The 57,671-nt window shown below is 68.4% G+C and carries 44 protein-coding genes (1 of these 44 running past the window's edge); 36 read left to right on the top strand and 8 right to left on the bottom strand.

Annotated elements, in window-relative coordinates; translation table 11 throughout:
* On the top strand, positions 1 to 2 hold a 2-nt sliver of the coding sequence (locus ACFW3L_RS24135; protein ID WP_378746435.1) for a DUF4245 domain-containing protein. 589 nt of this gene lie to the left of the window's left edge; a 2-nt sliver of its 591-nt coding sequence is all that appears in the window; the start codon falls outside the window, past its left edge; the stop codon is cut by the window's left edge — 2 of its three bases fall inside, at positions 1 to 2.
* 75 nt (positions 3 to 77) lie between these two features.
* Here ACFW3L_RS24135 and ACFW3L_RS24130 read toward each other — a convergent pair whose 3' ends face one another.
* Positions 78 to 1,049 (bottom strand): 4-hydroxy-3-methylbut-2-enyl diphosphate reductase, encoded by a 972-nt coding sequence (locus ACFW3L_RS24130; protein ID WP_378746431.1) that lies wholly within the window; start codon positions 1,047 to 1,049, stop codon positions 78 to 80.
* Positions 1,050 to 1,344: 295 nt separating this feature from the next.
* On the opposite strand from ACFW3L_RS24130, the gene ACFW3L_RS24125 reads away from it, so the two are divergent.
* From ACFW3L_RS24125 to ACFW3L_RS24115, 3 genes are all read left to right on the top strand, one after another.
* Positions 1,345 to 1,989: a hypothetical protein gene (locus ACFW3L_RS24125; protein ID WP_378746426.1), complete on the top strand. Its 645-nt coding sequence runs from the start codon at positions 1,345 to 1,347 to the stop codon at positions 1,987 to 1,989.
* Between the two features lie 156 nt (positions 1,990 to 2,145).
* The gene (gene xseA / locus ACFW3L_RS24120; RefSeq protein WP_378746423.1) at positions 2,146 to 3,483 is read left to right on the top strand and encodes an exodeoxyribonuclease VII large subunit; all 1,338 of its coding nucleotides are present in this window, start codon (positions 2,146 to 2,148) and stop codon (positions 3,481 to 3,483) included.
* A 2-nt stretch (positions 3,484 to 3,485) separates the two neighbouring features.
* Positions 3,486 to 3,728 carry an exodeoxyribonuclease VII small subunit gene (locus tag ACFW3L_RS24115; protein ID WP_378746416.1) on the top strand — a complete coding sequence of 81 codons (243 nt, stop codon included), beginning with the start codon at positions 3,486 to 3,488 and terminating at the stop codon, positions 3,726 to 3,728.
* Positions 3,729 to 3,890: 162 nt separating this feature from the next.
* On the opposite strand, the gene ACFW3L_RS24110 is transcribed toward ACFW3L_RS24115, so the two are convergent.
* Both ACFW3L_RS24110 and ACFW3L_RS24105 read right to left on the bottom strand, forming a co-directional pair.
* Entirely contained in the window at positions 3,891 to 4,457 is a 567-nt protein-coding gene (locus ACFW3L_RS24110; protein WP_378746504.1) for a DUF6542 domain-containing protein, read from the bottom strand.
* A gap of 190 nt (positions 4,458 to 4,647) precedes the next feature.
* Positions 4,648 to 6,006 carry a DNA recombination protein RmuC gene (locus tag ACFW3L_RS24105; protein ID WP_378746413.1) on the bottom strand — a complete coding sequence of 453 codons (1,359 nt, stop codon included), beginning with the start codon at positions 6,004 to 6,006 and terminating at the stop codon, positions 4,648 to 4,650.
* Positions 6,007 to 6,217: 211 nt separating this feature from the next.
* Here ACFW3L_RS24105 and ACFW3L_RS24100 point away from each other — a divergent pair, with 211 nt between their 5' ends.
* Positions 6,218 to 6,916 (top strand): alpha/beta fold hydrolase, encoded by a 699-nt coding sequence (locus ACFW3L_RS24100; protein ID WP_378746407.1) that lies wholly within the window; start codon positions 6,218 to 6,220, stop codon positions 6,914 to 6,916.
* Between the two features lie 9 nt (positions 6,917 to 6,925).
* On the opposite strand, the gene ACFW3L_RS24095 is transcribed toward ACFW3L_RS24100, so the two are convergent.
* The gene (locus tag ACFW3L_RS24095) at positions 6,926 to 7,894 is read right to left on the bottom strand and encodes an FkbM family methyltransferase (RefSeq protein ID WP_378746401.1); all 969 of its coding nucleotides are present in this window, start codon (positions 7,892 to 7,894) and stop codon (positions 6,926 to 6,928) included.
* A gap of 203 nt (positions 7,895 to 8,097) precedes the next feature.
* Here ACFW3L_RS24095 and ychF point away from each other — a divergent pair, with 203 nt between their 5' ends.
* From ychF to ACFW3L_RS24075, 4 genes are all read left to right on the top strand, one after another.
* Positions 8,098 to 9,183, top strand: a complete 1,086-nt coding sequence (gene ychF, locus ACFW3L_RS24090; protein WP_378746395.1) for a redox-regulated ATPase YchF — start codon at positions 8,098 to 8,100, stop codon at positions 9,181 to 9,183.
* Positions 9,184 to 9,363: 180 nt separating this feature from the next.
* Positions 9,364 to 10,671, top strand: a complete 1,308-nt coding sequence (locus tag ACFW3L_RS24085) for a DUF5677 domain-containing protein (RefSeq protein WP_378746388.1) — start codon at positions 9,364 to 9,366, stop codon at positions 10,669 to 10,671.
* A gap of 81 nt (positions 10,672 to 10,752) precedes the next feature.
* A complete protein-coding gene (locus ACFW3L_RS24080; RefSeq protein WP_378746384.1) occupies positions 10,753 to 11,088 on the top strand; it encodes an ArsR/SmtB family transcription factor in 336 nt (111 codons plus the stop codon).
* Positions 11,085 to 12,254, top strand: coding sequence for an MFS transporter (locus ACFW3L_RS24075; protein ID WP_378746379.1), 1,170 nt, complete (start codon positions 11,085 to 11,087; stop codon positions 12,252 to 12,254). Before ACFW3L_RS24080 ends, ACFW3L_RS24075 begins: the two co-directional genes overlap by 4 nt.
* A 99-nt stretch (positions 12,255 to 12,353) precedes the next feature.
* Here ACFW3L_RS24075 and ACFW3L_RS24070 read toward each other — a convergent pair whose 3' ends face one another.
* Complete coding sequence (locus ACFW3L_RS24070) at positions 12,354 to 13,040, bottom strand: lysoplasmalogenase family protein (RefSeq protein ID WP_378746368.1); 687 nt, start codon at positions 13,038 to 13,040, stop codon at positions 12,354 to 12,356.
* A gap of 420 nt (positions 13,041 to 13,460) precedes the next feature.
* Between ACFW3L_RS24070 and ACFW3L_RS24065 the strand changes: the two genes are divergently transcribed.
* From ACFW3L_RS24065 to ACFW3L_RS24055, 3 genes are all read left to right on the top strand, one after another.
* Positions 13,461 to 14,423 carry a conjugal transfer protein gene (locus tag ACFW3L_RS24065; protein ID WP_378746358.1) on the top strand — a complete coding sequence of 321 codons (963 nt, stop codon included), beginning with the start codon at positions 13,461 to 13,463 and terminating at the stop codon, positions 14,421 to 14,423.
* Between the two features lie 79 nt (positions 14,424 to 14,502).
* Positions 14,503 to 14,826 carry a hypothetical protein gene (locus ACFW3L_RS24060; protein ID WP_049568747.1) on the top strand — a complete coding sequence of 108 codons (324 nt, stop codon included), beginning with the start codon at positions 14,503 to 14,505 and terminating at the stop codon, positions 14,824 to 14,826.
* A 19-nt stretch (positions 14,827 to 14,845) separates the two neighbouring features.
* Entirely contained in the window at positions 14,846 to 18,871 is a 4,026-nt protein-coding gene (locus ACFW3L_RS24055) for a TcpE family conjugal transfer membrane protein (RefSeq protein WP_378746348.1), read from the top strand.
* A 53-nt stretch (positions 18,872 to 18,924) separates the two neighbouring features.
* Here ACFW3L_RS24055 and thpD read toward each other — a convergent pair whose 3' ends face one another.
* Positions 18,925 to 19,830: an ectoine hydroxylase gene (gene thpD / locus ACFW3L_RS24050; RefSeq protein WP_378746343.1), complete on the bottom strand. Its 906-nt coding sequence runs from the start codon at positions 19,828 to 19,830 to the stop codon at positions 18,925 to 18,927.
* A gap of 531 nt (positions 19,831 to 20,361) precedes the next feature.
* On the opposite strand from thpD, the gene ACFW3L_RS24045 reads away from it, so the two are divergent.
* The 5 genes from ACFW3L_RS24045 to ACFW3L_RS24025 all read left to right on the top strand — a co-directional run bounded on the left by ACFW3L_RS24045 (position 20,362) and on the right by ACFW3L_RS24025 (position 26,544).
* Positions 20,362 to 21,021, top strand: a complete 660-nt coding sequence (locus tag ACFW3L_RS24045; RefSeq protein WP_378746336.1) for a DUF1524 domain-containing protein — start codon at positions 20,362 to 20,364, stop codon at positions 21,019 to 21,021.
* A gap of 213 nt (positions 21,022 to 21,234) precedes the next feature.
* Positions 21,235 to 23,697, top strand: a complete 2,463-nt coding sequence (locus ACFW3L_RS24040; protein ID WP_378746332.1) for an ATP-binding protein — start codon at positions 21,235 to 21,237, stop codon at positions 23,695 to 23,697.
* Positions 23,698 to 23,888: 191 nt separating this feature from the next.
* Positions 23,889 to 24,956, top strand: a complete 1,068-nt coding sequence (locus ACFW3L_RS24035; protein WP_378746327.1) for a hypothetical protein — start codon at positions 23,889 to 23,891, stop codon at positions 24,954 to 24,956.
* Positions 24,957 to 25,125: 169 nt separating this feature from the next.
* Positions 25,126 to 25,770: a hypothetical protein gene (locus ACFW3L_RS24030; RefSeq protein ID WP_378746325.1), complete on the top strand. Its 645-nt coding sequence runs from the start codon at positions 25,126 to 25,128 to the stop codon at positions 25,768 to 25,770.
* Positions 25,771 to 26,544: a CPBP family intramembrane glutamic endopeptidase gene (locus tag ACFW3L_RS24025; protein WP_378746318.1), complete on the top strand. Its 774-nt coding sequence runs from the start codon at positions 25,771 to 25,773 to the stop codon at positions 26,542 to 26,544.
* On the opposite strand, the gene ACFW3L_RS24020 is transcribed toward ACFW3L_RS24025, so the two are convergent.
* The gene (locus ACFW3L_RS24020) at positions 26,514 to 27,638 is read right to left on the bottom strand and encodes a DUF418 domain-containing protein (protein WP_378746313.1); all 1,125 of its coding nucleotides are present in this window, start codon (positions 27,636 to 27,638) and stop codon (positions 26,514 to 26,516) included. The two genes, ACFW3L_RS24025 and ACFW3L_RS24020, sit on opposite strands and share 31 nt — an antisense overlap.
* A 199-nt stretch (positions 27,639 to 27,837) precedes the next feature.
* Between ACFW3L_RS24020 and ACFW3L_RS24015 the strand changes: the two genes are divergently transcribed.
* The 3 genes from ACFW3L_RS24015 (at position 27,838) to ACFW3L_RS24005 (ending at position 31,085) form a co-directional block, all read left to right on the top strand.
* Positions 27,838 to 28,446 (top strand): hypothetical protein, encoded by a 609-nt coding sequence (locus ACFW3L_RS24015; protein WP_378746309.1) that lies wholly within the window; start codon positions 27,838 to 27,840, stop codon positions 28,444 to 28,446.
* A gap of 778 nt (positions 28,447 to 29,224) precedes the next feature.
* Positions 29,225 to 30,811 carry a hypothetical protein gene (locus ACFW3L_RS24010; RefSeq protein ID WP_378746305.1) on the top strand — a complete coding sequence of 529 codons (1,587 nt, stop codon included), beginning with the start codon at positions 29,225 to 29,227 and terminating at the stop codon, positions 30,809 to 30,811.
* A gap of 70 nt (positions 30,812 to 30,881) precedes the next feature.
* Positions 30,882 to 31,085 (top strand): hypothetical protein, encoded by a 204-nt coding sequence (locus ACFW3L_RS24005; RefSeq protein WP_378746301.1) that lies wholly within the window; start codon positions 30,882 to 30,884, stop codon positions 31,083 to 31,085.
* Positions 31,086 to 31,197: 112 nt separating this feature from the next.
* Here ACFW3L_RS24005 and ACFW3L_RS24000 read toward each other — a convergent pair whose 3' ends face one another.
* Positions 31,198 to 31,479, bottom strand: a complete 282-nt coding sequence (locus tag ACFW3L_RS24000) for a hypothetical protein (protein ID WP_378746297.1) — start codon at positions 31,477 to 31,479, stop codon at positions 31,198 to 31,200.
* 147 nt (positions 31,480 to 31,626) lie between these two features.
* Here ACFW3L_RS24000 and ACFW3L_RS23995 point away from each other — a divergent pair, with 147 nt between their 5' ends.
* From ACFW3L_RS23995 to ACFW3L_RS23920, 16 genes are all read left to right on the top strand, one after another.
* Positions 31,627 to 32,418: a MerR family transcriptional regulator gene (locus ACFW3L_RS23995; RefSeq protein WP_378746500.1), complete on the top strand. Its 792-nt coding sequence runs from the start codon at positions 31,627 to 31,629 to the stop codon at positions 32,416 to 32,418.
* 814 nt (positions 32,419 to 33,232) lie between these two features.
* A complete protein-coding gene (locus tag ACFW3L_RS23990; RefSeq protein ID WP_378746293.1) occupies positions 33,233 to 34,099 on the top strand; it encodes a hypothetical protein in 867 nt (288 codons plus the stop codon).
* A gap of 66 nt (positions 34,100 to 34,165) precedes the next feature.
* A complete protein-coding gene (locus tag ACFW3L_RS23985) occupies positions 34,166 to 36,547 on the top strand; it encodes a hypothetical protein (RefSeq protein ID WP_378746289.1) in 2,382 nt (793 codons plus the stop codon).
* Positions 36,548 to 36,586: 39 nt separating this feature from the next.
* Complete coding sequence (locus tag ACFW3L_RS23980) at positions 36,587 to 39,625, top strand: hypothetical protein (protein WP_378746284.1); 3,039 nt, start codon at positions 36,587 to 36,589, stop codon at positions 39,623 to 39,625.
* 319 nt (positions 39,626 to 39,944) lie between these two features.
* Positions 39,945 to 40,247 carry a hypothetical protein gene (locus ACFW3L_RS23975; protein WP_378746281.1) on the top strand — a complete coding sequence of 101 codons (303 nt, stop codon included), beginning with the start codon at positions 39,945 to 39,947 and terminating at the stop codon, positions 40,245 to 40,247.
* A gap of 165 nt (positions 40,248 to 40,412) precedes the next feature.
* Positions 40,413 to 41,714, top strand: coding sequence for a hypothetical protein (locus ACFW3L_RS23970; protein ID WP_378746277.1), 1,302 nt, complete (start codon positions 40,413 to 40,415; stop codon positions 41,712 to 41,714).
* Between the two features lie 454 nt (positions 41,715 to 42,168).
* The gene (locus ACFW3L_RS23965) at positions 42,169 to 43,698 is read left to right on the top strand and encodes a phage tail tip lysozyme (protein ID WP_378746273.1); all 1,530 of its coding nucleotides are present in this window, start codon (positions 42,169 to 42,171) and stop codon (positions 43,696 to 43,698) included.
* 58 nt (positions 43,699 to 43,756) lie between these two features.
* A complete protein-coding gene (locus ACFW3L_RS23960; protein WP_378746266.1) occupies positions 43,757 to 44,779 on the top strand; it encodes a hypothetical protein in 1,023 nt (340 codons plus the stop codon).
* On the top strand, positions 44,779 to 45,429 hold the full coding sequence (locus tag ACFW3L_RS23955; protein WP_378746261.1) for a hypothetical protein: 651 nt from the start codon (positions 44,779 to 44,781) through the stop codon (positions 45,427 to 45,429). The genes ACFW3L_RS23960 and ACFW3L_RS23955 overlap by 1 nt, the downstream gene beginning before the upstream one ends.
* Before the next feature lie 283 nt (positions 45,430 to 45,712).
* Positions 45,713 to 46,555, top strand: a complete 843-nt coding sequence (locus tag ACFW3L_RS23950) for a hypothetical protein (RefSeq protein ID WP_378746258.1) — start codon at positions 45,713 to 45,715, stop codon at positions 46,553 to 46,555.
* Positions 46,552 to 47,223 (top strand): hypothetical protein, encoded by a 672-nt coding sequence (locus ACFW3L_RS23945; RefSeq protein WP_378746253.1) that lies wholly within the window; start codon positions 46,552 to 46,554, stop codon positions 47,221 to 47,223. The genes ACFW3L_RS23950 and ACFW3L_RS23945 overlap by 4 nt, the downstream gene beginning before the upstream one ends.
* Before the next feature lie 52 nt (positions 47,224 to 47,275).
* Positions 47,276 to 47,773 carry a hypothetical protein gene (locus tag ACFW3L_RS23940; protein WP_378746249.1) on the top strand — a complete coding sequence of 166 codons (498 nt, stop codon included), beginning with the start codon at positions 47,276 to 47,278 and terminating at the stop codon, positions 47,771 to 47,773.
* Between the two features lie 28 nt (positions 47,774 to 47,801).
* Positions 47,802 to 48,740, top strand: a complete 939-nt coding sequence (locus ACFW3L_RS23935; protein ID WP_378746245.1) for an AAA family ATPase — start codon at positions 47,802 to 47,804, stop codon at positions 48,738 to 48,740.
* A 504-nt stretch (positions 48,741 to 49,244) separates the two neighbouring features.
* Complete coding sequence (locus tag ACFW3L_RS23930) at positions 49,245 to 51,029, top strand: AAA family ATPase (protein ID WP_378746242.1); 1,785 nt, start codon at positions 49,245 to 49,247, stop codon at positions 51,027 to 51,029.
* Between the two features lie 159 nt (positions 51,030 to 51,188).
* Positions 51,189 to 53,528: a hypothetical protein gene (locus ACFW3L_RS23925; RefSeq protein WP_378746235.1), complete on the top strand. Its 2,340-nt coding sequence runs from the start codon at positions 51,189 to 51,191 to the stop codon at positions 53,526 to 53,528.
* A 27-nt stretch (positions 53,529 to 53,555) separates the two neighbouring features.
* Positions 53,556 to 57,560, top strand: a complete 4,005-nt coding sequence (locus ACFW3L_RS23920) for a type IV secretory system conjugative DNA transfer family protein (protein ID WP_378746224.1) — start codon at positions 53,556 to 53,558, stop codon at positions 57,558 to 57,560.
* Positions 57,561 to 57,671 lie beyond the last annotated feature (111 nt).

Here is a 57,671-nt window from a genome sequence, read left to right as displayed (position 1 = left end):
AGGGCGTCGGCCCCGGCACGAACGAAGGGCCCCGTCGAACCGTGTGGTTCGGCGGGGCCCTCGACGTCGGGTGGCGGCTACTCGGCGCGCAGGTCCCGGCGGAGCTCCTTGGGCAGCGAGAACGTGAGGGTCTCGTCGGCCGTCGTCACGGGGCTGACCGAACCGAAGCCGTGCCCGGCCAGCTTGTCCAGCAGCTCGCGGACGAGGATGTCGGGCACCGAGGCGCCGCTGGTCACGCCCACGGTGGTGACGCCCTCCAGCCAGGCCTCGTCCATGAGGGTGGCGTTGTCGATCAGGTACGAGGCGTTCGCGCCCGCGTCCAGGGCGACCTCGACCAGGCGGACGGAGTTCGAGGAGTTGTCGGAGCCCACCACGATGACGAGCTCGCACTCCGGCGCCATCGCCTTGACGGCGTCCTGGCGGTTGGAGGTGGCGTAGCAGATGTCGTCGCTGGGCGGGTCGAGCAGGTTCGGGAAGCGCTCGCGGAGGGCGTCGACGGTCTGGTTGGTCTCGTCCACCGAGAGGGTGGTCTGGGACAGCCAGGACACGTTGTCCGGGTCACGGACCTCGACCTTGTGGACCTCGTCGGGGCTCTCCACGATCTGGATGTGGTCCGGGGCCTCACCGCTGGTGCCCTCGACCTCCTCGTGGCCGATGTGGCCGATGAGGATGATGTCACGGTCCTCGGAGGCGAAGCGCTGGGCCTCCTTGTGCACCTTGGTGACGAGGGGGCACGTGGCGTCGATGGTCTTGAGCTGGCGGCGGTGCGCCTGCTCGTGGACGGCGGGCGAGACACCGTGAGCGGAGAAGACGACGATGGCGCCCTCGGGCACCTCCTCGGTCTCCTCGACGAAGATCGCGCCCCGCTCCTCCAGGGTGCGCACGACGTGCGTGTTGTGCACGATCTGTTTGCGCACGTAGATCGGGGCGCCGTACTGTTCCAGTGCCTTCTCGACGGTGATGACCGCCCGGTCGACTCCGGCGCAGTACCCCCGAGGGTTGGCGAGAAGCACACGGCGTTGGTTCGTGGCAGTCGTCATCGCACTCATGGGACACATCCTAGGTGTGATCCAGCGCCGTGGGTCCGGGTGTGGGATAGGGCACGGAGTGGGTACGTCCATGGCGGGTCCGCAGGCGGGTGGGGTCGGTGCGACCGAACGCACACGATCCCGCGGCGAAGTGGCGCAATCGTTCGCTTCCCGTCCGCTCATGCCGCTACTCCCTCCTCTATCCTGGTTCACCATCGCATCTGTTATGAGGCGGTTCGCCCTCAACTCGGCCTTGCCTTGTTCGCTGGACGCGCGCCGCCGGCCCAACGCCGAGAGCATCAGGAGCCCCCGTCCTATGTCGAACCCGACCATCGTCACGAAGCTGACCACCCTCGTCAGGGGCATCTTCGGACGCAAGGACCCGGTCGTCACGACCGTGCAGGACAAGAAGGACGAGATCCCCGCGCGGGAGAGCGCGGAGAAGGTGGAGACCCCCGCCACCACGGACGCGTCGTCCGAGGAGACGGCCGAGCCGACCGAGGCGAAGGCCGCGAAGGCCGCGACCGAGCCCGAGGCCGTGAAGGCCGAGGAGAAGACCGACACCCCGGCCGGGGCCGCCCCCGAGGCGACCCCCGAAGCCGCGTCCGAGACCGCCCCGCTGGTCGAGGAGCCCAGGGACGAGCCCACCGTCCCGGCCACCGCCGACCTGCCCGAGGACGGTCCCGCCCTCGCGGAGGAGCTGGAGGCCGCCGAGGCCCACACCACGGTCGCCAGCGACGACGTCCTGGAGCGGGTCCGCAAGGAGGCCGCCCCCGCCGTCGACGACCTGGCCGTCCCCACCTACGACGAGCTCACCCTGCCGTCCATCCGGGCGCGCCTGCGCAAGCTCACCATCGAGCAGGTCCGCGACCTGCGCGCCTACGAGGTCGCGCACCAGGGCCGCCCCGAGTTCATCAAGATGTACGACAACCGGATCGCCAAGCTGGAGTCCGAGGCCTGAGTCCGGCCGTGTCCGTGGGCCCTCCCCGGACCACCCCCGCCGTCGTGACGCCCCGGAGGCCGGGGTCCGGACACCGGTCCGGCACCCCTCCGCCTCCGGGGCCGCACGGTCCCTCCTTCACCGAACCGTCCGTACCCTGGCCTAGGCTCTTGAGCCATGGGCATGGAGAGTTCGGCGGAGTCACCGCAGCCGGTCAGGACCGTACTCCAGGCGGTCGGCGGCTGGATCGACCGGCTGGGCGCCATCTGGGTCGAGGGACAGATAGCCGAGCTCAACTCGCGCGGACGCATGTCCTACATGACCCTGCGCGACCCGGTCGCCAACGCCTCCATCCGCGTGCTCTGCGAGACCTCCGTCCTGCGCCGCCAGGAGCCTGCCCCCGGCCCGGGCGACCGCGTGGTCATCCACGCCAAACCGGACTTCTACCAGCTCAAGGGCACCTTCTCGTTGCGCGCCCGGGAGATCCGGCACGTCGGGATCGGTGAACTCCTCGCCCGGCTGGAGCAGCTGCGCCGGACCCTCACCGCCGAGGGCGTGTTCGACCCCGCCCGCAAACGGCCCCTTCCCTTCCTGCCCGACACCGTCGGCCTGATCTGCGGTCGCGACTCCGCGGCCGAGCGCGACGTGCTGGAGAACAGCCGTCGCCGCTGGCCCGCCGTGCGCTTCGAGGTGCGCCAGGTGGCGGTCCAGGGCGACCGGGCCACCCGCGAGGTGATCGAGGCCCTGCACGACCTGGACACCCGGCCCGAGGTCGACGTCATCGTCATCGCCCGTGGCGGCGGTTCCATGGAGGACCTGCTGCCCTTCTCCGACGAGGCCATGGTCCGGGCGGTGGCGGCGGCGGGCACCCCCGTGGTCAGCGCGATCGGCCACGAACAGGACGCGCCCCTGCTCGACCACGTGGCCGACGTTCGTGCCTCCACCCCCACCGACGCCGCCAAGCGGACCGTCCCGGACGTCGGGGAGCAGTTGGAGATCATCCGCCAGCTCCGCGACCGGGCCCGCCGGGTGATCCGGGGCGGAGTCGACCGGGAGCGGGCCTGGCTGGAGAGCGTGCGTTCCCGCCCGGTCCTGGCCGACCCGGTCCGGGAGACCGACCGCCTCACCGAGCAGGTCCTGGAGCTGCGTGACCGCGCCCGCCGGACCCTCACCGCCGCGCTGGACCGCGCGGCCGACGGCATGGTCCACACCGAGGCCCGGCTGCACGCGCTCTCACCGGCCACCACGCTGGCGCGCGGCTACGCGATCGTGCAGCGCGAGGACGGTTCGGTGGTCCGCTCCGCCGCGGAGCCCGCGGTGGGGGAGACCCTGCGCGTGCGGTTCGCCGAGGACGGCCTGAGGGCCACCGTCGACGCCCTCGAAAGCGAGGCTGAGCCCGAGTCCCGTCCGGTGGGGAAGAAGGCGGCCACGGGCGCCTCACGCGGCAGGAAGAAGAAGGCGGCGCCCGCCGCCGAGGACACCACGGACAACCCAGCCACCACAGAGGGGGAGTAGGCATGGCCGACCAGAGCGAGGCGCCGGAACTGAGCTACGAGGAGAGCCGGGAGGAGCTGAACAACGTCGTCCGGAGACTGGAGTCGGGCGGCCTCACCCTCCAGGAGTCCCTGGATCTGTGGGAACGCGGGGAGAAGCTGGCCCGGGTCTGCGAGCACTGGCTGGAGGGGGCCCGCGCCAAGCTCGCCGCCGCCATGGACGAGCGCCGGGCCGACGAGCCCGGGAACGACGACACCCCGTTCTGAGAGACGGTCCGTGCCCGCTCCGGGTCCGGAGTTCGGGGCCTCCGGGTGTCGGGGCGCGCTCGGGCCGGGGCTCCCCGCCCGGTCGGCGCGGGGCGTGCGGGGACCGCGTCCGGCCGTGTCGGCTCCTGGTGCGCGCGGTCCGGGCCGCGGGAGTCGCGGGGCCTACTTGCGCCCGTTGAGCTCGTCACCGAGGTTGCGCAGGTTGCCCGGGAGGCCACGGAAGACCGCGACGACCAGGACCAGCGCCGTGCCGAGGAACAGCCACGGGGCGACCTCGGCCAGGCGCGAGGCCAGACCGAGGATGAGGACCCGGGCGAACCCCTCGTTGCCCAGGGCCAGCACGCTCTCGGCGGCGACCACGGCGACGAAGTAGGCGATGGGCGGGCTCACCGACAGCGACAGCAGGTCGCCGGGTCGGACCAGGGCCGCCGTCACCAGGCAGGCGAGGGTGAAGGCCAGGCCGGGTGCGGCCGGGGTCGACGTCAGGTGGGCGATCATGGTCCCGGCGAAGCTGAACACGACGATGATCAGCACACCGCCCCGCCCGGTCAGCCGTGGAGGTTGCCAGGCGGCGGGCGCCGCCTTCGGGTGACTGCGCGCTGTCCTGTCCGGGTTCGGGTGGCTGCGCGCGGACCTGTCCGCACCCGCCGCCCCCCGACCGCGACCGTTGGACCGCACGAAGTACGGGGCCTGTCCGGGATCCGGACCGTCCGACTTGCGCGGGGGCATGGTCGTGCGCCTCCCCAGTTGATTACTCACAGTATTTAGTGTGTCACTTCTCGTGAAACTTCGGGGGTCTTTCCTGGGATCGTGTCGCCATTTCGGCCACATGCCCCTTCCGGGCTGATCGCGGCTTCCACCCCTTGGACGCCGAGATCTCCCCTCCAGGTTCCGGCTGGTTCCGGAGACGGGGGTCCGGTCACTCGCTGCGAACGGCTCCCCCCGCGTCCATTTGGGGCGAACCGTTGCGACCGTTACCACCATGCCGAATTCCGCCGACCTCGGCGGCGCTGGCGAGCTTCAGGTCCGACTTGTCCGCATCGTGTGGAGACGTCTCCGCGACCCCCGTCGACGCCTCCGCGAGTTCCGGTGCCGCCACCGTACGCGGCCGCTCCTCCACCCCGGAGAGCCGGTCCAGGTCACCGTCGACCAGCCCCAGCTCACCGAAGCGCCGCGCGGTCACCAACACCCTGCTCTCCAGGGACCCCACGGTCTGGTTGTAGGCCCCCACCGTACGGTTCAGCGCCCGGCCCAGCCCCTCCACGTGGCCGCCCAGCGTGGCCAGCCGCGAGTACAGCTGCTTGCCCAGGTCGAACACCTCGCGGGCGTTCTCGCTCAGCGCCTCCTGCTGCCACGCGTACTGCGCGGTCCGCAGGAGCGAGATCAGCGTCGTCGGCGTCGCGATGTGCACCCGCCGCCCCATCGCGTGCTCCAGCAGGCCGGGGTCGTACTCCAGTGCCGGAGCCAGGAACGCCTCACCCGGGATGAACAGCACCACGAACTCCGGCGCCGGGGTGAACGCCGACCAGTACGACTTCGCCGCCAACTGGTCCACGTGCGTGCGCACGTGTTTGGCGTGCGCACGCAGCCGCTGCTCCGACGCCGCGCCCTCTCCGGCCTCCACCGCGTCCAGATAGGCGGCCAGCGGCACCTTGGAGTCCACCACGATGTTCTTGCCGCCCGCCAGCCGCACCACCATGTCCGGCCGCTGCGCCCCGGAGACCGCCTGCTCCTCGAAGTCGCAGTACGCGGACATCCCGGCCAGCTCCGCCACCCGCCGCAGCTGGAGCTCACCCCACCGGCCACGCGCCTCCGGCCTGCGCAGCGCCGTCACCAGGGACTGCGTCTGGTCCCGGAGCCGGTCCGACCCCTCACGCACGTACTCCACCTGCTTGGCGAGCTCCGCGTGCGCGGCGGCCCGCCCGGCGTCCACCTCACGCAGCTGGGTCTCCACCCGGTTCAGGGTCGCCGTCAGGGGCTCCACCATCCGCTCCACGGCGCGGCGCCGTTCGTCCAGGTCACCCCCGGCCTCCGCGCTGACCGCCCGGAGCCGCCCCTCGGCGAGTTCGAGGAAGCGCTGGTTGGTCTGGTCCAGGGCCTGCGCGGAGAGCGCGCGGAACCGGTCCGCGAGCTGTTCCTCGACGTAGGCGGCGCGCTCCTCCGCCGCCCTGGCGTCGGCGCGGGCCTCGGCGTCACGACCACGGGCGAGCAACCAGCCCACGGCGGCGCCGACGGCCAGACCGATGACGAGAACGAGTACGAGTGCGAGGGCGTCCATGGCGCCATGCTCTCAACCACCGGGGGTCACGCGCCCGCCAACGCGCAGGAATCCGCGTGCCGCACCGCCCCGGCGACCCTGACCGGAACCGGCCACGGGCGGGGGTTGCCGGGGCGGGAGCCAACACCGACGCTGGGAACCCCCGTGACGTCGGGGGCGCGACACCTGTGGAGACCGCGCCCACACACGGCGCCCGAGAAAGGTCACCCACATGCGCCTCGCCACCCACACCAGCGGAGCGGGCGACCGCCGCGCCGTCCTCGTCCACGGAGGCACGTCCCTGCACCGGACCTGGCACGGGGTCGAGGCCGAGCTCCTCCGGCGCGGCTACCAGGTGACCGGTGTCGACCTGCGTGGACACGGCGCGAGCCCACGCGGGACCTACACCGTCGAGGCGCTGCGCCAGGACCTGGTGGACACCCTCCGGCCCGGTGCCGAGCTCGTCATGGGCCACTCCATCGGCTGCCTCGCGCTGTCCCTGGCCCTGGACCACCTGCGCCCGGGGCGGGCCGTCCACGTCGACCCGGCCTTCCGGATCCCGCCCCAGCCCGAGGGTGCCAGCGAGCGGCTGAGCGTGGCCGTCGCCACGGCCGACGCCGACCGGGTACGCGAGCTGCACCCCGGCTGGAGCGACGAGGACGTGCGGATCGAGCTGGCCGGGTTCGCCGCCACCGACCCCGACTTCCACACGTGGGTGATCGACCACGTCGCGGGCGAGGATCACTTCCCCAAGACCGCCGAGGTGCCCTCCCTCGCGGTGATCGCGGGAGTGGGCTCCCCGATCGGCGTCGAGGGCGCCCGCGTCCTGGCCGAGCGCGGCTTCACCGTCCGCACCGTGGAGGGCGCCGGGCACCACGTGCACCGCGACGACCTGCCAGGGCTGCTCGCGGCGCTCGACGGCTGGATCTGACCGACGTCCTCACGGCTCCGGCGGACGGCCGCACGCCCGGAGGGCCGCGCGCCACACGGTGACCGAGTCCCAGAAGCCGCTCGGAGGCTCCTCCGGAGCGAACATCCACGTCCGCTCCCACGCGGGGGAGGCCCGGCCGGAGATCTCCGCGCGTGCCTCGTAGGGCGGATCGCCGCTGATCGGGAACCACCGGTACTCCAGAGGGTCCAGAAGGGCCATCAGCCGCTCCTCCACGCCCCGGTCCGGTCGCACCTTCGCCATCACCCAGGGCCGGAAGCGGCGCAGCACCTCCAGACCCCCGGCGACCACGTCCGGCTCGGTTCCGGAGGTGTCGATCTTCACCACCGAGGGGAAGGTCGCCGCCGTTTCGTTCCAGCGGGACAGGGTGGCCGTGCGGACGGTGATGTGGGCGAACCCGAGCCTCGCCGAGCTCACCAGCCGGTTGCACATGTCGTTGTGCAGGGCGCGACGCAGGTGCCCGCTGCCGTTGTGGTTGCTCAGGGCCAGGTCCACGACGCCGAACCCGAGGTCGCCCGAGGCGGAGACGGCGCGCGCGGCGGCGGCCAGCTCCGGTGTGGGCTCGAACGCGAAGACGGGACGGCGGGTGCGCGCGGCCGCGAGCATCGAGTACACGCCCACCCCCGCGCCGACGTCGAGGACCGCCCCGGGAGGGGTGTGGTCGAGGATCGCCATGAAGTTGGCCAGGCTGTCGGGTTCGTGCCGGGACAGGCCGGAGGCCGCGAGGCGGCGTGGAACCGTGAGGTCACCGGACAGCTGGAGGGTGATCGTGTCCGGTCCGACCCGGCGCCGGTCGTCCTCGGGGCGGGGCAGGACCAGAGTGAACCTGCGGTTGCGCGGCGGAACCCGGGCCGGATCCAGCCCGCCCAACCTCCGGGGCAGGTGGACACGGAGCTGCCGGGTGGCGAAGCGCACGAGCGGATACCGGTGTACGAGTGCGCGCAGCTGGTCCTGGACCACAGTGTCTTCCCCTCAGGAGAACGGAGCCGCGGTGGCTGCTGCCGGGGGCCGTACGACGCCGTCCTGTCGGCTCGTTCCCTGTTCGTGGTGCCCGGCCGCACCCCGAACCTACTCTCCGTGTCCAGTCGGGCGCACTCCGTTTCCGCGATTGGCCGTCGGTGCCCGGGTCGGCCCACCCGCCGCTCCGCATAGACTCTGACCTTGTGAGTCTGTCTATCGGGATCGTCGGCCTGCCCAACGTTGGCAAGTCCACCCTCTTCAACGCGCTGACCAAGAACGACGCTCTGGCGGCGAACTACCCGTTCGCCACCATCGAGCCCAATGTCGGAGTCGTGGGCGTGCCCGATGCCCGGCTCGGGAAGCTGGCCGAGATCTTCGGCTCGGCGAAGATCCTGCCCGCCACGGTGGACTTCGTCGACATCGCGGGCATCGTGCGCGGCGCCTCCACCGGTGAGGGCCTGGGCAACAAGTTCCTGGCCAACATCCGCGAGAGCGACGCCATCTGCCAGGTCATCCGGGCCTTCGAGGACGCCGACGTCACCCACGTCGACGGCGACGTCGAGCCCTCCCGCGACATCGAGACCATCAACACCGAGCTGATCCTCGCCGACCTCCAGACCCTGGAGAAGGCCATCCCGCGCCTGGAGAAGGACGCCAAGCGCAACGCCAAGGACAAGGACTCCCAGGAGCTCCTCAAGGCCGCGCGCGCGGCGCAGGAGATCCTCGACGAGGGCGTCTCCCTGTCCCAGGCCAAGGACGTGGACCTGGACCGGCTGCGTGAGCTGAGCCTGCTCACCGTGAAGCCGTTCATCTACGTGTTCAACCTCGACACCGACGAGCTCGCGGACGAGGCCCTGCGCGGCAGGCTCCAGGACCTGGTCGCCCCGGCCGAGGCCATCTTCCTCGACGCGAAGATCGAGGCGGAGCTGGCCGAGCTGGACGACGACGAGGCCCAGGAGCTGCTGGAGTCCCTCGGCCAGACCGAGTCCGGCCTGGCCCAGCTGGCCCGGGTGGGCTTCGCCACCCTCGGCCTCCAGACCTACCTGACCGCAGGGCCCAAGGAGGCCCGCGCCTGGACGATCCGGAAGGGCGACACGGCCCCCGAGGCCGCCGGGGTCATCCACACCGACTTCCAGCGCGGCTTCATCAAGGCCGAGGTCGTCTCCTTCGACGACCTGGTCGCGGCCGGGGACATGCAGTCCGCCCGCGCCGCGGGCAAGGTCCGCATGGAGGGCAAGGAGTACGTGATGGCCGACGGCGACGTGGTGGAGTTCCGCTTCAACGTCTGAGTCACACGCGAACCCACGAAGGGGCGGGCCGAGTCCTCTCGGCCCGCCCTGGCCAGCGAGACTCATGAGGACTCTCGGCGACCGTAGTGCGTGCTTGGTCGCTGTTGGAGCTGCCTACGGGCAGCCGATGCCCGGGTGTGATCTGATCCTCAGGGAGAAGGATCCATGTCAGGAGGGTTCTTGGCTCGCGATTTCACCGAACTTACATCTGATGCCGAATGCGCCTGTGGTTCGAGCAGGCTGTACGGCGAGTGCTGCTCTCTGAAATCCTACAATTTTGGATTTGACTCCGACGGCAACCTGATTCGACAGGTCCCCCTCGCGGATCATGTGAGGGAAACTTTCTCTTACGCCTCTGATTCGTTCTTCGAGCTATACGGGAGGCGTCCAGGGGAGAGCGACTTCGTTTTCGGGCACTTAGCGGATCCGACCGATTCCGTCCATGCGTTCGCGCGGGTGATGCAGCAGTGTGGAATGGAAGATGATTTCGTCTACGCCTTCGTAAGGACCGATGGTTTGTTGCCCACGGAAGACAACCTCGAGATGATCTCGGACGATGATCTGGAGCGTTTTCATTTCTTTGCCGAGGAATATCGCGAGATTGTCGACGTGGACTTCTCCGAAGGAAGTATGTCATCGGTCGCGTTCGTTCGATTCGGGAACTCCTTCATTCGAGACCATGTCCGCCAGGCAGCATCTCGGTTGAGGAGTCTGCTGGTCGACTTTCTGGCCCGCCATCTTAATGACGAAGACCGGTCGCGTCACTTCAATCCGAGTCAGCGTCAGATCTCGTCCTTTCATGTTCGTACTCCTGTGGGCTATTGTCTGTTCTCCGCCATCAAGACCAAGCGGACGTTGGAGAGTCTGGAGCGCTTGGCTGACGCGGGGGTCCCGCAGAGTGTCTATGCGTTGGGGCGGAGCGTTTTCGAGAACACTCTGTTCCTGGACGCGATAGCCGAGGACGAGTCCATCTTCTGGGAGAACATTTCACCCAAGACCGACGAGGAGAATTACACTTTCGGTCGCTATGCCGACGGCAGGGTGAATTACAATCACGTCGTGCACAGGAACACTGGTAACCGGGCACAGGTGAACCTGCGCGTCAGCGACCTCGCCAGGCGTTCCGGTGCGGCTCCTCACGTTGCTGACCTGTATGCGCTCTTCTACGTGACGGCATGTCAGTTCGTTCACGTAGATGTGCTCAGCGCGCGCTCGTACTTCGATGATCCCGATCCGTTCGACCAACTGGATCCGGACCTCATCGCAAACCTGGTGGTTTTAGTCCTGGTCGGGGACCTTGTTCGGGCGCTTGTCGCGGTGGATGGTGTCGACATCGATTATGCAATGGACGTTACACATGCGTTGGCTGGTCTCAGCACTGTGCTTGAGGCTCCGCTTGAGCTGGCGGCTTGTGATCCCGAGCACCGAAACGACGTTTACGATACCTTGCTTCGCGTGACGGCATCTTGGCGCGCTGCTGGTGAGTAGTCTGCAGCTGCTGCGAGTGGACAATTGTCGCTGGGTCCTCGGTGCCAGATTCGTACGGGGCGGGCCGATCCACTCGGCCTGATGGCAGCCGCCAGGACCTACGAGCATCCGGACACGGACCGGATCGCGATCCCGAAGGTGCTGTTCGCGCTCAGCGAGCCGCTCAGGCTGAACATGGTGCGGATGCTCGCCGAGCGCGGTGAGGTCGACAGCATCGAGCTCGGCCCGGGACTGCCGCGGTCGACGCTCACGCACCACACGAGCCTGCTGCGCGAGTCCGGCGTGGTGTTCGTCCGAGCCGAGGGCCGCAAGTGCATAATCCGGCTCCGAGAGGACGATCTGGAGGCCCTGTTCCCCGGGCTGATTTGGACGGTGCTGGACGGCTACCCGGCCGGAGCAGACGGGGACGACGCGTGATCCGCCGGGTCTGGCCCCTTGTCGTGGCGGCGACGGCGCTGGGGATCGACGCCTACGTCCTGGCCGGAGTGCTGCCGTCCATCGCCACCTCCCTGGCGACCACGGTCGCGATGATCGGGCTCGGGGTGACCGCGTTCACCGCCGCCTACGCGATCGCCGGGCCCCTGCTCTCCGGCCGCCTCACACGAGGTGACACGGGCCGGGCACTGCTGGTCTCCCTCGGGGTCTTCAATCTCGGCAACCTCGCCACCGCGCTGGCCCCGGGGATCGGAGTCTTCCTCGTCTCCCGCGTCGTCGCCGGTGCCGGGAGGGGGGTCCTCACCGCCGTGGCGACCGCGACAGCCGCGGCGTTGGTCGCCGGGCACGAGCGGGGCCGGGCCATGTCCATGGTGACGTTCGGGCTGTCTGCCGGAACCGTCGCCGGGGTGCCGGTCGGCATGCTGGTCGGGCAATCCCTGGGCTGGCGGTGGACCATGGCCCTGGTGGTGGCGGTCGGCGTCCTCAGCATGGCCGCCCGGGCCCGCACCCTGCCCTCGCTGGGCACGACGGGTGGTGCGCCGGCGTCCGGAGTGCCGCGCTCGGGCCGGACCTCCGCCGGGGTGCTCACGGCGTTCCTGCTGGGCGTGGCCAGTCTGGGCCTGTACACGTACCTGCTGCCGATGGCAGAAGCCAGCGGTCTCGGGGGCTGGGGCTTCGCACTGGTCTGGGCGTGGGGCGTCGGGGGAGTCATCGGCTCCGCACTGGTCGGCCGCCCCCTCGACCGCCACGGTCCCGCGCCCCTGCTCCTGGTCCTGCCCGCCCTCCTCGCCCTGAGCTTCGCCGCGGTCTGGGTGCTCTCCGGGTCCCTGGTGTGGCTGACCGCCGCCGCGGTGTGGGGCGCCGCCGGGTGGGCGAGCGTGCCGACGGTGCAGCAGGCGCTCACCCACGACCAGTCGGACCGGGCGATGCCGATCATCGCCTACCAGATGGCCGCCATGTACCTCGGCTCCGCCGCCGGTGCGGCGCTCGGCAGCGGCCTGCTCAGCGGCGGGACCCCCGCCACCGACCTCGCGGGGTGGGCGCTGGTCCCGGCCGGGGCGGCGGTCCTGCTCGCCGGGGGGATCGGCGTCGCGGCGCTCCCGGAACGGGAGCGGACACCGAAACCGGCGGCGGAGTGCCGCGTCTGACGGGTCTCGTCCGCCGGGTCGGTGCCCTCGTGGCCCGACCCGGCGGTGACGGGTTCGGGGGCGACGGCGGGGGCGTCCCTTCGACAGGGGCTCAGGGGCTCAGGGGCTCGCGGCTTGGTTCTCCTGTGCGGCCTCACGGCGGAGCAGGCCCAGGACGATCAGGACCTGGGCGGCGATGTAGGTGCTCATCACCAGGAGGTCGCGCTGGGGCAGGTCCAGGCCGGGGGCGAAGGCGTTCAGGGCGATCAACGAGTCCGAGACCAGGAAGAGCGCGCCGCCCGCCGCCACCCACGGGCCCATCCCGGTGGCCAGGACCGCCATCAGACCCAGGAGGAGGCCGTAGAGGAGCACGGGTACCAGCAGGACACCGGTGTGCGGCGCGCAGACCCACACCAGGGCGGCCACGTAGACCACGTACGGGACGAGGAGGAGGCGCCGCCGGTACAGGAGGCTTCCGGCGCGGTGGGGCCAGAAGGCGATCACGAACACCACCTGCGCGACCAGGAAGAAGCCCACCATCAGCAGGAACGCGGTGTCTCCCGACGCCAGGCCGGGGGCGGAGTCACCGAGCCAGGAGAAGCCCAGCGCCACGAGCGCGAGTCCGAGCAGCCGACCGCGCGGTCGCCGGGACGCCGCGAGCACCACCAAGGCCAGCGCGGGCATCAGGAGGACCTGGGTGGGGCGTGACCAGGCCTGCGGGCCCAGCACCTGGACACCGAGGTGGACCAGGGACAGCAGCACGAGGACCAGCAGCGCGGCCCGCGCCAGGGGAGTGTGGGGGATCATCGCGCCATCCTAGGCAGCGGGGTTCCGCCGGGCTTCGGCCCCCCGTGGGTCCGGGCGGTCCGGAGTGTCCCTGGTTACATCCGCCCAACGGTTTCCTGGCCACTCAGGACACATCTTGCTCACCAAGCGGTGACCAATCCCTTTACGGTCCGGACAGAAATGCCCTGACGTGCACATACGTGAGAAGAGGTCAGTGGTGAATTGCCACCCTCTGCACCTTTTAGGTGGATCCTTCGCGTCGGGCAATGTGACCTCGGTCGGGAAACACGGACCCGTCCTGGCCACTCCCAACCCGCACAATGCCTCACTATAGGGATGGGGTAGACAAGGGCATGGCGGAAAGCGTCGGCGACGACGCGCGGAGGACCGGCGTCGGCACAGCGGCCGACGCGTCACTGTGTGCGGGATCAGGAGGCGGGGATGGCCAAGACGGCGCGGCGCGACACCGCGGTGCGTGACCGGGTGGACGACGTCGAGCACGACGAGCTCGACGCACCGCGTCCCCGAAGGCCACGCGCCGGTGCGGGCGGACGCTGGTGGGTCGGCGTCGGACGCGTCCTGCTGTGGGCGTTCATCATCGTCGTCGTCTTCAACGGCATCTGGTTCCCCATCCGCAACGGTTTCTCCCTTCCGGCCACCGGCGCGGAACCCGAGGTGAACGAGACCCTCGACTTCCCCGAGGCCTCCGCCGCGGCCTTCGCGCTCCGCTTCGCGGAGTCCTACCTCGACACCTCCGACCCCGAGGCCCGGCTCACCTCCCTCGCGGCCTTCGTCCCCGACGGTCGGGCCAGCGACCTCAACCTCCCCGCGGACAGCCTCTCCGGTGAGAACCTGACGGTGATGGACGTGGACGTGCGCGACGAGCACAACGCCGTCGTGGCCATCCGCGCCGACGTCAACGACGAGGCCATGAGCCTGGAGGTGCCCGTCTACAGCGACGGCTCCTCGCTGGTGCTCTCCGGCCGCCCCGCACTGCTGGCCGCGCCCAGCCAGGCGGAACTGCCCGCGGCTCCCTCCTACGACACCGACTCCCAGGCCGCCGAGCAGCTCGAGGGCGTGCTCACCGGCTTCTTCGAGGCCTACGCGGAGGAGGCCGGACACCTCGACCGCTACGTCGAACCGGGCGCCTCCGTCACCCCACTTCCGGCGAACAGTGTGGAATTCAGCGAACTGTCCGTTATGCCGGTGCCATCCAAGTCCTCGACCGGGGATGATGACGTACGACAGGTGGCGACCACCGTGGTCTGGGGCCTCCCTTCCGCCGGTGACGGCGAGGGAGAAGCCGGACAACTGGCGCAGAGCTACCTGGTCACGGTCGTGAACTCCGGAAACGAGTGGTACGTGCGTGACATCCAGGGCGCCCCGCACTCGTTCGGTGACTGACCGACGACGGGGCCTGTAGGCAAGGAGACGAGACCAACCATGCGCACACCAGTAACGACAGCGGAGGAAGGCGCCTGACATGCTCCCCCTGTTGTCCGCCACGGCCGACACCATGACGGCCCTCGGCGCCGCCGACCCGATCTCCCTCGCGGTCGAGGCCACCCCCGCGCAGAACGCGCCCGACACCGGCGGTCTCGCGGACTTCCTGCGTGGCTTCTTCGGGCCGCTGTTCCTCGTCATCGTGTCCATCGTGGCGATCTTCTTCCTGTTCACCAGGGAGATCACCCGCTTCATGCAGTTCATCATCCTGGCGATCTTCATCGGGATCGTGTTCTACGTGCCCGGCATCATCGAGGTCATCGCGGTGGCGCTCGCCCGAGCGATGGGCGTATCGACGGAATAGGCGAGGGAGGCCGGAAAACGTGGATCTGCCCACGTACACCAACATCTGGCGTATCGAGAAGCGGCTGTACAAGCTCTACGATTTCCGGCTGCCCATGCCGCTCCCGGTGGGGACCTTCGGGGTCGCCCTGGGCGTGTTCGCGCTGTGGGTGGTGCTGCTCAGCATCCTCAACGCCCCGTTCGCCTTCGGTAACGGCTGGCACCTGGTGCTCTGGGTCGTCCCGCCGGGAGTGATCACCGTGCTGGCCACCCGGCCGGTGATCGAGGGCAAGCGCCTCACGGAACTGCTCATCTCGCAGGCCAGGTTCCTCACCGAGGCCCGCGTGTTCACCCGGCTCGCGCCCGAGTACGAACCCGCCGAGATCCGTGTCTCGGTCCGCGTGTGGCACCGGGACGCCGAGGCCGGGCCGCTGCCCCTGCCCCGGGGCGCCCGCCGGGCCCAGACCGAGACCGAGACCGAGACCGAGACCGAGTCCCAGGCCGCGCCCGCCGAGGTCCAGGAGCCCGAGGAGGCGCCGGCCCTGGAGAGCGCGCGCCGGGCCGCGCCGCCGCTGCGCGGCGTGCCCGCGCGCCCGCCCGTCCCCGTCGTCGAGCACGACGACTCCGTCGAGTACACCCCCGCACGGAAGGTGCCGGTCGCCGTCGCCGCGGGGGCCGGAGCAGACCAGGAGGACGACGGCGTGGCGGAGCCCGGGGAGCGGTCGGACGACACCTCGGAGGAGCCCCGCACGGGCGTCGGCCGTCGTGTCCTCAACTACTTCGGTTTCGGCCTCCCGGACACCCGGGAGGAACCGGCCGAGCAGGACCGGCCCGGTGACTTCGACGAGCCCCTGTACGTCACCGAGGAGGACGAGCAGCGCGACCGCGACGAGTGGTTCGCCCGGCTGCGCGCCTCCTCCGGGGAGACGCCCCTGGGACTGACGGCCAAGAGCGCCTACTCCGACAGCGACACCGGTGCCATGAGCAGCGCCGAGCTCACCGAGGCGGTCACCCCTCGGCCCGACGCCTCCCGGCGCCGTGCCGAGGAGATGATGGCCGCCCCCGTGGAGGAGGAGTCGCCCGCCGCTCGCCGCCTGCGCGGCCGGACCCAGGGCATCCAGGTGGCCAAGGATCTCGCGGACCGCCGCGAACGCACCCCCGAGCCCACCCGCGAACGAGCCCAGCAGGCGCCGCCCGCACGGCCCGCCCGGGCCCGGGGAGCGGCCCTCCCCGACACCTCCGAGGACCGGCCGACCAGGCAGCGCCGCGAGGGTCGGCCCCACGCCACCCCGTGGGCGATCGAGGAGAACCGCACCGAGTACCCGGACCTGTCCGACTACGCCACCCGCTTCGCCGCCGCGACGGGTCGTCCCTCGGCGGCCGGGAACGTGTCGGCCGCCCCATGGCTTCCCCCGGCCGCGGCGACCCCCGAGGACCCCCCGGCGGCGACGCCGGAGGACCCCCCGGCGGCGACGCCGGAGGAGCCCGAGAGCACGGACGAGCCGACCGGGCGTGCCGAGGTGGGCCCGCAGGTCTCCCACGCCACCCACGGCCTGGGGCGCCCGGCGGCCGAGGAGACGACCAAGCCGCCGTTGCAGCTGGACCACGGCACGGGCGAGCACGAGGCCATGCCGGTGGAGAGGGAACACGGCACCCAGTGGAACGAGCACATGTCCGTGCTCGACCGCCACCTGATCAAGGCCGACACTCCGGCCCCGCCCCGGCCGAAGTTCGCCGACGCGGTGCCGAGCCAGGAGCGGGACGACGAGCGCCGCGACCCGGCGGACTGGTTCGACGACGGCAAACGGCGCCACCCCGACCAGCCGAAGGTGGGGGACAGGGACAACCCGGTGATCGTGGTCAGCGAGCTCCGCGAGGAGCGCCGCGCCGCCGCCGAGGCCAGGCGTCAGAAGGCGGAGAAGGCCGAGAAGCCGGAGGCGGCGCAGGAGACCGCGCGGGCTCAGGGCCCGAAGGATGACCGGGACGCGGCCGTCCGGGGTACCGGGCGGGTCCAGGGCTCGAAGACGGATGGGGCGAACAGGGAGGCCCCGGAACTCCAGGTCCACGACGCACCGTCCGTCCAGGGGCCCGAAGAACTCCCCGAGACCGAGCAGGTCGAGCGGGCTCCGGACTCCACGGGTGTCCGGGACGTCGAGAGGACCGCGCCGCCGCAGGGGCAGGGGTCGCCGTCGGCCCGAGCGGCCGAGGGTCACCGCGAGACCGAGCAGGTCGAGCGGGCTCAGGGCCCGAAGGATGACGGGGACGTCGCCGAGGCCGTACAGGGTCGCGAGGCCCGTGAACCGCTGACCGCCGCGGAGGTGGGAGAGTCCGAGACCGATCAGGCGCGGGGCGCACGGGACGCGGGAACGCTCGAGTCCCACCAGCCCCCGACCGCGTCCGGGGCTCGCACGGTGGAGAACGCCGACCCCGAGGAACAGACCCAGGGTGGGGCCGCGCGGGCCCCCGAGGTTCACGAGCCGCACGAGGCCCGCGAGCCGGTCGGGACCGACGAGTCCGCGTCCGCTCAGGCGGCTGGTGAGCCGCGCGTGACCAACGGGGCCGCGGAGGCGCACGAGGCCGAGATCCAGCGGGCCACGCGGGCCGAGGCCCACGGATCCACCTTCGTTGACGAGCCCGCCGACGCGGCACGGTCTCAGGGGGAGCACGAACCCCGGGGGCCCGAGGCCGGTGGCGTCACGGGGTCCGCGCACGTCGAGGGGCCCAAACCGCCGACCCAGCTGGACCACGGTACGGGCGAGCTCGTGAGCTTCGTGGAGGTCCGCAAGGAGCCCCGCGTCCCGAAGTCCACGGCACCCGCTCCACGGCCGAAGGAGGACTCCGCTCACCGACCCACGGAAGCCGAGCTGGCCGAGGCCGAGGCGGCCGCGCTGCGGGCTCGCCGTTCCCGTACCGCGCCGACGGGGGGACCCGAGACCGCCGAGCGGGAAGACGCGGAGCAGGCCGAACACGACCCCCACGACGGGGTCTTCCACCGGGTCGCGCAGAACGCGCGCCGGATCGGTCAACTCTTCGGACAGCCCACTCCGGGGGAGGAGCCCGAACCGCCCGAGACCAGAGCGGACGCCGCCAAACCCGACCTCGAACTGGACCACGGCACGGGCGAGCAGGCCCGGCTGGGCGACACCCCCAACGGGGTGCCCTCACAGCGGACCGACCCCGAGCCCGCCCGGAGCGAGGAGGAGCCGGACTCCGGTTCCCACTCCGGTGGCACCCGGGGCTGGCGCCGGCTCGCCAAGGTGGTCACCGGAGGCGCGACGCCGGTCCGTTCCGACCTGCCCTCCAGCGACATCGAGAGGCTGCGCGCCCCGCTGGCCGAGCCCCGGTCCCTGGTGGTCCTCGGCTGCACCGGCGGCGCGGGGCAGACGGTCACCGCCCTGATGATCGGCCACACCCTCGCGGCGCACCGCGACGACCGGGTGGTGGCGGTCGACGTCAACCCCGGTCCCAACGGTCTGTCCCGCCGGGTCGGCGCCCAGGCCCCGGAGACCCTGACCGCGCTCCTGGCGAACGCCGACGCCGTCGACGAGTACGAGCACATGCGCGCCTACGCGGGCCGTGCCGGGACGGGGCTGGAGGTCGTGCAGACGCTGGACGACCCCTACGTGCAGACCCTGGACGACCGCGACTACGGCCAGCTCACCGGGCTCCTCGGCGGCTTCTACGGAGTGACGCTGCTGGACCCGGCCGCCACCGGTGTGGCCCGGGCCCTGCCGGTCACCGACGGCCTGGTCCTGGTGGCCCCAGCCAGCGCCGACGCCGAGCGTGCGGTGTCGATGACCTTCGAGTGGCTGGACGGCAACGGGTACGCCACGCTGAGGGCCAACTCGATCCTGGTCGTCAACGGGGTCAGCAAGCGCAGCCTCCAGGACGTGGACGCGGCCGAGCGGGTCGCACGCGGCCGCTGCCGGGCGATCGTGCGCATCCCCTGGGACGACCACCTGGGTTCCTCGTACACGAAGATCGACGTCGGTGCCCTGCGCCCGGCCACCAAACGGGCCCACGGCGCCCTGGGCGGGGTCCTGGTCAACACCCTGGCCCCGGCCTGAGCCCACGCACGTTGTGGCCCGCACCCGCTTCCGGGTGCGGGCCACGGTCGTTGCTAGCGTCCCGCGGGCGTGGTGTCCCTCGCCGCGAGGAACTCCGGTCGGGCCTGGTTCGCGCTGAACGGCTTCGCGCAGACGTTGTCCACGCTGTTGAACACCACGAACACGTTGGAACGAGGGTAGGGCGTGATGTTGCCGCCCGATCCGTGCATGCAGTTGGAGTCGAACACGGTGACGTCGCCCGCCGAGCCGGTCAGCACGTCGATGCCGTGCCGGTCCGCGATCAGGTTGAGTGACGCCTGGTCCGGCGTGCCCACGTGCTGGCTCTTCAGCGAGGAGCGGTGGTGGTCGTCCGGCGTCCGTCCCACGCAGGAGACGAAGGTGCGGTGGGACCCGGGCATGATCATCAGTGCGCCGTTGTGCGTGTAGTTGTCGGTGAGCGCCACGGAGAAGCTGACGGCCCGCATCCGGGGCATGCCGTCCTCGGCGTGCCAGGTCTCGAAGTCCGAGTGCCAGTAGAACGAGCCGCCGCCGAAGCCGGGCTTGTAGTTGACCCGGCTCTGGTGCACGTAGACGTCGGAGCCGAGGATCTGCCGGGCACGGTCGACGAGCCGGGGGTCGTTCACCAGGTCGTGGAAGACCTGGCTCACCCTGTGCACCTCGAACACCGAGCGCACCTGGTCGGAGGAGGGTTCGACGACGACGCGCTCGTCGGCCCTCAGTACGGGGTCGGCGCTGAGTCGTCGCAGCTCGGCGCGGTAGGCCTCGATCTCCACCGGATTGACGATCGACTCGACCTGCGTGTATCCGCGGCGGTCGTAGCCGTCGAGTTCCTCGGCGGTGAAGGGGCCGTCGGACACACCGGGCCAGACGACGGGATCGCGGCGGTAGAGCAACGCGGGCTCGGGCGCCTTACGGGTGGGGTAGTCGTCCGCTGTCGGAAGTTCCATTTGCAGAGTCATGGCGCTCCCCTCGGCGGGGGTGCTCCTCTCGGCTTGGGGTCCTTCGTACGACATGTGAACCTAACAAACCGCGATTTCACGAATGAGATCGACTTCTTCTCGCCGTGTTTACACGTTCACTATCTGGGTATCACTGGTCTACTATATAGGCGGAAACCGGGAAGTCCGAGAGATCTGCTTTCGTGTTCTGATTCGCCGGTTCGCCTTTCTTCGGGTGCTCACCTGCGCGAGGCCCCTCCCGGTCCGCGTCCTCAGGGTCGCCCCATCTGGATTCCTCGTCGTCGCAGCTCATCGCGGTGCACGCGGAATCGTTCAACCCTGTGCTCGCCCGGAGGGTCGGGTTTCTGTGATCTATTTCACCAGCACTTGGCGCAGGGCTCGGTGCAATGAAACACGGCCGCGTCCTCTTCGTTATTCCCGAGTGACCTTCGATTCACTCGGAATTCTCGTGTGGGGGCTGGCGTGTCAGCTTTCGTTACCGCACAGTAGTGGGGTCCGGATTTCCTCGACCCGCTCAAGAGGAGAAACACAGTGCCCCCCTTCCCCCGTGTGCTCGCACGCACCGCGGCCAGCGTCTCCGCCGCCGCCGTGGCCATGGTCCTCGTCTGGGCCGCCCCCGCCGCGGCCGACCACACCCTGCCCCCGAACATCCCCAGCGATTCCGAGGCCCAGACGCAGCTGGGCTCGCTCACCGTCGCCCCCAAGGGCCCGCAGACCGGCTACGACCGAAGCCTCTTCCCGCACTGGAACGTGGTCGACAGTCCCTGCACCGCCCGCCAGGTCGTGCTCCAGCGCGACGGCCACGACGTGGTCACCGACTCCAACTGCCAGCCCACCTCGGGCAGCTGGTGGAGCGCGTTCGACGACGAGTGGGTCTACGACGTCCCCGGTGACATCAGCGTCGACCACCTGGTCCCGCTCAGCGAGGCCTGGAAGACCGGCGCCGCCGACTGGTCCACCAGCCAGCGCGCCGACTTCGCCAACGACGTCACCAGCTCCCAGCTGTGGCTGGCCACCCCCTCCAGCAACGGTGCCAAGGGTGACAAGGACCCGTCCGAGTGGATGCCGGACAACACGTCCGTCCACTGCGACTACGTGAAGTCCTGGATCAACGTGAAGCACGTCTACGACCTCACGATCACGTCCTCGGAGGAGTCCACCCTCCAGAGCACCCTCGACACCGCCTGCTAGCCGTCACGGCGGTCGACCTCCACGGAGGCGGTGGAGAGTGACGCGGTCCGGCTCCCGACGGGGGCCGGACCGCGCCCGTGTTCCCGGTGGCGCGGTGTTTCCGGTTTCTGGCACACCGACGTCTCGGCTTCTCACCCCCCGGCCTGATGCAGCACTATGGGTGATGGCTACGGGGCGGAACCCGCCAGCGCCGTCACGAGGAAGGGCTAGCAGATGACCGGTACCAGGGGCACCCGGGGCGCGACCCGTCTCGCGGTTCGCTACTTCGACGACCGAGTGCTCTTCAGCGACAACGAGGCCTGGGCCTACTTCCGGCTCCCCACGGTGTCCTACGAGTTCACGACCCCCGAGGAACGCCAGGCGCTGGCCACCAACATCACCATCGCCCTCGCCGCGATCCGGATGAACGACGCCGAGGTGCACCTGCGCGTCGCCCACCGCACCTACCCGGCGGCCCAGTGGGCCACCCGCCTGGACGAGACCGCCGACGCCGGGCCCGGCTGGTACGACTACCTCGAAGAGATGTACCGGCACGTGTGGGCCAAGGACTTCTGGACCAAGGAGGTCTACCTCGGTGTGCGCCTGGGGCTGCGCAACGCCGGTGCGGGGCTGGGCCTGTTCTCCCAGGTCTTCGGTGCCTACCAGCGCACCGAGCAGGTCCTGGGGATCAACGACGACGCGATCGACGACAAGGAGATCGCCCGCTGGACCGACCAGGCCGAGCGTCTGGGCCGCGCGTTGGCCGCCAGTTCCCTGCACGCCCGGCACGCCACGTCCGACGAGATCGCCTGGCTGATCCGGCACGCGGTCAGCGGCACCGCCGAGGAGATCCACCCCTCGGCCACGGGCCGCCGAACCTGGGGCCGGGGCGAGATCGAGCAGCTCGTGGACGGGGTCATCCACAACGGCCGCTCCACGCTCCGACTGGAGCAGCCCGCGGGCTCCACCCACGTGGCGTTCCTGTCGTTCGCCCGCTTCCCGGACCTCATGCCCTTCCCCGACGGAGAACCGTGGCTGCACCACGCGGACGCGCTGCCGTTCCCCGTGGAGATCTCGCTGCGGATGAAGCTCATCCCGCCCGCGAAGGCCTCCAAGGACGTCGGCCGCAAGCTCGCGCACGCCCGCGACATGGACGCCCACATCCGCGAGGCCGGGGTGGAGGCGCCCATCGCGCTGGCCGAGCAGATCGACGCCGCCCGCATGCTGGAGCACGGCATCACCAAGGAGCGGCTGCCGTTCGTCTACGGATGGCACCGGCTCATGGTGTCCGCGCCCACCGAGCGCCTCCTGGGCCAGCACGTCGAGGCGGTCGTGGAGCACTACCGCGACATCGGCATCGACGTCATCAACTCCACCGGCGACCAGTTCTCCCTCTTCAACGAGTCGCTGCCCGGCGACCGCATCCGGCTCAACGCCTACGCCCAGCGCCAGCCGCTGCGCACCATCGCGGGCGGCATGCCCACCGCCACCGTGGAGGTCGGTGACCGCACGGACCACCAGGGCGGCGGCTGGGTCGGACCCTACGTGGGGGAGACCATCGGCCGGGCCCGCTCCATCGTGCACTTCGATCCCATGGTCGCCGCGGCCCGCAACCGTCCCACCGCCATCGCCATCACCGGCGAGCCCGGCGGCGGCAAGACCACCCTCGCGCTGCTGATGATCTACCAACTGGCCCTGCGCGGGGTCACCGTCGCCGCCATCGACCCCAAGGGCGACGCGGAGTCGCTCGTGGAACTGCTCAAGCACCGGGGACGCAAGGCGCGCATCATGTCGCTCGGGTCGGCCCAGCCCGGTCTGCTCGACCCCTTCGCCTTCGGGGACGACCTCGCCGCCAAGAAGACCATGGCCACCGAGACGCTGCGGCTCCTGCTGCCCCGCATGAGCGAGGAGCGCGAGTCCGCCATGATCCAGGCGGTCGCCACCGTCGCCAACCAGCCCCAGCCGTCCCTCGCGAAGGTGGTCGACCACCTCGTCTCCGCCGAGGACGCCGCCTCCCGGAACCTGGGCGCGGTGCTGGGCTCCATGGCGGAGATGCGGCTGGCGTCGCTGTGCTTCGACCCGCAGGGGGAGGCGCGCATCGACACCGAGGGCTGGACCACCGTGTTCACCCTGGGCGGTCTCACCCTCCCCGACTCCGGGGTCAACCGCGACGACTACTCCTACGAGCAGCGCCTGTCCGTCGCGCTCCTCTACCTCGTGTCCCAGTTCGCCCGGCGCCTGATGAACGGTCTGGACCGGCGCCTGCCCAAGGCGATCTTCCTCGACGAGGCGTGGGCGGTCACCTCCACTCCCGAGGGGGCCAAGCTCGTCCCCGAGGTCTCCAGGATGGGCCGCTCGCGCAACACCGCGCTCATCCTCGTCTCCCAGAACGCGGGGGACATGCTCAACGAGCAGGTCACCAACTGTCTCTCCTCGGTGTTCGCCTTCCGCTCCAGCGAGGCGCACGAGGTGGCCGACGTGATGGCGCTGCTCGGGGTGGACGTCAACGAGGACCACATGGCGGTGCTGCGCAACCTCGGCAACGGCGAGTGCCTCTTCCGCGACCTCGACGGCCGCTCCGGGCGGATCGGCGTGGACCTGGTCTCCGAGGGGCTGCTGCGCTGGCTGGACACCAACCCCACGCGGGAGCGGCCCGCCGGCGACCCGCTGGTGTCCGCTAACGGCCGCGAGCAGTAACACGCGTTCCGGGGCAGGTCAGCGGCGGCCACCACGGCCAGGGGCGGACATCGGATGACAAAGGGTGCGGGGAAGTCGGGTTCGGGCATGACGAGGATGGGGATCAAGGAGATTACCCCCAGCCCTCCGATACCGGCCCGCTGAACCCAGCCTCCCCGCACCCCCCGACCGACACTCACGAGGGACCGCCCATGAGTGAGGACGTCATCCGGCCGCGCCCCGTCGTCGACACCGCCCTGCCCGAGGAACTACGCGAGGACATCCTCCGAGAGGCCAGCGCCCCGGAGCCCGGACGCCCGCGCGAGGACGGGGAGACCGCCCCCGGCCGCGCCCTGCGCCTGCGCGAGGGCGCGGTCCAGCTGTTCGGGGTCGGCTTCACACTCGTCCTGGCCATGCTCACCGCCGGGTGGTACCTGGGCATGGTGATCGTCAGCATCGGCCTGATCGCCTACGTCGGGGCGCTGGCCGTGCGCAGGGAGGCCGACCCGATGGTGCGGGCCGTCGGCGGCGTGATCGGCGCGGGCGCCTTCGCGACCGCGCCCCTGTGGCTGTTCGACTTCCTCCCCCAGGACCCGCCCCTGGGGGTCCCCTGGCTGTTGTTCGGCCTCCTCGCGGGTCTGGTCACCGCGGACACCCTCACGGTCCGGGACCAGGAACCGACGGAGGAACGCCACCGGGACCGCGTCCTGCTGCCGGAGGACATCAGCGCCGCCGACCACGGCCTCCTCGTGGCGGTCCAGCAGACCATCGACAAGGTCACCGACGCCCGGGTGGAACTCGGCTCCTCCGACACCCTGGACACCGCGCGGAGCCTCGGCGTCCTGCGGGAACAGGAGTGGCGGATCGCGTCCCTGCTGGCGCGCCAGCGCGAACTGCGGCGGGAATACCTCCGCCGCTGGCAACGGGCGTCCTCACCCCGGGTACGGGAGGTCCTGCGGCCCCAGCGCGAGCACCTCGTCGCGGTCGAGGGGCACATCCGCGCCCGGGTGGACCAGATCGTCGAGTACGGGCGCCTGGTGGACGAGTCGGTCCTGGCCCACCGCGAGTGGGAACAGTGCCAGGAGGCCCTGGCCGCCATGGACGCCTACACGGACCTGAGAGCCGAGGCCTCCCTGATGTCCGCGCCCTCCCCGGAGGTCGCGGAGCTCACCGACACCGCCGAGGTCGCCCGCGGCGTGCGCGACGACAGCGTCGCCCGGGTCCGCGCCGCCACCACCGACCTCGTCGAGCTGCCCGAGCGCCAGGCGGGACCGAGGTAGACCCGGAACGGGCCCCGCGGGCTAGGCTGGTGCCCCCGTCTGCCCCCTGCGTCCCCCGCCCCCGTCCTCCCCGGCATCGGTGCCCGTGCGACGGGCGTCCACGCGTGTGCGGAGACAGCAGGGACGGCCGACCGGCGCGAACCATCCTCGGACTGCACGGGAACGACTCATGAGCGACACCAGAAGCGGCACCACCGAAACCGGCGAGGGCCGCACCGAAGAACCGCGTGTGGAGCGGACCGTCGCCTTCGTCGCGGACCCCGGAGCGACGACCTTCCTGCTGCGCGCGACCGTCGCCCGCCTGGTGGGAAGCCTGGGTGTCCAACGCGGACTGGTGGACCTGACCACGCTGCCCGGGGTCGCCGTCGCCCTGGCCCTCGAAGGGGAGGGCGTGCCCTACGACCTGCTCGACTTCGGTCAGCTGATCCCGGGCGAGGACCCGGACACCGAGCCCGTCCCGGTCCCCGGTGAGGACGTCACCATGGCGGAGGCCCCCCGGCTGCGCGAGGCCGCGGCCGGGACGGTCAGGGTCGAGTCCGACCGGATCGGTTCGCTCGACGCCAACCTCATGCTCATCCCGACCGTGCGTGAGGACGGGGCCCCGCAGGCCGAGTTCGGCATCGGGACCCTGCCGGGCCTCGTGCTCGACCAGGCCGAGCAGCTGGGGCTCCGCATCCTCGTGATGTGCCCGCCCGAACAGGGCGTGCGGCGGTACCAGGACGGTTCCTGGGTGCGTCAGATCATGCACGTGACCACCGAGCGGGAGGCCGCCGAGGCCAACCGCCAGTCCCGGGGCGAAGCGGAGAACGCCTAGGTGAGCGCGCCGAGTGTGAGCACCGGACGGTCGTCCTCCTGGTGGGCGATCACCGCCCAGTGCGCCGCCGGACTCGCCCTGTACGTCTCCACTTCGCTCTCCGTGGCGCTGCTCTCCGGCTCCGCGGTGCTCGGCGCGGTCGTCTCCGGACTGGTGATCCTGGGTGCCGTCGTGGTCTGGCGGCGCTGGCAGAACGGCACCTGGGCGCCGGGGCCCCTCTCCGCCCGCGCGCAGGACCCCGGGTTCTGGGGGCTGGTCCTCTTCGGCCTGGTGCTGTGCTTCTTCGGGGGCCAGGCATTGGCCCTCTGGCTCCACGCCCGGTACGGCTCCTCGGCCTTCGACTCCGTCCAGGGCGCCCAGAACGCGGTCCCGGTCCTCCTCCTGCTGTTCGCCATGATCGTGGCGGCCCCGGCGGGGGAGGAGGCGCTCATGCGCGGCCTGGTCCACCCGCTGCTCCGCCGCCGCTGGCCGGTGGTCGTCTCGGCCCTGGTCAGCTCGCTGGTCTTCGCCGCCCTGCACGGCAACCTGGTGCAGATCGCGGTGGCGCTGCCGCTGGGGGTGCTGCTGGCCTTCGTGTACGAGCACGTCAACCGGCTCTGGCCGGTCATCGTGCTGCACGCGCTGTTCAACCTCGCCTCGGCCCTGGTGCCGGTGCCCCTGATCGAGGTGCTGGCGACTCCCGCCGTGTTCTGCCCCGCGCTCGCAGGTGCGGCGGCCGTGCTGGTCGCGGTGCACCCGGGCCGTCAGCCGCGCGGGCTCCCGGCCACCAGCTGACGCAGCGACCGCTCGGCGGGCCCGCGCACCCCGTGGCGCTCCGCCACCGAGCAGAGCAGCACCGAGACCGACCAGACGACCACCGCGACCACCAGCTGCCAGGCCAGCGCCAACGAGTCGACCCCGCCCAGGCGCAGCGCTCCGGCCGTGCAGGCCATGAGCACGGTCTGCGCCAGGTAGGCCGACAGGGCACGCCGCCCGGTGGCCGTCAGCGCCCGTCCGAGGACACCCGTCCCGGCCGTGCGGTGGGAGGCGACCAGCGCGATCAGGGCCAGGCACGCGGCCCCCGCCAGGACCCCGGCCAGTCCCTGGTGCCAGGCGACGAGCACCCGGGCCGGGGCCCCGGTGCCACCCGATCCGGCCCAGAGCACCGGAGTGACCACGACCGGCACGACCAGCCCGACCAGAACCAGCGCGGCCAACCGTGGCCGGTACCGGCCAGGTCGCTCGATCGGCCCGCGCCCCGCCAGCCACGCGCCGAGCAGGACACTGGGCACCACCATGGAGGTCAGCGCCGTCGCCGGAGCCACGACGACCCACAGCGCCAGACTGGTCGCGACCCCGAGCAACCCCTCCTCGAACAGGAGCTGAGCGGCCGCACCGTACCCCCGGGTCAGGGCCGCCTCGGGCCCGGCCACCAGCAGGAACAGCGTGGAGAGCGCACAGACGACGGCCCCCAGCGCCAGCGCGACCCGCCAACGGTGTGCGGTGACGATCCCCGCGACCAGGATCGTGACGAGCCCGTAGACCCCCAGGATGTCCTGCGCGAAGACCAGGGCGTGCACCCCGCCGAACACCACCAGCCACATCCCCCGCCTGCGCAACAGCGCGACGGTCCGGCGCTCTGCCCCTCGCTGATCGAGCCCGGAGTCCAGCCCGGCCCGCACCGACCCGCGCGCCACCATGGCCAGCCCGAAACCGAGCAGCAGCGAGAAAAGCGGATAGACACGTGCGTCCACCAGGAGAAACAGCAGTGTGGAGGAGACCCGCTCAACATGCGCCGACGACCCGAGGTCCTGTGGGAACCAGTAATGGGTGTTGGCCACCGCGATGAGCAGCAGCATCGTCCCCCGCGCCAGATCCGGAACCAGCAACCGGGAAGCGGAGTGCGCCGTTGTACCAGGTACTGGACTTTCCGCCGATCCGTCAGTGCGCATGCCGGGAAACTAGCAGCAGGGGCATTCCCCGGAGCCACTGCTGGGCTTGGTCCGGGATTCCGGATTTCTGCGGGGTGCGGTAAAACAGAGGGTGTTTGACCCCTGTTTTGCGCTCGAATCCAAGGAGATCACCCCCGTGACCAGCATTAATACTTCTGTGCGGCTGGCCGCTGCGAGTGCGGTCTCCGTGCTCGCCCTGACCGCGTGCTCCTCTTCCGCTCAGGTGTACGACTACGGCGCGGCGTCGTACGAACCGTCGGAGAGTATCGAGTTCCGGCTTCCCGAAGAGGTCGTCGAGCAGGACGAGGACTACGCGCGGAGTCCGGTACTCGAATCGGTCCTCATCACCTCAGTAGAGGCCGAAGACCCCTCTCTGTGCGCGGTGGAGTATCAGTTCGAATATGTCGACGGCGGGTATGAGCGTCTCGTGGAAGCCGCCGAGCTCGCCGACAGAGAAGACGAGCCGCACAACTTCGCTTACTTTGCCCTCACTGGCAAGAAAGCGGGTGACTCCGACATGGCAGAAGACCAGACCTCATCCGTGGTCCAGACGAACTGTGCGGTCTCTCCTTCTGATGACGAGAGCACCGTGGATGTGATTTTCCCCCATATCCGTGAAGCTGGTGATACTGCTGAGTTCTTCGCTGAGTTCGACGTCGCGGTCATGCAGAGTGGCGAGCTGTACGTGCATGAAACCAAGGTTGGCGACTGGCAGATGGACAGTAACGGAAACTGGGTGAAGTAGTAGAGGCCTCTTCTCCTTTCGCGCGCCGCTTGTGCCGCCTTGAAGACCTGCCATTGCGGGGATCGGGTCGTGCGTGCTTGGTTCGGGGGCGCTCCCCTCGAAAGCAGGGGGACGGGCGGATCTTCGGTCTCGCTCCACGAGGCCCGAGCCGTTCCCGGTTGTCGGCGCTCTTCCTTGGGGCCTAGGTGATGACAGACTCGCGGAGCGGTGAAAGTGAACATCAAAAGGGAGGCCCTCATGTCCACTTTCTTTCTTGCTCTCTGAACTGTGGAAGCACTACACGATGGGATCGCTGAATCGAACACGCCATGGGTCCGTGGTGGCCTCGCTGAGTCGAGACGAGTGCAAGTGAAAGGAGTGGAACGTGGTGGATAAGCGGAGCCTGCCGGCTCCTGTGTTCAAGGGTCAAAGCGCCCGGAAATCCCGCGAGGGGCGGGGGCGAATTGCTGACATCGGCCAGCGGATCGGAGAGGCCAGCCAACTGCGCAGGGAGCGCAGGGAGTACGACCGCGACCTGAAGGCTGGGCGGAAACAGGCCCGACGCGACGCCGCCGGTCGCAATGGTGACCCGCGTGCCAGGCTCAGGCTCGAGGTGGAGCGTGAACGGCGGCGGTTCGTCCGATCCCTGCGCACGTCGGGTATTGCGGCAGAGGGGACGAATCCGAGCCAACAGCGCAGGGAACTCCGGAACCAGCACCAGACGTTCGTGGGCAGGATGGTGCGCCGGTGCATGGCCCCGTTCCGTCGCGTTGTCAGCGCGAAGAACATGCTCGGAATCATGGGTATGCGCGCTGCGATGTGGCTGCTCTCACCGAAGTTCCGGCCACATGTGGACAACTTCGCCGATCGGATGGTCGAGGCCATCCAGGCGGACCTCAGGGGACAGGGGCAGTACCAGGCCGTGAACCCCGGCGAAGGGCCGGGGAACGAGCGTCGTGAAGCCGAGCGTGGCATGGGGAACGCTCGGGGGCGTGCGGGCACGGACACCGCAGGGGTCGGCCAGCACGGGGGCGGTGAGGTGGGAGGAGCCACGGGGTCCGGCCAATCTCGTGGAAGCAGGATCAGCCGGTTCCAGAACCTCCTGAGGGAGACCCTGGGGCGTGGACAGCGCACCCCCGAGCCGTTCACCGAGGACAGCGCCGCGCTGGCACGGGTGGGGATCACCCAGAACGCCTACGACGAGATGCGCAGACCCGGGGCCGACCGGAAGAAGGTCAGGGAGAACTATCAGAACGCCCTGAGCGCACTCGACGAACGGGTGAGCGCCAGTGGGCTGGACCGTGCCGCGGTGGACCGCAACATGCGCGTCGTCGTCGGCGAGCTGATGGAGCGGGACCCCGCGCAGGCGGCCGTCTTCGCCGAAGTGGGACACGGTCGGCTCGTCAAGTCCGCTCCGCAGACGGTGGTTGTCCCGGGCACCACCCAGACCAGGCAGCTCTGGAACGGCGACTACGTCGACGCGTACGGTGGTTCCGAGTCGTTCGACGGTTCGTTCGCACTGCGTGAGCCGATGAGTGCCAACGAGCACTGGTCCGAAGCCTCCAGGACCATGTACGGCGAACTCGCCAGCGCGAGGACGCCGGAGGAGTTCGGCGAGACCATGAGGCAGTACGTTATCGGGTCCGCCGCTCGTGAGTACCCGGAAATGGTCGGGATGACCGATGATCCCGAAGCCCACAGCCGGATGAACCGCTCCCGGGCGATGTTCTCCTCCATGAGGGATGACGGGCTCAGCGACCAGGACCAGAAGCTGGTGTACGCGGGCGCGCTCTCCGAAGCCACGAGGACCCTCGAGAACACGCACCCGGAGATGGTGGCGGAGTGGCGGCGGAGTCTGGGGCCCGAGTGGGAGCAGGAGACCCAGCGACTCATCGAGGAGTACCGGGACTTCGGTGAGAAGGCGGAGAGCGAACGAGAGCGGCAGCAGGACGAGCAGGCCCGGGCCTCGGCGGATCAGGAGGCCACCTCGGAGCAGGTGCTGGACAACGAGGCCGCCGCGGTGCCTGAATCGCGTGATCGGCCCGAGACCGTCAACGAGGTGCCGGTGCCCGAGCAGCGTGCGCCACGGGACGAGCACGAACGCGACGACTCTCCGGAGCCGTTCGCGGACAGCACCGAGAACCCCGGCCCGACGGACAACGCGGAGCCTGTAAGCGGTGCGGACCCGCGCGGCCTGGATCGGAGCTCGGAGGTGCCGGGACGCCAGGCCGTGGAACTGGGAGGCGGGCGACCGGATGCGACACAGCAGGCCTGGAGCGAGCGCCTGCGTGGCTTGGCCGCCACGGGTACGCAGGCCTGGTCGGCTGGCTCGGGTCAACAGGGACCGGGGATGGAATCGCCCCGGGACGATGGGCCCTCCCGGTAGAGACCCCGCACACCGCACCCCGGTGGCGGTGTGGTTCCGCATGGGGACAGTGACGACGGAAGGTGGAGAGATGGAAGAGCCGAAGGAACAGAAGGAATCCCTGGTGGACGCGCTCAACTTCAAGGGGCTGCTCGGCGTCGTGCCCGGTGAGGACGACGAGCGCTGGGCTGAGTTGCAGAAGCAGGCCGATGAGCGCATCGCTCGGGGCGGTGGCATCGGTTGGGACGCGAAGCGGTCCGCCGAGACCGACGGTTTTCCGGACCAGAAGAAGTGACACCCGCCTTCGGTGACCCCCGACCTGGAATCCGCTGAGGCAGGTGGGAATCCGTGAAGGGGGTGCGCGAGGGTGTTCCGATCGCGTACCCCCTTCGTGCGGAGGGAACTGCCTAGTTCCCGTCGAAAATGAAGAGGAGCAACAACAGGTGGGGGACGAGGATCGCGGCAATGGCCAGTAGCTGGCCTCCCCAGTCGATCCCCAGAGGCTCGTTGATCATCGTGATCAGACGGTCGAAGACGGGGCCCGCGACTTCCACCACTGGGTCGGTCAGGCCGGACTGGAACACCAGCCAGAACAGACCCCACAGCATCACCACGGCGAGGACCGCACCGACGAGACGACGCAGATTGAGCGAACGCCGACCGCGCGAGTTGGCTCCGTTCAGGGACATGGATTTCTCCTAGTTCGCGATCCGATGCGGACGCCACCCTATGGCCCTCTGTCTGTGAAGAACCAGAACTGTGGTCCTTCGTGCTGAGGGTCCGGATAACCTGAATTCATGGCGAAGTGTGGTGACCAGTCGATGAGTGCGGGCGCCATGGGAGAACACGCCATGACGGTGGGAGCGGTGGCCTCCCATGTCGGAGTCACCGTCCGCACACTGCACCACTGGGACGAGATCGGGTTGGCCGCACCGAGCGAGCGGAGCGCCGCCGGCTACCGGCTCTACACGACCGCGGACGTCGCGCGCATCCACCGGGTGCTGGTCTACCGGGAGCTCGGGGTCTCACTGGAGGAGACCGCTCAGCTGTTGGAGGCGGACGCCGAGAAGGCCACGGAGGCCCTGCTCCAGCAGCGCGACCGATTGCGTGAGCGCATCAGGAAGCTGGGCCGGATGGCGGATGCCCTGGACCGGATGGCCGGGGCCCGGCAGCAGGGGGTCCTTCTGACAGCAGAGGAACAGGTCGCCATCTTCGGTGCTGACTGGCGGCCCTCCTGGGCCGCCCAGGCCCGCGAGCGCTGGGGTGACACCCGACAGTGGGCGCAGTTCGCGGAACGCGCGGCGGAGCGGACCGCCGAGGACTGGCGACGGGTCGCGAAGGAGGTCACGGCTCTCAACGCCGATCTGGTCGAGGCAGTGCGGACCGGGATCGAGCCGGGAAGTGAGGAGGCGAACGACCTGGCCGAACGGCATCGAGGATCGATGGGCGTCTACTTCGACTGCACGCACTCCATGCAGGTCATCCTCGGCCAGACGAACGTGGCCGATGCGGGCTTCCGCGCGCACTACGACGGGCTCGCACCCGGTCTGGCGCTGTGGCTGCGTGACTCCATCGACGCCAACGCCCGATCCCATGGCATCGATCCGGAGAAGGCCGTGTGGGAGTGAGCCGGAGAGGGAGCGCCGCGGGGCGCGTCACACCACTGACAGGGTTCTGACTACCACCGATAGAGGTTTCATGTGAAGTGCGCCACATGGCCGCTTTCGGTCATGTGCTCCTCTCTTTCGCCTGCGCTCCCTCGTTGTGCCTGTGACCTTGGGAAATGCCCAGGGCCAGTGCGCGGATCCCCCTTTTTGGGTGGAACAGACATCCGCAAGGAGAGATTAACCCTGTCAAAATGAGAACTGCGGATACGCGCAGCGCAACTCACACCACGCAAGGCGATCCAGCCGTGTGGGCACGAGAGCGGAGAAGCAGACCCGTGAAGTTCGAGTTCACCCCACAAGCGGAGTGGGACTCACCCCCGAACATGATCCTGTCCCCCAGAGTGAACGGCCGAGAGCTCCCCCTCAGTGCTGGCCGCTTCGACCGGCGAGCGAGTCGAGACACGGGCGCGCGCGGCCTTCGACCGAGGGAACACCCCGTCGATGCGCCTGTCGTGCGGGATCGAGGCCCCACCTTCCGAAGTCCGCTCCTTCGCTCCTGCTTACGCCCCTGAGCAGGTGTCGAGGCCCTCGTTCCGAAGCCGGTGGTGACGGCCTCCGGAGAACGGAACGCCATTCCTCGACGAGACACGTGGTCCCGGGCCGCCGCCCCTGCGGCCGGTCCGCGGAGGACCACTCCCGGTTCCCCGAGGGCATCCGGGACAGTGCGCCACTCACGTGAGTGAGACGGGTGCGAACGCCCCGACGGAGGAACCGCGGGGACCCGGCGCCGCAGTGACAAGGTGATGCCCGGCTTCGAGCGGAAACGGAGTGTGTCGTGGCGAAGAGCGTTTTCAAGATCCCCACCAGCCTGAACCGGTCCTTCCTGGACCATGAGATCGCGCTGGCCGGTGGCGGGTTCCAGATGCGCCCCGTGCCGACCAAGGTGATCCTGTTCTGGTTGGTCTCCGTCATGCTCCTGTTCTGGGTCTGCACGTCCACCTTCGTGTCCAGCGCCAACGGAGGGCTCATCTTCCTCGTGGTCGTCTGGTGGCTGGCCGCGACCGCCTTCTTCGGCCAGTACTCCAACACCAAGGAGATGCGGTTCTCGTCCCTGCCCGCCCTTCTGGAGTACGTGCCCCGCCCCTCACGCCGCGTCGTCACCCGGCGGGGCTCCGACCCCACCCCCTTCGCCTCGGTGACGGGCATCAGGAAGGTCGACGAGACCGGCTACATCGAATGGGGGGACGGCACCGTCGGACAGGCCTACCTGGTGGTCGGTTCCGCTTCGGTGCTGGTCTTCGAAGAGGACAAGAAGGCCATCCTCCACCGGGTCGACTCGTTCTGGCGCAAGGTCGACACCGACGTCGACTACATCTGGATCACCACCAAGGAACCCCAGCGGGTCTACCGCCAGCTCGGCAACCTGGAGCTCCTCAACCAGGCCCTGGAGATCCGTGATCCGGAACTGTTCGAGCTGCTCGACGAGCGGTACTCGATCCTCAAGGACTACGTGGGCGGGCAGTTCAGCTCCATCCACCAGTACCTGGTCATCAAGGCCGACAACCTGGAGGCGCTGCGTCGGGCGCACACCCTGGTGCGGGCCGAGGTGGAGGGCTCCAGCCTCATGATCAAGCAGGCCTCCATGCTGGGCGCCGACGAGCTCTACGAGATGTTGCGCACCATCTACACCGCCGAGCGGTGAAGCGGGACCGGACATGACGCTGCGCAGGGTACGGGTTGACGAACGCGGAGAGAGTGAAGGACGCGCATGAGCACCGGAGCACAGTTTCCAGGCAGTGCCGCCGGGACCTCGCACGGGCATCTGCCCGGTGCGCTCTCGACCGGTGGCGCGTCCGACCAGACCGCCTCCGAACAGCAGGACGGCCAGTCGGCGGGCGCGAAGGCGCCGTCCTTCAGCGAACTGTTCCCCGAGCTGGCCGGCCGTGGTCAGGACGGCGACCCCTCCGGAGACGGCGGCGGTGAGGACGAGGGCCTGAGCGCCAAGGAGCGCCGTGCCGCCAGGAAGAAGGTGGAGCAGCTCTCCGGCACCTTCGACGACTACCCCCACCTGCTCGCGATCAAGCCCCGGGAACGCTACGTCTTCCGGAGCGACTACTTCCACGTCGACGACCGCTACGCCTGTGTGCTCGGCTTCTTCCATGACGACGGGGCTCGTGACGACTTCGGCGCGTTCTGGGGGATCAACCGGATTCCCAGCGGCTTGCCCGACGGGGTCACCGTGGTGGTGCTCGAACAGATCCGCCGTATGGGTGAGAAGTGGATCGAGGAGAAGATCAAGACGGTCGAGAAGCTCGACCGTATGGAGGAGGGTGAGCAGGCCCAGTCCGGCACCATGACCTCGCGGCGCAAGTCCGCGAAGATCAGCGACGACATGGAGATCGTCGCCGGTGAGCTCCAGGACGGCTCCAGCTACCTGCACGTGCACAACCGTCTGCTGGTCCGGGGCCCCAGCCTGGAGGTCCTCGACGAGGCGGTCGAGCGGATCAGCAGGCTCTACATCGACCGTTTCGGCACCGTCAAGGTGGCCGCGTACCCCGGTGAACAGCGCCAGGAGCTGAGCAACCTCTTCGGCAAGAACGCCCGCAAACGAGGGAAGGGCTTCCACTTCACCAGCGTGGAGTTCGCCGGATCGCACTCCCTGGTCACCAACGGCCTCAACGACCCGGCGGGCGAGTACGTCGGGTCCATGGTCGGAGACGTCAACAACTCCGCGGTGCTCTTCGACGTCAACGACTACGAACACCACGTGGTCCTGGCCGACAACGGCGTCAACCCGGTGTTGAACCGGGCGCACATCCCCGACATGTGGGGGTCGAAGATCTCCCAGTCGGCCCTGTTGTCCAACGCCCGCGTCGTGCACATCATCCTGAACGGTGCGCGTCTGGACGACCTCGGCCCTCGTCTGGACAGGCTCACCGCCCGCCTGGACATGAACTCGGGCGACATCAACATGTTCGAGATGTTCGGCAGGACCGAGGACGAGCTCGGGATCTTCCCGGCTCACCTGGAGAAGGTCGTCCTCATGGCCGAACAGGCCTACGAGACCACCGACTCCGACCGCTCCATCATTCGCGGGTCGCTCAAGGAGACGCTCACCCAGTTCTACATCGACAAGGGCATGTGGGCGCGCAACGCCAAGCACAACCGGGACCGGCTGCGCGTGGTCGGCATCCCGCACACGCAGGTGCCGCGGCTCCAGGACATCGTCACCTACTTCGACACCCAGTACCGGGCGCTCTCCAACTCCAGCGCCCGAGACGACGAGATGCTGCACGCCTACAACATCCTGCGCCTGGTCTTCAAGGACCTGCTGGACAACAACGGCGACCTGTTCAACACCCACACCAACGACGAGATCGACGGGGTGGCCGACGCCCGCCGAGTGCTCTACGACTTCTCCCGCCTGCTCAAGCGCGGCAAGGGGGTGGCGATGGCCCAGCTGGTCAACGTCATCGGGTTCGCCGTGGACAACCTGACCCTGGGCGACACCGTGATCCTGCACGGCGCCGAGAGCATCGACGACCGGATCAAGGCGTACCTCAACGAACAGTTCACGCACCTGTTCCTGCGCGGCGGCCGGGTGGTCTACCTGTACAACGACATCGACAGGATGCTCGCCGACTCGGAGTTCAACCGTTTCGACGCCGCCGACTGGACGATCCTGGGCACGATGCGGGACGCGACCGTCACCAAGTACCAGCGCCAGCTGCACCAGGACATCCCGCCGGACCTGGAGCGGTTGGTGACCACGCGCGGGGAGAACCTCGCGTACCTGCGCCGGGGACACACCAACGTCGTCTTCCACATGGACCTGCCGCTGGGAGTCAACCCGGCCCGTGCCGCGCGGCGGGCCCAGATCCTGGGCGCGGCCGAGCGGGAACACGACGACAGGGTCAGCCCGGACGAGACCTCGGCGGTCTCGGCGGCCCACGGCGACATGGCGGAGGAGCGGGCCCGACGTGTGGCTGAGCAGGGAGCCGAGGCACAGCTGGACGCCGGACTCTCCGAACGCATGAAGCCGCGCCGTGGGAAGCGGAGCATCAAGCAGGTCCAGACCCCGGCGCAGACACGCCCCGACCAGTCGAAGCGCCCGTCGGACGAGGGCACTCGCGGGAAGCGGGGCCGATAGATGGAGGTGCGGGAGCAGGAGCAACAGGAGGAACCGAACGTGCGGTCCCGTAGGCCGCAGAGTCGGCTCTCCAGCGGGTTCCGGAGCGGGAGGTGGGTACGTCTGTCGGTGTGGGCGCTGCTCCTCGCGTTCCCCTTGGCCCTGCTGCTCGGGGGGATGAATCCCGCTCACTCGGAGGACGACGACGATCTCGACAGCCTGTCGTTCTACCGGCTGTCCTCCTCGATGACGGCCCTGTTCTCCACCGCGCAGGAACCGGGCAACGACGAATTCAATATCGCAGAGAACCACTGGCCGTCGGTCCTGCACCAACCGGGCAGCGCCGGGTCGATGCTCGGCTACCCCGACGAGCAGTACAACGTGATCAGGGGATGGATCGACTCACGTAACGCCCAGTCCTCCAACGAGGTCGGTTACGACTCTCTGGTCGGCACGAAGGACTCGGGGTTCCCCGACCACACCGGGGCACGTGACTTCGCGTACTTCGGTGCCACGCTCAATGGTCTGGGCCTGGACTCCACGAGCACGGGGCTCACCCTCGGCTTCTTCTCCTGGTTGTCGGGCGGGTTCGTCCTCATCCTGTTCGTGGCGGCGGCGGGCGTGGACTCGCTGTGGTCCTTCATCATCGACGCGCTGATCTGGATCAACCCGTTCCGGATGATCTATGACGCGGTCAGCTCCCTGTCCGGGAGTACGTTCGCCGACGGTATGACCGCGGGCGAGGGCGCCACGACCGGGTTCGGTGACAGCGGTGAGCTCCCGGAGCCGTTGGCGTCGATCGTGGAACTGGGGAACTTCGCGTTCGAGAAACTGGCTCTCCTGTCATGGACGGTGATGCTGCCTCTGTTCCTCGGTGTCTTCGTCTTCAGCCTTCTCATGTTCAAGAACCTGGACCGGGGCTCGGCGATCAAGAAGATCCTCGTCCGCTTCGTCTTCATCGTCATCGGCGTCCCGCTGCTCGGATCCATGTACAGCCAGGTACTCAACACCATGAAGGAGGCCACCGAAGGGGGGAACTCGGCCGCCGCGCAGGTGGTGCTCTCCACCTATGTCGACTTCGAGGGCTGGGCCACGCAGAACCAGCTGGCGGTGCCCGACGGCGCCTTCATCCGGTGGAGCCAGACACATAACGCACCCACGGGGAAGTCCCAGTCGGAGGTGCGCGACACGGCGCTGGCGATCAACAGGCAGGTCCTGGGCATCTCTGCCGGCGCCCTCGGGAGCCCCACGGGGAACGATGCCATGGCTGTGGGAGCCAACGAGGGATTGACCCAGTCCAACTACGGCGATGTCGCGCGCATGTTGGACCGGTACATGAGTACCCAGCACGTCAACGCCTCCTCGTTCGAGTCCGACGCCAAGTCGACCTTGGAGGGGGAACAGATCGACAAGGCCCCTGAATGGTTCGACGACTTCATTGGCGACCCTGAAGACGTCAAGGATGAGGCCGCCAACGAGAACCCGCTGCTCTTCGTCAGGTCGGACACGGGCCTGACCGCTTCAGAGGAAGGAGAGGGCGGCCCGGTCAGGTTCACCAGTGCAGAGGGCACCAAGATCAACTGCCGTGGCACGATCACGGAGGACAACGAAGGAAGCCCATCGGCGTGCAACCTCGCTCCGCTGGCGATGTACAACTACCTCAACGCCGACTTCGGGTCGACCTCCTACAAGGCCTATTCCTCAGGCAAGTCGAGCAGCGAGGCGACCCGGTCCATTCACAACTCGGTGAACCTCGTGGGCACCGGGATGATGAGTTCCGTCTACTGGTTCAACGCGGTCGTGCTGCTGGGCGCGTTCGTCGTCATCGGGATCGGCTACGCCATCGGAATGGTGGTCAACAACATCCGGCGGACCTTCCAGATGATCATGGCGATCCCGTTCGCGATGCTGGGTGTGGTCCAGGGGATCGCCAAGGTCATCGTCTACACGGTCGCGATGTTGATGGAGATCCTGGTCACCATCTTCCTGTACAAGATGGTGCTGGCGTTCCTGCTGGCCGTTCCGGACTTCATCAACGCACCCTTCAACGCGGCCATCGCCGGTGACGAGGGGACCGGGGACCGATCGGCCGTCGTGGAGTTCCTGGTCCGATCGGGGCTGCTCCACATGTTGGTCACCTTGGTCTCGATCATCGTGGTCATCGTCTTCACGGTCATGGCGATGCGCCTCCGCAAGACCCTGGTCAAGGCGGTGGAGGACTCCGTCACCAAGATGATCGAGAAGTTCACCGACGCCAAGGTCCAGTCCGGGGGCGGCCTGAAGTCCGGTCTGCCCGGTGGCGGCGGGAGCTCCTTGATGTCGGGCGCTGCGGGCAGCAAGGCGATGAGCGCGGCCAAGGGTGGCAAGAGCCCCAGGGGCGCGAACGCGGGTGGGACCAACAGCGGTGGTGGCCCCGCGGGGGCAGCCGCCGCCACATCGGCGAGCAGCAACGAGACCAAGGTGAGCGGGGACGTCGACACCGACGGTCAGTTGGAGGGGCCCGGGGGAGGCGGAGCCGGTGCGGGCCTGGACCCGAGCGCGCAGGAACGGGACGCCGCGGGGGAGGCCGACCTCGGCAAGCGTGTCGAGAGGGAGGGTCTGTCCGATGATCCCGGAGAGGCCTTCGTCGGCTCCGTTCAGCAGTCCGCCTCGGACTACGCGGAGTCCGACAAGGAGCGGTTGAAGGCGGCGACTGGCACGGCCGGTGCCGTCGGGCACGCCGGGGTCGCCGTCGGAAGAGCGGCGGCCCAGGACTACACCGGGGCAGCGGAGTCTGCGGGCAAGGCGGTGGAGAAGGGCGGCCAGGCTCAGGCGAGCGCCGGACGGGCGGGTCAGGCCTCGGAACGGGCGCGCAAGTCCTCGCTGGACAACCCCCAGACCAGTGCCAGACACGACCGAAGAATCCAGCAGGGCCAGCAGGCCGAGCAGGCCGGTCGCACCGTGTCCAACGTCGCCGGGATGGCGGGGAGCACGGGAGGAGGGGGCAAGGCCCCGCAGCCGCAGAAGACCCCGAAGAAGCCTCCCAACTCGGGTGGAGCCAACTCCGCCGACCAGGCGGCGAAGCAGGCCCGTAACCAGAGGAGGGGACCGAAGCGATAGTGATCGTTGTAACGGGAAAAAACCTTTGACTACTGGCTTGAAAGGGGAAGTGAATGCGGTTGGCTGCGTCACGACCATCCCGGGGGAGTCAATGGCTCCGCGCTCGTGTTTCCCCACTTCCGTCAGTTAACAATGTGGTGGACAAAGTTGCCGCCGCCAAGACGCGGCAGTTAGAATCAGCCTCGGAGAGTCCGCATTCTCTTGTGCGGAAACCCCAGGTACTGGCACCCTCACCCGTCCCCAGGCCTGTTGATCTTTCTGCCCTCAGACCCCCCATAAGTCGAACCAGGCCAGGACCAGAGGACAAGGAAAAGCGACAATGAACCTGAGTGACCTCCCTTACGCATCGTGGGATCTTCTCTCGTTTCTTGACAACGCCACCAGTTACGTGCAGGGAGCGGGTGGCTCCCTCCTCGCGCTCATGGGGACGGCCGGTGTCGTCTGGGGCGGCGTTCTGCTGATCAAGAAGCTCATGGCCTCGCAGCAGGATCAGACCAGTTGGGTCAAGATCCTCGCGCTGATCCTGCTCGGGGGCGCCCTCATGGTTGGCGGTTTCAGCTTGATCTCCCAGATCGCCGCGGGCGGCCAGACCACCATCGAGGACCTGGGCGGCGGCGGGTGATCCTTGCGGGACTCGGTGAACCGAGGCGAGGAACCACCGCACCATCGTCCTGAAGCATGGTCGTGCATCGGTAGGTACCCATGGGGTCGGCGGCGCGAAAGGCCGTCGACCCTTTGCGCATTCCGCAGCAGAACATGATTGAGCGACACGGCAGGAGCACGTCACGTGAGTGCGAAGGAAACCATCGCGACCTACGCGAAGAAGTTGAAACTGGGGCCTCACCACGCCATCGAGCGTTTCGGTATCATGACCACCTGTTTCGCCGTGGCGTTCGCACTGCTCCTGGCCGGAACCATTACTTCGGCCATTGTCAACAATCGGGCGAAGATAAGCGAGACGGCGCTGTACACCACCTCGTTCACGACATCCAGAACCGATCTGAGTGGCAGTGTCGAGGGAATCTACACCAACAGTGAGAGAGATCGCGCCCTGGTCCTCATGAGGTTCCGGGACGCCAACTCCGGCTCGTTCTCCGCGGACGCCGCGAACTACCAGGCCTTTCTGACCGGCTCCAACGAACAACTCGCCACCGAGACACTCAGGACGAACATCACCGGATCCATCATCCTTTTCGGATCCACCGGTTATCTCGGGGTCGTTCTCGATTCCGACGCGCCGTTCGCCCAACAGATCATGAATCTCACCCTTCGTGCCAACAGCGAGCTGGTGTACGCGGAGGAGTCGAGCCGGGAGTTGCGTGAGGATCTGCGCGACGACGGCAGTTTCGCCGAGTTCGACCAGTGGCGGTTGTTCATCAATCCGGGAGCAACGGGTACCGAGGAGGTGTCCTCGCTGGACGGCGGCCGAGTCGATCCGGTGGCCATCTACTACGAACTGGTGGTGGCGGAGCAGGAGCAGGAAATCCGTGAGGAAATGGACCAGCAACTCCTGCAGATGCGTGCCCTCCTCAGCCGCATCGACGAATACGACGGTGAGATGAGTCGGATCAACGTGGACGGCGTGTTCATCGAGCCGCCCGAGGTTCCGGTGCAGATCGCTGGTGACAGCGTCACGGGTGAGGCGGCCGAGGGTGACACGGAGGCGACCCTCGACCTTGAGACCGAGTGGGTGGACCCGCGCGGGTTCGATTTCGACTGGCGTTCGGGCTCCGTCCACGACGGCTATCTGGACTCCATCATGCCCCCCGGTGAAACCTCCTACGTCACCTTTCTCGGTGACAAGGCACGGCCGGAGGAGGACGTCAGTTCCATGATCTCCGCGAACGATCTGGAATGGATTCTGACTGACGGTAACAACCTGAAGGATTACGGAAGCTCGGATCAGTTGATGAAGCCCCTGCGCGACATCATGAACAACACGACGCAGGCCTACCAGGACTACCAGCGACTCAAGAGCTCCTACCAGGTCGATTCCCACGGCAGTCTCCTGGAACTGGAAGTGATGCTGCGCGGCGTGGACTCGTCCGGGTCGGTCAACGCGGATGAAGAGGTCCTGCTCACCTACTGACGCCGGTCAACGGCACGGGTGGGCCCCGGAAACCAGACGTTCCTGAAGGGAAAAGGAGAGGGTCTTCATGGCTGGAGTCGGCGGTGGAGCCGGGGGGCCGAAACCCCCGGAGCCGGGCGGATCGGGCAAGCTTCCTGGCGCTGGTGCGAGTGGTGCCGTCCCGGGTGGGGAGGACGCCAAGAAGGGGATCCCGGACCCCAGTGACGTCGGCAAGGGTGTCCCGGGCTTAGGTGGGCCCGGAGCGGGCGGGCCAGGCGGAGCTGGAGGCGAGGAAGGGGCCAAGGGGGGCCCGGGCGGAGCGGGCGGCCCGGGTGCGGCCGGTGGGCCTGGCGGGTCTGGAGGGTCGGGCGGAGCCGGTGGGCCTGGCGGGTCTGGAGGGCCGGGCAGAGCCGGAGGTCCTGCGCTGGGGGCCGCCGGGACGTCCCTCGCTCCCCAGGAGGGGCCCAAGGACGCTATGGCTGGCGCCCGGAAGGGCGCCGGGGTGGCGGCAGCCGTCCCCGCTGTCGGAGTCGGGGCCCAGCTCATGGTCCTGATGATGTTCCTCAAGTGGCTCAAGCAGATGTTGGCCGCGGTGCTGGCAGCGCTGTTGAACCTGTTGCAGATGCTCCTGCAGTTCTTCATCATGCTCGCCAAGTTCGCGCTCGGGTTCGCCCTGGTGATGGGCGGCCTGTTCGCCTTCCTGGGTGGGGGCGTGATCGCCGGGGCCATCATCGGCATCGGGGCGGCGTTCGTGGCGATCGCCACGGTCGCCGTGGTCGCGGTGGGGGCCGCCACCTCGGGTACCACCGCCGCCCAGCACGAGGCACCGTTGGACGACTGCCGTGCCGAGACCGAGGCGGTCGTGCGTGAGATCGACGACAACGCCGATGCCGGTGAAGACAGCCAGCAGAAGGAGGAGGTGGCCCAACAGGTGTACTCCGTTCTGTCTGTCAGTGGCATGCCGGACGAGAATATCGCGGGCATTCTCGGGAACTTCGAAAAGGAATCGAGAATGGATCCGACGATGGTTGAGCTGGTTGGCGGCAAGGGTTTCACCATCGACGATGTCAAGCGGAACGCCGAAGAGAAGGGATTCAAGTTCTCCGAGCTCGAAAACGGGGAGTACGACCACATCCAACACGGGGTGGACCTGTTGGGAATCGGTTTGGGGCAGTGGAGCAACGGCCGTAACACCAACCTGTTGGAGTACGCCGACGGAACCGGCGGCAAGTGGCACGAGATCGAGACCCAGATGTCCTTCCTGATATCCGGTGACGCGTCCACCTACACCAACGTCGTGCAGGAGCTCATCGACGACGACTCGCCCTCAGTCGGCGGGGCCACCCGTACCTGGCTGGAGAAGTGGGAAATCCCGGCCACGATCGATGCGGCCGAACTCGCTCAGCGCGAGGGCTACGCAGATGTGTGGTTCGCGAAGATGGATGGCTGGGAGGCCGACGAGGACCTGGCCGATTCCATCCTGGAGCAGGCAGAGGTCACGGTGGTCCAGGCCAACCAGAATCGCCGTGAGACCGCCATCCAGGAGTGCCGGACCGCCAGCACGGGCGGTGGGAGCGTCGTTCAGGCCGGGGAGACGGTGCCCTGCGACTCCCTGGGGCGCATGCACCCGGACGCCTGCGACATGCACAAGGCCCTCCAGGACGAGTTCGGCGGGTTCTTCCTGACCGCTGGCGGTCAGCGCAACGAACCCAGCAGTAACCACCACAACGGCCAGGCCATCGACTACATGATGGCCCCGCTCAACGAGGTTCCCTCCGACAAGATGCGCGAATCCGGGACCACGGTCGTCAACTTCGTGATCGCGAATGCCGAGGAATTCAACATCAGCGGGATCCTGTGGAACGAACGCAAGTGGGCGGCGGGGAACGACCCGGTCGGAGAATGGAATGACGAGAACACCCGGTACGCGGGTGGTCGGGGAAGCAACACCCAGAACCACGTCGACCACGTCCACATCAGCGTGGGACCGGACCCGTTCAAGTAGCTCCCCGTGGGACTGACTCGCAGGCACACAGACACAGGATCCAGAAGGGAGCGCGACGGTGTCCGACGAAGAACACGAGGAACGTACCAACAGTGACGAGGGCCCGTCGGGTGACGGTGCCGCGTCGGAGGAGCGGGGGACGCCCGAGAGGAAGCCCTGGCGTGAGTTGAGCCGTGAGGAGGTGATGGAACGACTCGACCACTTCGAGGCCAAACAGCGGGCCAACCGCCGGAGAATGACCGGCGACGACGTGCAGGAGATGCTGCGCGAGCGACGCGCCGAGCGTCAGCAGCGCCGGCAGGAACGCAAGGAGCTACGCGCCGCCTCCCCCCGGCCCCCGCGCGACGTCGGCAGGACGGTGCGGTTGAGCCTGGGTGGGGCGCTGTTGGTCGGGGCGATGGGTTTCGGGTCCCTGGCCGCCTCCAGCAGCGACACCACCGAGGCCCGGGCGCAGACCAACGAGCAGTCCATCGCCATGCTCAGGGGAGACATCCGCGCGCTGGAGAACGAGACCTGGGACGAGGAGGACGTCGTCGCCTTCCAGGAGCAGCTGGACCAGGCCGTGTCCGAGGCCTGGGACATGGGCGCGCAGGTGGCCGAGGCGCAGAACACCTACCAGGAGATCTTCGCGGACATCGACGACGAGGAGCTCTCCGGGGACGGAGACGCGAGCGAGGTCTACGCCCCGGTGGGTGATCACCGTGCGGAGCTCATCGACTTCTTCGCGGAGTCCGCTCGGATCATCGAGGACGAGGACGTCTACTACCCCGGAGCCGACGTGTTCTACGGCCCCGGGGAGATCGACGTCCTCGCCCCGTGGTACACCCGGTACTCCGACGAGAGTCGCGGGGACTACGCGGACCCGTCGGCGAACTCCTGGGAGCTCGTGGCCGTCACACCCCGGGTCGGATCCTCCCGCACGGTCAACGTGGCCTGGCTCAACCGTGACGCGACCAGCGGTGACCTGCTCGCCTGGGCCCGAGCCACCTACAGTTCCGACGCGGGGACGTTCCACAGCCTCTACGTGGGCGAGACGACGATCGGTGAACGCCCGGCGGGCCGACCGGACGAGGAGGACTGATGGGACTGCTGCAGCGCAACGCCTTTCCGTTGGTCGCGGCCGGAATCATGGCCGTCTCGACCATCTCCTTCGCGCTCACCCGGGGAGCGCAGGAGGACGTCCTGGCCGAGCAGGAGCAGGAGATCGTCGAACTCGACGACCGCAGGGCCGAGCTGGTGGCTGAACAGGAGGATCGCGGGCGTCTCGCCGCAGACGACGTGGTGGGTACGAACGCCCACCGGTTGGCCGACGACGAGGAACTCATCAGGGACGTGCTGGGCACCGCCCTGACATGGGAGAGCCACGCCGAGTACGAGGCGGCCCGCACCACCATGATGAACGTCCACGACGTTCCCGAGGACTCGGCTTTCATGACCGAGTTCCTACCCACCGCGCCGATGAACGTCGAAAGCGGGGGCGAGGAACACGCGCTCATCGACCTTCTCGGACTCGACTCCCGGGTGAACAGTTTCCAAACCGACCTGATATCGATTCAGGGAACCGAGTACGCCTATCTGGTGGTGGTCGACGTGCGGACCACCTCCGACGATGGTCAGGCCAGCGCACTCAGCACCGCGACGGTGCTGCTGACCACCGACGGCGAAGGCGGGGTCGCCGACCTCGAGGGGTACGCCACCACCTCCCGGGTGCGCTCCTCCGGACCGGACTGACCGGGCGTCCCGCCTTCGTGTATCGCCGTTGCGGAGGGCACGTCGTTCATCACTAGTGTGTGTCTCGATAACCGTTCCGTTTTACGAGGAAGTACTACGTTGTGGTCGCATAAGAGGGGAGGCCGACGTGGCAGATGAAGGACTCGGGTCCGAGAATCCCTCGACCTCTCCGCCGTTCCCCGGGAAATCGACCGGTGATCCGAACCGACGGTCGGGTGGCTCCTCCGCCACAGAGCGGGACGAGGACCCCTCCGCCAAGCACGCAGGGGGTGGCTGGAAGACGGTGCTGCTCCGCGTCGCCTACTGGTCGGGGACCGGGCTGGGGGTCGTGGGCGGGCTGACACTGCTGGTGGTCGCCGCCGCGATCAACTCCCACCACCAGAGCCAGCTGGCGGATCAGGCCCAGGACGGGTTCGACGCCCAGCGGAACATCAGCGTCGCCGAACAGGGGCTCGAGGACCTGCCCAGCGAGGAGGAGGCCGGGCGCTGGCTGAGTCAGGCCACCAGCGTGGGCGCGACCGTGGCCGAGGTGCAGAACACCTACCTGGAACAGGCCGGGCCGTTGTCCCTGGACGGGTTGCCCGAGAGGACACCCGGGTTGGGCGAACGGGACGAGTGCGTCACCTACCTCGACGAGAGGCCCACGTCCCCGCGCGAGTACTCCAACGAGGAGCTCACCACCTGTGCCCAGGCGTTGCGTGAGGCGGAGATCGGTGGGCTCGACCGGCACCTGACCCCGCACTTCGCCGCGCACGTGCGCGATGACGACGGCTTCAACGCGGTGGCCCAGTGGCACTCCGGGGTCGCGGCGCTGGACGAGCTGGAGGAGGGGGCCTTCGCGGCCGACTACTCCTGGACCGTTCATGAGGCGAAGGTCTTCGAACGGGACGGGAGTATTCCGATGGTCTGGACCCTGACCCACGAGGAGACCGGACAACTGGTCGCCTGGATGCACGGGACCTACGACCCGGTGGTCAAGAAGTTCGACCGGATGGTGCTGGGGACGGTCGCCGTCGGCACCGACGAGGAGGTCTCCGAGCCGGGGAGTCCCGGCGCGGACTCCGGTGAGGACGTGGCCGAGGGCGAGTCGGGGGACGAGAACGAGGGCGGGGGTGACCAGGGATGAGTCTGGCCGAGATCGAGGCCTACGAGCGTGAGCGGGAGCTCCGCCGCAAGCGGATCCGGCTCGTCCTCTCCTGGACACCCCTGGCCGTGGCCGTGCTTCTGCTGGTGGTCGGCGGGGTGGCCGTGTGGTCGGCCTCCTCGGGCCACGACGAGGACCGGGCCCAGGTCGCGACGCTGGTGGAGGAACTCCAGGAGGAGGACGCACAGGCCCAGGCCGAGTTCCGCGCCGGCTGGATCGAGGCGCTGGAGAGTTCCTCGTCCGTGCGCGTCGAACGCGTGGAGACCGACAGCGAGTGGATGCGTGAGCTGCTGCTGGAGGTCGTGGAAGCGGAGGGCGACGTCTCGGTCGAGCCGAGGGTGCCGGTCGAGGAGGAGTCACTGCTTCCGGCCCAGGAGCTGGCCGACCAGGGGGTTCCCGGTCTGGGGCCGGACGCGCGGGCCAGCCTGGGGGAGTTCTCCCCGGTCGTGGTCGAGAGCCGAAGGGCCGACTACTCCTACTTCGCCTATGTGGAGGTCTTCGACGCGGAGGACGTCCCCGAGGACGGGGACGACGAGGAGGAACCGGTACCCGCCGTCGCGACGCTGTCCGTGGCCTGGACGACCGACTACGCGGGTATGGTGACCCACTTCGACGTCCAGTGGACCGACGAGGCGCCCCAGCAGTCCTGATCCGCTCACACTCCCCATCCCCGCCACTCCGCCTCTGCCAGGAGAACCACCCATGAGTCCCGCTCCATCGTCGTCAAGGAAGAAGACGAAGTCCGCTGCGGCCGTACCGGCCAAGCGAGAGAAGAGGCATCAAAGCGGGGAGGACCCCGCACAGGGGGCCGCCGAGGCCGAACGGTCCCAGGGGGACGGCCCGGGACGACCTCTGGGCGCTCGGATCCGTGCCCGTCTCGGACAGTCTGGCGCGGGCTCCCTGCTGGTGTTCGCGCGGGCCGGACTGATGCTCGGAACCGGCGCCATCATCTACGTGGTGGCGATGTTCGCCGCGGTGACCGTGGTCCCGAACGTCTTCCTCATGGTCTCGGGCGGGAGCGGTATCGGCCCGTCCTCGCCCCTGGAGATGCAGGTGACGTACTGGCTGACGCCGGCCCTGTTCCTCAACGGTCTGATCTTCGTCCTGGTGGTGGTCGTGGCCCGCTGGCTCTGGCGTGCCCAGCGCCGCCTGGGTGAGAAGGCCCGGCGCTCCCTGCTGGGAGAGGAAGACGGTCGGTGACCCCTCGTACCGAAGAAAGGCGATCCGCGTGAAAATCGCACCCCTGAAGCTCACGGACCCGTGGCTCCACCGTCTGGCCCGAGACGGCGAGGCCGACACGGAGACCCTCAGCGCCGTGCCCTGTGAGATCTCCGTGCGTATGGAGACGGTGTCGGTCCTCCACCACGGCATCGACCAGAACCACCGCCCCTACCTGCACCTGAGCGGACAGATCGTGCAGATCCAGCCTGATGTCGCACTGCCCTACGGCATCACGGCGCTGCCGTTCCGCTCCGGGTCGGAACCGACCTTCGACGCCTTCTACGAGTTCGACACCGAGCAACTGCTCGAGCTCGTCCGCAAGGGCTACTTCGGCTCCCGGTTCCAGGTCCCGGAGTCGATGACCGGACTGGTGTGGGAGCTGCCCGCCGAGGTCGACTTCCTTCTGGTGGCGCCAGAGCGCATGCAACAGCCGCCGCTTGCCTTTGTGGGCGTGCGCAACCAGAACAACACCGAGTTCGACGAGGGGAACAGCGGTTACACCCTGGCCGAGTACTTTCCCGACTACTCGGTGGAGGACTCGGTACCAGTGGCGGACGACCGGCGGCCCGCGGTGTCCCAGCGCTCGGACCAGATCGAGGACCTGTTCGCCGACGAGGAGTTCGACGCGGTCCACCGCGGTCACGGAGGTCCCTCCGCCCGCGTGCCGGTCTCGGTCGGTGGTGCGAGGGAAGAGGTGCCCCAGGGTGTGTTCGACCGTGTGTTGCAGGGGGTGGAGACAGAGCGCCGTGCGGCGGAGTCCACCATGCGGCCCGGGGTGGACTACGCCGAGGACACTCCCGAGGGACTGCTCCGGTCGAGGATCCAGCCGGGTGTCGCGGCGGCGCTGTCGGACGCGGCGGCTCGGGGGTCCGGGTCGGGCGGTCGAGGCGCCGAATCCGCGAACGGGGGAGACACCGACGCCGGTGACTTCCTCGACCTGGACTAGGGCGTGTTCCGTGGATGCTTTCGGTTGACTCGGCGCTCGCGCCGGTCGATGCGAGCGGCCGTCCAGGCAATCTCTCGCAAGACGATGAGCGAAGGTCAGCCCGGGTTTGGCTGTCCGAGCTTCATCGGCGCGGCGAGAGGCAGCCTGGTGGTCGCGAGCCCGGAATGATCCGCGGAACATGCCCTAGGGCCAGGGCACGGGGAGACAGCGATCCGTCTTCGTGCGAAGCGTGCGGAGGCGGACCGAACCAGTCGAAAATCCGGTGCCCGACGCGGTGAACACGATCGTGGGGCCCTGTTTTCTCGCCGCGCTTTTCGCTCCGGGTGGGCCGTCTTCCGACCGTTTGGAAGGCGGTCTCGGTGACAATTATGGACGTCATCAAACAAGACTTCCGGTTGGTCCTACTTGGGGGCCTGCATGCTAGAATCGTGATGATTTATGAGCATGAATTAAGTGGTATCGAGACGAAGTCGTAACCTTCTCGCCCACTGAAGGTGGTGTTGGTTGTTCACCCGGTCCGACGGTTCCCTCGCTGAAGGGCTCAACGAGCTCTATCCGAAGCTGGCCAAGTTCAGTGACCCCCTCAAGCCCGCCGAGCGTGAGATCGTCGGTCGCGAACACGAGATCTCCCAGCTCATGGCCGCGATGTCGCGCCCCGAATTGTGCAACGCGCTTTTGCTGGCACCCCCCGGTTCGGGAAAGACCGCCCTGGTCCAGGCGGCCATGTCCGCGGACACCAAGCGGCTCTATCTGGAAGTCGACCTGGCACGGATGATCGCCGGGCTGAGCACCCCCGACGAAATGGCCGCGCTCCTCAAGGGCCTGTTCGACGAGGCCGAGATGTTCAGTACCGAGGAGCAGGTCGAGCTGGTGCTGTTCATCGACGAGTTCCACCAGGTGGTGCAGCTCAGTGCCGCCTCGGTCGAGGCGCTCAAGCCGGTGCTGGCGGCCTCCGGCGCGCGCGGGATCCGGGTCATCGCGGCCACGACGTTCGACGAGTTCCACAAGTACGTGGCGCCGAACCAGCCGCTCATGGAACGCCTCCAGCGCATCAACGTGAGCCCGCCCGACCAGGACACCACGGTCAAGATCCTCAAGGGGATGGCGCGCCGGTACGGGGTGGAGAACCAGTTCTACGACGACCACCTCTTCGAGCTGATCTACGAGTACACGAACCGGTACGTGCCGGCCTCGACCCAGCCGCGCAAGTCGATCCTGGTACTCGACTCGATGGTCGGCTGGCACCGTCACACCGGCCGTCCGATGGACCGGGTCCTGCTGGCCGACGTCCTGAAGGAGTCGACCAACGTCAACGTGGCCTTCAACGTCGACGCGGTCCGCATCAAGCAGCAGCTGGACGGTGCGGTGTTCTCCCAGGACTTCGCCACCAGCGTGGTCGCCAAGAGGCTGCAGCTGTGTGTCGCCGACCTGAACGACAAGACCAAACCGATGTCCTCGTTCCTGCTCACCGGTTCCACCGGTACCGGAAAGACCGAACTCACCAAGCAGCTGGCGAAACTGTTGTTCGGCGACGACCAGCGCCACCTCATCCGTTTCGACATGTCCGAGTTCGCGCGCGAGGAGTCGCTGGACCTGTTCCGTTCGGAACTGACCAAGCGCGTGTGGGACATGGGGCACGCCGTCCTGCTCTTCGACGAGATCGAGAAGGCCGCGTCCGCGATCACCCGAGTGCTGCTCCAGGTGCTCGACGACGGCCGCCTCTCGAACGACAACGGACGCCAGGTGTCCTTCCTCAACACCTACATCGTGCTCACCACCAACGCGGGCTCGGAGATCTACGAGACCATCGCCCAGTACAACGAGGACGACACCGGTTCGGGAAAGGAACTGGTGGAGAAGATGAAGGAGATCCGGCGCTCGATCGCCACCACTCAGGGTGACAACAAGTTCCCACCGGAACTGCTGGGTCGTATCGACGCGATCGTGCCCTTCCAGCCGCTCTCGCGTGAGACCCAGCGCAGGATCGTCAAGAACAAGCTCCGCCAGATGCGCCGCGAGATCATGGTCAAGCACGGCGTCCGGGTCGAGATCGCCGAGCGGGTGCTCCAGTACCTGATCGACGACCACGCCGACACCGACTCCAACGCGGGTGGTGCGCGCGCGGCGATCGCGAAGATGACCGACGAGGTCACCGTTTCCCTGGCGGCATTCATCAACGCCCACCCCGGAGAACGGGTCCTGCGGGTCGATGTCCGCGGAGTGATGCGCAGTGAGAACAAGGGCCTGCGCAAGAGCGATTCCTATGTCGAGGTGACCGCGGCCAGGTAGGAAGACGCGAAAAGACGTTCAGAGGATTCCGAACCGTATCCCCGGAGCGGGAGAAGGCGGCCGCGCGGGAGGATTCGGAAGTCCTCCTGGAACAGAGACACCGACTGACCGACGAAGCCGACTCGGTAATTCGTCACACGAACGGGAGAGGATGTGCCGATGGGATTCATGGACAACATGCGGCAGCAGGGGGCGGACAACGGCACGTCCTCTGAGGGTGCGGAGGCCCCCGCGGCCCCGCCGAGCGGTGACGGCAAGAAGCGCCGCAAGCGCAGGAAGCCCGAGGAGATGCTTGCCAGCGTGGTGCGGGAGAGCACCGTCAACGCCGCCGTCGACCTGCTCCGTCAGAACGAGCGCTTCGCCCTGCCCGGTAACGGCTCCTGGGTGGCCCTGGCCCTGCCGGTGGCCAACATCGGCGGGTTGAGCAAGAAGCAGCAGAGGGACGAGACCAAGGGCTCGCTCATCGAGCTCATCAATCACGACCTCATCCAGACCATCACCACGCGGTCCCTCCTCGACGAGGAGATCCTCGGCATCATCCCCACCCGGCAGAGCCTGGAGCGGATGGAGGAGTACGCGCTGCTCACCAACGCCACCTACTACTGGATGGTGCTGAGCCCGAGCCACGACGGGCAGGAGTTCGTGGTCAACCCCCTCAACGACAAGCCGGTCACCTACGCCGACGCGGTGGCCGTCGCTCAGGGCGGCCGCAGCATGTCCGAGTACCTGCCGCACGTGTGGGCCTGGACCCAGGCCATCGACACCCCCGCGGACCCCCCGGCAGCCTCCTCCACCGGCCCAGGAGCCTCCATGAACACCGGGGACGGACCCGCCACGTACGATCCCGGTCCGCCCGCCGCGTACGCGCCCACGCAGACCGCCCAGACGCCGCAGTCCACCCCCGCCCCCGCCGTGGGCGGCGGTTTCGGCGGACCCGCCCCCACGGATCCGAGTCCCTTCCCCGGAGCCCTGCCCCCTGAGGTCGGCGCCGGACACGACGAGCCCCACGAGGACCTCTCCGGAGACGGCGAGGGCCCGCTGATGTTCGGGGAGGAGTCCGACGACCTCCTTGACGAGGGAACCGGCGGGAACCAGTTCCTGGACCCCGAGGACCTGCTCGACGACGACCTGAGCGAGTTCGAGGACTACGTGGAGGACGGGGAGACCGAGGAGGACGAGGACACCGCCACCTGGGAGGAGTACACCGAACAGCACCGGGACCGGGAGTTCACCGAGGACGAGGTGCGGGAGACCATCGCGCGCCGCTTCCTCACCGGAGACCTGGACCTCTCCGTCGCCCTCGACGAGTTCGAGGCCACCTTCGACGCCAAGGCCCCGGCGGTCCTCCTGGAACTGGATGACCAGTCCGCCGGGAAGCCCACCGACTGGCTCGGGGAGCAGGTCCACCAACTGGCCAGGCAGGGCAACGCCGAACTGGCCAAGCTTCACCGCAAGCACCGCGGAGAACTCCGCAAGCTCTTCGTCGAGATGATGAGCCTGCACGCGGAGTCGGTCATGCGCGAGGTCGACGAGGAGCGTGAGGGGTCCGTCTACCAGAGGCTCGCGGCCGCCTCCGAACAGGAGTACAGGGAGCTCAGGACCAAGGCCCCCGAAGAGATCAGCCACCAGCGCACCGAGATCACCCGACGCTACGAGGAGGACGCCGCGAGCCGGGCCGAGCTCGCAGCCGCCCAGGCCAGGCAGGTCTTCTGGGACCGCTTCCGTCCGGAGTTCGAGCGCAGGATCGCCGACGTCGCTCTGGAGATCGAACACCGCAACGAGGAACGCCACGTCCACCAGCGGCAGCTGGTACTGGAGATGCGCCGCAGGGACGCGCACACACGGATGCAGCTGGGCGCCACGCGCGCCTTCCAGCTGCTGTCCGAGCGTGAGGCCGCTCAGCAGGAAGCCGAGACGGAACTGCTCACCCAGTGGAACACCAGGCTCACGCGTTACATCGATGACAACCGCAAGCAGGACATCGCCCGCGCGGAGGCACTCGCCGCGCAGCTGCAACTGGACAACAGCATCGAGAAGATCCAGGCCGTGAACGCCCAGCGCACGGCGGAACTCAAGGCCGAGCACGAGGCGCAGACCCGCAGACTCAACGGTGAGCTGAGCGCGGTGACCGCCGAACTGGAGCGCACCCGCGAGCACGCGGAGGCACGGATGCGCGAACGCGAACGCGAGTGGCAGCACAAGGCCGAGACGAACAACCAGATGTACTCCGGCCTGGCGGAGCGCACCCGCGGTCTCACGGACACCATGCACCAGGAGTACGCCAACCAGCTGATGGCGGTGAACCGCGCCAACCAGGCGAGCATCGAGGAACTGGACCGCGCCAACCAGGTGCAGCGGCGCGCCAACAAGATCCTCTTCGTGCTGATGGCCGTCTTCGCCCTGGCGGCCATAGGCGTGGGCATCATCGTCGGCTGGTGGATCAGCTACAACACGCTCAGCAGCAGCGCGATGGTCCTTCCGGTCTGGTTCGACCAGTAGACCTCTCGCATCAAGGAAAGGCGCACCATGGCCAGGAGGAGCTCTAGCCCCAAAGCGGGGGCCTGGGACAAACTCTCCTCTCGCAAGACCGAGGACACGCTCGCCAACCGCAACGTCTACGAGTCCCAGCAACTCGACCGCACCAGGATCCAGCGGCGGCGGACCCGCACCACCCGCACCGTCCTGGCCGTCGTCGCGGGCGTCCTCGTCGCCGGGCTGGTGTGGTCCGCGTGGTCGTTCGGACAGCAGGCGGTGACCACCGTGGCCGCCTCGTTCAGCGAACCCGAGGTCCCTGCCTTCACCGAGCGTGAGCGGGTCTCGCCCACACGGTACTGCTTCAGGGTCCTGGACGAGACCGGCACCCCGATGGCCGACCAACCGTGCCACGACACGGAGGCGGAGGCCCTGGAGGAGACACCCCAGTGGGTGCTCGACGACATGGACGCCCAGCAGGCGGAGATCGACGCGGCGCGCGCGGGCCAACCCGACTCCTTCGCGGGTTGGCTGCTTCACCCGACCGGCGCCAAGACGGGCGTCAGCCTCGGCGGGGGCCTGGTCACGTTCGCCCTGGCCTTCATGCTGCTCATGCGCAACAGGGACTCCCAGAACCTGCTGCACGACACCAGCGACATCAACCAGTACCACGGTGACCAGCACATCGCCCTGCCGCAGGAGATCGTGCGCAAGTTCGACTGGTTCCCCGACGCCGGCGCGCACTCGGCCGTGCAGCCGAACTCGATGATCAGTCACGTCATGATGACCAACAAGGGCCTCAAGCAGGTCCCGGTCGCCCAGCGCGCCACGGAGGACGTCCTCGACTCCGACGGCGACATCGAGTACCTCAAGGGCGAGATCCTCCGCGATGACGACGACCGGGCGATCACCCGGAAGAAGCCGCTCATCGACGAGAGGTTCGGTGACGACCTCTTCGAGGCCTCGGGCCTGCCGAAGGACAAGTCGCTCCGCAAACGCTTCGACACCACCGGGATCCCCTACAACCCCGACGGCAAGGACCGGGAGAAGCTCGGGAAGTACAAGACCGTCGCGGACATGATCAACGACGACTGGACCTTCCCCGAGTACGAGGTGCAGCGTCCGGCCGGCGCCTACATCGTGGACACCGCCCCGGTCAACACGATGGTGCTGGCCATCACCCGGGCCGGCAAGGGCCAGACCTACATCGAGCCGATGGTCGACATGTGGTTGCGGGAGAAGCGCCCCAACAACATGGTGATCAACGACCCCAAGGGCGAACTGCTGGTCAAGCACTACGTACGGGCCACCATGCGTGGCTTCCAGGTGGTGCAGTTCAACCTCATCAACGCCATGAAGACGGACATCTACAATCCGCTCGGCATGGCGGCGGAGGCCGCTCGTGAGGGCGACTCCACCAAGTGCGCGATGTACATCGAGAACATCGCCGACGTCTTCTTCCCGCTGGACGGCGGCGAGGACCCGGTGTGGCCCAACGCCGCCAACAACGCCTTCAAGCGCGCCGCCTACGGTCTCATCGACTACTACCTGGAGGAGGAGCGCGAGCTCCGCGACTACGCCGCCCGGGTGAACATGGACCCCAAGGTCCTGGAGACCAAGCTCGACGAGCGGTGGGGCAAGGTCACGCTCTACAACTGCTACCAGCTGTTCGTGCAGCTCTCAGCGAAGAAGGTGAAGAACCCGGTCACCGCCGTCGAGGAGAAGGCGCAGAAGGGCGACTACGGCAGCCCGGACGACGGCACGTTCCGCGAGGAGGAGGCCGTCTCCGAGATGGAGGAGGCCCAGCGCCGGGAGTTCCTGTGGGAGGGCAAGGAGGAGCTGGACATGCTCACCCTGTTCTTCAACGCCACCAACGGGCTCCCGCCGAACTCGATGCGGACCCTGGTCGGCAACGCCGACAACGCCCTGCGGGCCATGGGCGCCGCCGAGAAGATGCTCGCGTCCGTGTACGGCATCGCGATCACCGCGATGAGCTTCTTCACCGACCCCACGATCTCCACGCTCACCTCGGGCACCCCCAGCCAGAACACGGACCTGGGCGGGCTGAGCTTCCCCCGGCGCATGGGCGTGCGGTTCGCGAGCAACTACCTCAAACGCGACCACCTGATCGGCGCCCAGGCCAGGTGGGACGCCTACGCGGACGCGGGGTTCACGGAGCCGCTGGGGCAGGACTTCGAGCACGACGACATCGTCTCCCGTGAGGGCTGGGCCCGGTTCTACTTCCAGGGCAAGTTCCCCCGAGACGTCGCCTACGTCCGTCTCCGGCTGCTGAACCCGCAGAGCGGCATGCTGATCCGCACCTTCTACTTCCGGTACACGAAGGACTACCAGACCTCGCTCAACGGCCGGTTCTTCGTGACCGACCCGGTGACCGACCAGAAGATCGTGCGCAACGGCATCCTGTTGGAGCTGAAGAAGGACGCTGACGGCAGGTTCGTTCCGGAGCACACCACGTATCCGCAGATGCGGCTGACGAACATCACCGGGGACCTGCCCGAGAAGGAGATGGCTCAGGCCAACGCCATCATCAACACGATGGTGCGTTACTCGGAGCAGCCCAAGGCCGTCTTCCTGGTGACTCCGCCGCACCTGATGAAGTACGCCAAGCTGATCCTGATCCTGATCAAGCAGCTCGTCGACCTCAACTTCGACAAGTCGTACATGACCAAGGAGAGCCAGAAGCCGCTGTACAAGACCCGGTTCATGCTGGACGAGCTGGGCAACCTGCAGTCCGAGGGGCACGGCATCTCCGGGTTCGAGACGATGCTGTCCATCGGTCTGGGCCAGGACCAGCAGTTCACCCTCATCCTCCAGACCCTCCAGCAGCTGCGTGAGGTCTACGGCGAGAGCGTGGACAAGATCGTGCAGGGCAACACCTCCAACATCGTCTTCCTCAAGAGCACCGACGACTCCATGCTCGAGACGCTGGAGAAGATGTCCGGCAAGCGCCACACCACCTACATGGACTCCAAGACGGTGACCCAGGACAAGGGGCACCTCGTGAAGTCGATGAGCGTGGAGGGCAAGGTCTCCTACACGATGGCGACCAAGGAGGAGCCGGTCATCTCCTACAACGACCTGGCCTTCATCTCCGAGCGCAACTCGATCGTGTTCCGTGCGGGTGACTCACCGGTGTGGAACCGCAACGAGATGATCCTGCCGATGAGCTGGCGGCTCTTCAAGGACACGATCGTGCACCCCGGCCACGACTACACGCTCCAGACCATCCCCACGCTGTCCAGCGCGCTGGACTTCGACGTGCGGATGAACCAGCCCGACTTCGAGGCGATGCTGGCCAAGCGCATGCAGCAGGCCGAGCTGGCCGTGGTCTGCCGGGAGAAGTACCAGAAGGCACACGGGCTGTCCCCGGTGGACGTCTCGCGGTTGGACCCGGACACCTACGCCAACGAGGTCATGGAGCTGGTGGACGCCGCCCGCGGTGAGGAGTACGCCGAGGAACGGGGCATGGGCGCGACCGAGGAGGTCAACCCGGAGGACCTCCAGGACGACTTCGACCTGGACGACATGGACTGGGAGTTCGACGAGGCCCTCCAGCGGCTCGTCGACGTCCAGCAGTCACGGATGGACGACTTCCGAACGAAGCGCTACGCGGGCAGGATGGTCAGCCGCGACATGCTGGTCAACTTCTCCTCGGACCCGGAGCGTGTGCACGCGGGCGCCCTGGACGGCACGCTGGACGGTCAGATCGTCGAGGCCTACAAACTGGCGCGGTCCGCGATGGAGCAGGACGGTGCCCACTTCTCGGTGGGGCCTGACGGAGCCCTGCGCAGCTCTGACGGCACGCGGGTCTACATCTCCCGCCGGGATGAGTCGGAGGCGATGCGGAGGCTCCAGAGCGCGAACGAGAGCGCCGGAGAGCGGGTGTACACCGAGGATCCCCAACAGTTGGCCGACCTGCACGGGTTCCAGGTGCACGGGGCGTTCTACGAGTTCCTCGCCGAGCGGGACGACTGGACGGATCTGGCCCGCGGTGAGTTCGACCGGGCGATGGCCCGGGTGATGCGCGAACAGGAGTAGGCGCTCAGAGACAGGGATGAGAAGAAGGGGCGTGGGGGCCGGGGGGCGCCCCCCCCCCGCCCCCGTCCAGTGGGCACACCCGGGCCACCCCCAGAAGGGTATAAAAAACAA

Origin of the sequence: Nocardiopsis sp. NPDC058789 (genome assembly GCF_042745575.1) — a bacterium.
Classification (GTDB): domain Bacteria; phylum Actinomycetota; class Actinomycetes; order Streptosporangiales; family Streptosporangiaceae; genus Nocardiopsis; species Nocardiopsis eucommiae.
Note: the sequence above shows the minus strand (reverse complement) of the source record. Positions and strands in the feature narration are given on the sequence as shown.

Excerpts from the sequence above, each read along its gene's own strand:
- ACFW3L_RS24130 (WP_378746431.1), bottom strand. The coding sequence starts at position 1,049 with ATGAGTGCGATGACGACTGCCACGAACCAACGCCGTGTGCTTCTCGCC.
- ACFW3L_RS24125 (WP_378746426.1), top strand. The coding sequence starts at position 1,345 with ATGTCGAACCCGACCATCGTCACGAAGCTGACCACCCTCGTCAGGGGC.
- xseA (WP_378746423.1), top strand. The coding sequence starts at position 2,146 with ATGGGCATGGAGAGTTCGGCGGAGTCACCGCAGCCGGTCAGGACCGTA.
- ACFW3L_RS24115 (WP_378746416.1), top strand. The coding sequence starts at position 3,486 with ATGGCCGACCAGAGCGAGGCGCCGGAACTGAGCTACGAGGAGAGCCGG.
- ACFW3L_RS24110 (WP_378746504.1), bottom strand. The coding sequence starts at position 4,457 with ATGCCCCCGCGCAAGTCGGACGGTCCGGATCCCGGACAGGCCCCGTAC.
- ACFW3L_RS24105 (WP_378746413.1), bottom strand. The coding sequence starts at position 6,006 with ATGGACGCCCTCGCACTCGTACTCGTTCTCGTCATCGGTCTGGCCGTC.
- ACFW3L_RS24100 (WP_378746407.1), top strand. The coding sequence starts at position 6,218 with ATGCGCCTCGCCACCCACACCAGCGGAGCGGGCGACCGCCGCGCCGTC.
- ACFW3L_RS24080 (WP_378746384.1), top strand. The coding sequence starts at position 10,753 with ATGGCAGCCGCCAGGACCTACGAGCATCCGGACACGGACCGGATCGCG.
- ACFW3L_RS24070 (WP_378746368.1), bottom strand. The coding sequence starts at position 13,040 with ATGATCCCCCACACTCCCCTGGCGCGGGCCGCGCTGCTGGTCCTCGTG.
- ACFW3L_RS24065 (WP_378746358.1), top strand. The coding sequence starts at position 13,461 with ATGGCCAAGACGGCGCGGCGCGACACCGCGGTGCGTGACCGGGTGGAC.
- ACFW3L_RS24060 (WP_049568747.1), top strand. The coding sequence starts at position 14,503 with ATGCTCCCCCTGTTGTCCGCCACGGCCGACACCATGACGGCCCTCGGC.
- thpD (WP_378746343.1), bottom strand. The coding sequence starts at position 19,830 with ATGACTCTGCAAATGGAACTTCCGACAGCGGACGACTACCCCACCCGT.
- ACFW3L_RS24040 (WP_378746332.1), top strand. The coding sequence starts at position 21,235 with ATGACCGGTACCAGGGGCACCCGGGGCGCGACCCGTCTCGCGGTTCGC.
- ACFW3L_RS24035 (WP_378746327.1), top strand. The coding sequence starts at position 23,889 with ATGAGTGAGGACGTCATCCGGCCGCGCCCCGTCGTCGACACCGCCCTG.
- ACFW3L_RS24030 (WP_378746325.1), top strand. The coding sequence starts at position 25,126 with ATGAGCGACACCAGAAGCGGCACCACCGAAACCGGCGAGGGCCGCACC.
- ACFW3L_RS24010 (WP_378746305.1), top strand. The coding sequence starts at position 29,225 with ATGGGTATGCGCGCTGCGATGTGGCTGCTCTCACCGAAGTTCCGGCCA.
- ACFW3L_RS24005 (WP_378746301.1), top strand. The coding sequence starts at position 30,882 with ATGGAAGAGCCGAAGGAACAGAAGGAATCCCTGGTGGACGCGCTCAAC.
- ACFW3L_RS24000 (WP_378746297.1), bottom strand. The coding sequence starts at position 31,479 with ATGTCCCTGAACGGAGCCAACTCGCGCGGTCGGCGTTCGCTCAATCTG.
- ACFW3L_RS23995 (WP_378746500.1), top strand. The coding sequence starts at position 31,627 with ATGGGAGAACACGCCATGACGGTGGGAGCGGTGGCCTCCCATGTCGGA.
- ACFW3L_RS23985 (WP_378746289.1), top strand. The coding sequence starts at position 34,166 with ATGAGCACCGGAGCACAGTTTCCAGGCAGTGCCGCCGGGACCTCGCAC.
- ACFW3L_RS23975 (WP_378746281.1), top strand. The coding sequence starts at position 39,945 with ATGAACCTGAGTGACCTCCCTTACGCATCGTGGGATCTTCTCTCGTTT.
- ACFW3L_RS23965 (WP_378746273.1), top strand. The coding sequence starts at position 42,169 with ATGGCTGGCGCCCGGAAGGGCGCCGGGGTGGCGGCAGCCGTCCCCGCT.
- ACFW3L_RS23955 (WP_378746261.1), top strand. The coding sequence starts at position 44,779 with ATGGGACTGCTGCAGCGCAACGCCTTTCCGTTGGTCGCGGCCGGAATC.
- ACFW3L_RS23945 (WP_378746253.1), top strand. The coding sequence starts at position 46,552 with ATGAGTCTGGCCGAGATCGAGGCCTACGAGCGTGAGCGGGAGCTCCGC.
- ACFW3L_RS23940 (WP_378746249.1), top strand. The coding sequence starts at position 47,276 with ATGAGTCCCGCTCCATCGTCGTCAAGGAAGAAGACGAAGTCCGCTGCG.
- ACFW3L_RS23925 (WP_378746235.1), top strand. The coding sequence starts at position 51,189 with ATGGGATTCATGGACAACATGCGGCAGCAGGGGGCGGACAACGGCACG.
- ACFW3L_RS23920 (WP_378746224.1), top strand. The coding sequence starts at position 53,556 with ATGGCCAGGAGGAGCTCTAGCCCCAAAGCGGGGGCCTGGGACAAACTC.